The 57,671-nt window shown below is 46.0% G+C and carries 50 protein-coding genes (1 of these 50 running past the window's edge); 24 read left to right on the top strand and 26 right to left on the bottom strand.

Features of this window, described 5'->3' with window-relative positions:
• The 3 genes from QUB04_RS19550 to QUB04_RS19540 all read right to left on the bottom strand — a co-directional run.
• On the bottom strand, positions 1-1,098 hold the start of the coding sequence (locus QUB04_RS19550) for a tetratricopeptide repeat protein (RefSeq protein ID WP_333286854.1). 8,781 nt of this gene lie to the left of the window's left edge; only the first 1,098 of its 9,879 coding nucleotides appear in the window; it begins with the start codon at positions 1,096-1,098; its stop codon lies beyond the left edge, outside the window.
• Between the two features lie 191 nt (positions 1,099-1,289).
• A complete protein-coding gene (locus QUB04_RS19545; RefSeq protein ID WP_333286850.1) occupies positions 1,290-2,348 on the bottom strand; it encodes a homogentisate phytyltransferase in 1,059 nt (352 codons plus the stop codon).
• 36 nt (positions 2,349-2,384) lie between these two features.
• Positions 2,385-3,341: a methyltransferase domain-containing protein gene (locus QUB04_RS19540; protein WP_333286848.1), complete on the bottom strand. Its 957-nt coding sequence runs from the start codon at positions 3,339-3,341 to the stop codon at positions 2,385-2,387.
• A 260-nt stretch (positions 3,342-3,601) separates the two neighbouring features.
• On the opposite strand from QUB04_RS19540, the gene QUB04_RS19535 reads away from it, so the two are divergent.
• Both QUB04_RS19535 and QUB04_RS19530 read left to right on the top strand, forming a co-directional pair.
• Positions 3,602-4,936, top strand: a complete 1,335-nt coding sequence (locus QUB04_RS19535; protein WP_333286846.1) for a TrkH family potassium uptake protein — start codon at positions 3,602-3,604, stop codon at positions 4,934-4,936.
• Between the two features lie 140 nt (positions 4,937-5,076).
• On the top strand, positions 5,077-5,772 hold the full coding sequence (locus QUB04_RS19530) for a TrkA family potassium uptake protein (RefSeq protein WP_333286844.1): 696 nt from the start codon (positions 5,077-5,079) through the stop codon (positions 5,770-5,772).
• Between the two features lie 337 nt (positions 5,773-6,109).
• Here QUB04_RS19530 and QUB04_RS19525 read toward each other — a convergent pair whose 3' ends face one another.
• Positions 6,110-6,343, bottom strand: coding sequence for a hypothetical protein (locus QUB04_RS19525; RefSeq protein ID WP_333165369.1), 234 nt, complete (start codon positions 6,341-6,343; stop codon positions 6,110-6,112).
• Between the two features lie 310 nt (positions 6,344-6,653).
• Here QUB04_RS19525 and QUB04_RS19520 point away from each other — a divergent pair, with 310 nt between their 5' ends.
• Positions 6,654-7,253 (top strand): sulfite oxidase-like oxidoreductase, encoded by a 600-nt coding sequence (locus tag QUB04_RS19520; RefSeq protein WP_333286869.1) that lies wholly within the window; start codon positions 6,654-6,656, stop codon positions 7,251-7,253.
• 627 nt (positions 7,254-7,880) lie between these two features.
• A complete protein-coding gene (locus QUB04_RS19515) occupies positions 7,881-8,573 on the top strand; it encodes a PEP-CTERM sorting domain-containing protein (RefSeq protein WP_333286842.1) in 693 nt (230 codons plus the stop codon).
• A gap of 118 nt (positions 8,574-8,691) precedes the next feature.
• On the opposite strand, the gene QUB04_RS19510 is transcribed toward QUB04_RS19515, so the two are convergent.
• Together QUB04_RS19510 and QUB04_RS19505 are read right to left on the bottom strand one after the other, a co-directional pair.
• Complete coding sequence (locus QUB04_RS19510) at positions 8,692-9,261, bottom strand: hypothetical protein (RefSeq protein WP_333286840.1); 570 nt, start codon at positions 9,259-9,261, stop codon at positions 8,692-8,694.
• A 90-nt stretch (positions 9,262-9,351) separates the two neighbouring features.
• Positions 9,352-9,636 carry a mechanosensitive ion channel domain-containing protein gene (locus QUB04_RS19505; protein WP_333286838.1) on the bottom strand — a complete coding sequence of 95 codons (285 nt, stop codon included), beginning with the start codon at positions 9,634-9,636 and terminating at the stop codon, positions 9,352-9,354.
• A 350-nt stretch (positions 9,637-9,986) separates the two neighbouring features.
• Between QUB04_RS19505 and ahcY the strand changes: the two genes are divergently transcribed.
• The 3 genes from ahcY to QUB04_RS19490 all read left to right on the top strand — a co-directional run bounded on the left by ahcY (position 9,987) and on the right by QUB04_RS19490 (position 13,920).
• The gene (gene ahcY, locus QUB04_RS19500; RefSeq protein ID WP_333109311.1) at positions 9,987-11,264 is read left to right on the top strand and encodes an adenosylhomocysteinase; all 1,278 of its coding nucleotides are present in this window, start codon (positions 9,987-9,989) and stop codon (positions 11,262-11,264) included.
• Positions 11,265-11,432: 168 nt separating this feature from the next.
• Positions 11,433-12,050, top strand: a complete 618-nt coding sequence (locus QUB04_RS19495; RefSeq protein ID WP_333286835.1) for a DedA family protein — start codon at positions 11,433-11,435, stop codon at positions 12,048-12,050.
• 445 nt (positions 12,051-12,495) lie between these two features.
• Positions 12,496-13,920 (top strand): NADP-dependent isocitrate dehydrogenase, encoded by a 1,425-nt coding sequence (locus QUB04_RS19490; RefSeq protein ID WP_333286833.1) that lies wholly within the window; start codon positions 12,496-12,498, stop codon positions 13,918-13,920.
• Between the two features lie 270 nt (positions 13,921-14,190).
• Here the strand turns inward: QUB04_RS19490 and QUB04_RS19485 are convergent, their stop codons facing one another.
• Positions 14,191-14,799 (bottom strand): glutathione S-transferase N-terminal domain-containing protein, encoded by a 609-nt coding sequence (locus QUB04_RS19485; protein ID WP_333286831.1) that lies wholly within the window; start codon positions 14,797-14,799, stop codon positions 14,191-14,193.
• A 137-nt stretch (positions 14,800-14,936) separates the two neighbouring features.
• On the opposite strand from QUB04_RS19485, the gene QUB04_RS19480 reads away from it, so the two are divergent.
• Positions 14,937-15,329, top strand: coding sequence for a DUF2358 domain-containing protein (locus QUB04_RS19480; RefSeq protein WP_333286829.1), 393 nt, complete (start codon positions 14,937-14,939; stop codon positions 15,327-15,329).
• 299 nt (positions 15,330-15,628) lie between these two features.
• Positions 15,629-16,801: a TRC40/GET3/ArsA family transport-energizing ATPase gene (locus QUB04_RS19475; RefSeq protein ID WP_333262239.1), complete on the top strand. Its 1,173-nt coding sequence runs from the start codon at positions 15,629-15,631 to the stop codon at positions 16,799-16,801.
• Between the two features lie 339 nt (positions 16,802-17,140).
• On the opposite strand, the gene QUB04_RS19470 is transcribed toward QUB04_RS19475, so the two are convergent.
• The 10 genes from QUB04_RS19470 to QUB04_RS19425 all read right to left on the bottom strand — a co-directional run bounded on the left by QUB04_RS19470 (position 17,141) and on the right by QUB04_RS19425 (position 27,472).
• Positions 17,141-17,434 carry a hypothetical protein gene (locus QUB04_RS19470; RefSeq protein ID WP_333236366.1) on the bottom strand — a complete coding sequence of 98 codons (294 nt, stop codon included), beginning with the start codon at positions 17,432-17,434 and terminating at the stop codon, positions 17,141-17,143.
• 185 nt (positions 17,435-17,619) lie between these two features.
• Complete coding sequence (locus QUB04_RS19465) at positions 17,620-17,850, bottom strand: DUF5615 family PIN-like protein (protein WP_333286827.1); 231 nt, start codon at positions 17,848-17,850, stop codon at positions 17,620-17,622.
• Positions 17,851-17,884: 34 nt separating this feature from the next.
• On the bottom strand, positions 17,885-18,250 hold the full coding sequence (locus QUB04_RS19460; protein WP_333053176.1) for a DUF433 domain-containing protein: 366 nt from the start codon (positions 18,248-18,250) through the stop codon (positions 17,885-17,887).
• 165 nt (positions 18,251-18,415) lie between these two features.
• Positions 18,416-18,643 carry a hypothetical protein gene (locus tag QUB04_RS19455; protein WP_333107018.1) on the bottom strand — a complete coding sequence of 76 codons (228 nt, stop codon included), beginning with the start codon at positions 18,641-18,643 and terminating at the stop codon, positions 18,416-18,418.
• Between the two features lie 135 nt (positions 18,644-18,778).
• Positions 18,779-19,168, bottom strand: coding sequence for a type II toxin-antitoxin system VapC family toxin (locus QUB04_RS19450; protein ID WP_333286825.1), 390 nt, complete (start codon positions 19,166-19,168; stop codon positions 18,779-18,781).
• Between the two features lie 7 nt (positions 19,169-19,175).
• The gene (locus tag QUB04_RS19445; RefSeq protein WP_333142049.1) at positions 19,176-19,403 is read right to left on the bottom strand and encodes a hypothetical protein; all 228 of its coding nucleotides are present in this window, start codon (positions 19,401-19,403) and stop codon (positions 19,176-19,178) included.
• A 161-nt stretch (positions 19,404-19,564) separates the two neighbouring features.
• Positions 19,565-21,949 (bottom strand): DNA phosphorothioation-associated putative methyltransferase, encoded by a 2,385-nt coding sequence (locus tag QUB04_RS19440; protein ID WP_333286823.1) that lies wholly within the window; start codon positions 21,947-21,949, stop codon positions 19,565-19,567.
• Positions 21,950-22,162: 213 nt separating this feature from the next.
• Positions 22,163-25,579, bottom strand: a complete 3,417-nt coding sequence (locus QUB04_RS19435) for a response regulator (protein ID WP_333286821.1) — start codon at positions 25,577-25,579, stop codon at positions 22,163-22,165.
• A gap of 120 nt (positions 25,580-25,699) precedes the next feature.
• Positions 25,700-26,131, bottom strand: coding sequence for a response regulator (locus tag QUB04_RS19430; protein ID WP_333076249.1), 432 nt, complete (start codon positions 26,129-26,131; stop codon positions 25,700-25,702).
• Between the two features lie 153 nt (positions 26,132-26,284).
• A complete protein-coding gene (locus tag QUB04_RS19425) occupies positions 26,285-27,472 on the bottom strand; it encodes a transposase (RefSeq protein ID WP_333142052.1) in 1,188 nt (395 codons plus the stop codon).
• Between the two features lie 276 nt (positions 27,473-27,748).
• Between QUB04_RS19425 and purC the strand changes: the two genes are divergently transcribed.
• The 8 genes from purC (at position 27,749) to QUB04_RS19385 (ending at position 36,669) form a co-directional block, all read left to right on the top strand.
• Complete coding sequence (gene purC / locus QUB04_RS19420) at positions 27,749-28,477, top strand: phosphoribosylaminoimidazolesuccinocarboxamide synthase (protein ID WP_333142053.1); 729 nt, start codon at positions 27,749-27,751, stop codon at positions 28,475-28,477.
• Between the two features lie 183 nt (positions 28,478-28,660).
• On the top strand, positions 28,661-31,054 hold the full coding sequence (locus tag QUB04_RS19415) for a BamA/TamA family outer membrane protein (RefSeq protein WP_333286819.1): 2,394 nt from the start codon (positions 28,661-28,663) through the stop codon (positions 31,052-31,054).
• 228 nt (positions 31,055-31,282) lie between these two features.
• Positions 31,283-31,591 (top strand): hypothetical protein, encoded by a 309-nt coding sequence (locus QUB04_RS19410; RefSeq protein ID WP_333250555.1) that lies wholly within the window; start codon positions 31,283-31,285, stop codon positions 31,589-31,591.
• Between the two features lie 46 nt (positions 31,592-31,637).
• Positions 31,638-32,492 (top strand): UDP-3-O-acyl-N-acetylglucosamine deacetylase, encoded by an 855-nt coding sequence (gene lpxC / locus QUB04_RS19405; RefSeq protein ID WP_333286817.1) that lies wholly within the window; start codon positions 31,638-31,640, stop codon positions 32,490-32,492.
• 86 nt (positions 32,493-32,578) lie between these two features.
• Positions 32,579-33,100 carry a 3-hydroxyacyl-ACP dehydratase FabZ gene (gene fabZ / locus QUB04_RS19400; RefSeq protein ID WP_333163518.1) on the top strand — a complete coding sequence of 174 codons (522 nt, stop codon included), beginning with the start codon at positions 32,579-32,581 and terminating at the stop codon, positions 33,098-33,100.
• A gap of 114 nt (positions 33,101-33,214) precedes the next feature.
• A complete protein-coding gene (lpxA, locus tag QUB04_RS19395) occupies positions 33,215-34,009 on the top strand; it encodes an acyl-ACP--UDP-N-acetylglucosamine O-acyltransferase (RefSeq protein ID WP_333107001.1) in 795 nt (264 codons plus the stop codon).
• Between the two features lie 183 nt (positions 34,010-34,192).
• Positions 34,193-35,365 (top strand): lipid-A-disaccharide synthase, encoded by a 1,173-nt coding sequence (lpxB, locus tag QUB04_RS19390; RefSeq protein ID WP_333286815.1) that lies wholly within the window; start codon positions 34,193-34,195, stop codon positions 35,363-35,365.
• Between the two features lie 23 nt (positions 35,366-35,388).
• Positions 35,389-36,669: a DNA cytosine methyltransferase gene (locus QUB04_RS19385; protein ID WP_333286813.1), complete on the top strand. Its 1,281-nt coding sequence runs from the start codon at positions 35,389-35,391 to the stop codon at positions 36,667-36,669.
• Positions 36,670-36,791: 122 nt separating this feature from the next.
• On the opposite strand, the gene QUB04_RS19380 is transcribed toward QUB04_RS19385, so the two are convergent.
• Positions 36,792-37,022 (bottom strand): chemotaxis protein CheW, encoded by a 231-nt coding sequence (locus QUB04_RS19380; RefSeq protein WP_333286811.1) that lies wholly within the window; start codon positions 37,020-37,022, stop codon positions 36,792-36,794.
• A gap of 555 nt (positions 37,023-37,577) precedes the next feature.
• Between QUB04_RS19380 and QUB04_RS19375 the strand changes: the two genes are divergently transcribed.
• On the top strand, positions 37,578-37,922 hold the full coding sequence (locus tag QUB04_RS19375) for a BON domain-containing protein (RefSeq protein ID WP_333140664.1): 345 nt from the start codon (positions 37,578-37,580) through the stop codon (positions 37,920-37,922).
• 243 nt (positions 37,923-38,165) lie between these two features.
• A complete protein-coding gene (locus tag QUB04_RS19370) occupies positions 38,166-38,537 on the top strand; it encodes a DUF4278 domain-containing protein (RefSeq protein WP_333286809.1) in 372 nt (123 codons plus the stop codon).
• A gap of 111 nt (positions 38,538-38,648) precedes the next feature.
• Here the strand turns inward: QUB04_RS19370 and QUB04_RS19365 are convergent, their stop codons facing one another.
• On the bottom strand, positions 38,649-38,903 hold the full coding sequence (locus QUB04_RS19365) for a hypothetical protein (protein ID WP_333286807.1): 255 nt from the start codon (positions 38,901-38,903) through the stop codon (positions 38,649-38,651).
• Positions 38,904-39,196: 293 nt separating this feature from the next.
• On the opposite strand from QUB04_RS19365, the gene QUB04_RS19360 reads away from it, so the two are divergent.
• Genes QUB04_RS19360 through QUB04_RS19350 form a run of 3 tightly spaced genes read left to right on the top strand, consistent with a single transcriptional unit; the run spans position 39,197 to position 43,806 of the window.
• Positions 39,197-43,102, top strand: a complete 3,906-nt coding sequence (locus tag QUB04_RS19360) for an NACHT C-terminal alpha/beta 1 domain-containing protein (protein WP_333286805.1) — start codon at positions 39,197-39,199, stop codon at positions 43,100-43,102.
• A gap of 42 nt (positions 43,103-43,144) precedes the next feature.
• Positions 43,145-43,462, top strand: coding sequence for a DUF433 domain-containing protein (locus QUB04_RS19355; protein ID WP_333286803.1), 318 nt, complete (start codon positions 43,145-43,147; stop codon positions 43,460-43,462).
• Positions 43,459-43,806 carry a DUF5615 family PIN-like protein gene (locus tag QUB04_RS19350; RefSeq protein WP_333286802.1) on the top strand — a complete coding sequence of 116 codons (348 nt, stop codon included), beginning with the start codon at positions 43,459-43,461 and terminating at the stop codon, positions 43,804-43,806. The genes QUB04_RS19355 and QUB04_RS19350 overlap by 4 nt, the downstream gene beginning before the upstream one ends.
• A 12-nt stretch (positions 43,807-43,818) precedes the next feature.
• Here the strand turns inward: QUB04_RS19350 and QUB04_RS19345 are convergent, their stop codons facing one another.
• The 4 genes from QUB04_RS19345 to QUB04_RS19330 all read right to left on the bottom strand — a co-directional run bounded on the left by QUB04_RS19345 (position 43,819) and on the right by QUB04_RS19330 (position 52,025).
• Entirely contained in the window at positions 43,819-45,882 is a 2,064-nt protein-coding gene (locus QUB04_RS19345; protein ID WP_333286800.1) for an RtcB family protein, read from the bottom strand.
• A 264-nt stretch (positions 45,883-46,146) separates the two neighbouring features.
• A complete protein-coding gene (locus QUB04_RS19340; RefSeq protein WP_333286798.1) occupies positions 46,147-47,277 on the bottom strand; it encodes a hypothetical protein in 1,131 nt (376 codons plus the stop codon).
• 462 nt (positions 47,278-47,739) lie between these two features.
• Positions 47,740-50,967: an efflux RND transporter permease subunit gene (locus tag QUB04_RS19335; protein WP_333286796.1), complete on the bottom strand. Its 3,228-nt coding sequence runs from the start codon at positions 50,965-50,967 to the stop codon at positions 47,740-47,742.
• A 455-nt stretch (positions 50,968-51,422) separates the two neighbouring features.
• Positions 51,423-52,025, bottom strand: coding sequence for a thioredoxin family protein (locus tag QUB04_RS19330; RefSeq protein WP_333286794.1), 603 nt, complete (start codon positions 52,023-52,025; stop codon positions 51,423-51,425).
• Positions 52,026-52,374: 349 nt separating this feature from the next.
• On the opposite strand from QUB04_RS19330, the gene QUB04_RS19325 reads away from it, so the two are divergent.
• Positions 52,375-52,779, top strand: coding sequence for an NIL domain-containing protein (locus QUB04_RS19325; RefSeq protein WP_190741019.1), 405 nt, complete (start codon positions 52,375-52,377; stop codon positions 52,777-52,779).
• 65 nt (positions 52,780-52,844) lie between these two features.
• The gene (locus QUB04_RS19320) at positions 52,845-53,288 is read left to right on the top strand and encodes a hypothetical protein (protein ID WP_333286792.1); all 444 of its coding nucleotides are present in this window, start codon (positions 52,845-52,847) and stop codon (positions 53,286-53,288) included.
• A 1,219-nt stretch (positions 53,289-54,507) separates the two neighbouring features.
• Here the strand turns inward: QUB04_RS19320 and QUB04_RS19315 are convergent.
• From QUB04_RS19315 to QUB04_RS19305, 3 genes are all read right to left on the bottom strand, one after another.
• The gene (locus QUB04_RS19315; RefSeq protein ID WP_333035087.1) at positions 54,508-55,059 is read right to left on the bottom strand and encodes a shikimate kinase; all 552 of its coding nucleotides are present in this window, start codon (positions 55,057-55,059) and stop codon (positions 54,508-54,510) included.
• Between the two features lie 22 nt (positions 55,060-55,081).
• Entirely contained in the window at positions 55,082-55,966 is an 885-nt protein-coding gene (locus QUB04_RS19310; protein WP_333286790.1) for a LapA family protein, read from the bottom strand.
• A gap of 82 nt (positions 55,967-56,048) precedes the next feature.
• Complete coding sequence (locus QUB04_RS19305; RefSeq protein WP_333142072.1) at positions 56,049-57,260, bottom strand: transposase; 1,212 nt, start codon at positions 57,258-57,260, stop codon at positions 56,049-56,051.
• Positions 57,261-57,671 lie beyond the last annotated feature (411 nt).

Raw genomic sequence — 57,671 nt, 5'->3', positions numbered from 1 at the left:
AGCCCCTCGGCTGCGAAGAATCGGGGCGTAGCGAATAAACTGAATCGAATCGCCGAAGCCTTGCTCGACGTGGAGTAAAATAGTTTTCCCCTGCAAATCCGAACCATCCCAAATCGGCTGTCTAAATTGCCTCGGTTGTAGTTGCGGAGTGCGCCACCGCCACTCGTATTCAGCAAAACCGCGCTGAAAATCTCCGAACAATAGCAAAGTTAAGGCGAATTCCAGGTGGGCGGTGGCGTTGTCTGGCTGCAATTCCAAGGCTCGACTGTGACAATAAAAAGCCTCTTGAAATTCTCCTAAATCGACCAAAGCGTGTCCGAGATTGTTAATAGCCTCCACGAAATCGGGCTTTAAGTTTAATGCTTGTCTGTAGTAGGATATTGCGGCTTTTACATTGCCTTGTTCGTGGTAAAATGCTCCTACATTGTTGTGAGCTTCGGGGTTGTTGGGGTCGAGTCTTACAGATTGCTGGTAGCAGTTGAAAGCTTCGGCTAATTTACCTTGCTGCTGCAAAACTGTTCCCAATCCCATCAGGGAATATGTCAAATTGGGATTTATTTTTAAAGCGTGGAGGTAATAAGCTATCGCCTCGTTTAATTGATTTTTTTCTTTATATAAATGTCCTAAATTGTGGGCTGTTTCCGGCAGGTTGGGGTCGAGTTGCAGCGCGGTTTGGTAATATAAAATTGCCGAGTCTATTTCGCATAATTGCTGTTTTGCCCAGCCCAAATTATTGTAAGCGAGTGCGGAATTGGGCTGGATTTTGATGACTTGTTCGTAACTGGCGATCGCCCTTTGATACTCGCCTACATCCAGTAAAAGATTAGCTTTATTTAAATGTGCTTCTACAAAATTGGGGTTTTGGGCGATCGCCTTTTCGTAAAAGTCGATCGCCTCTGCAATTTTTCCCTGCTGTCTCGCCGCTATTCCCAACAAACACAGCACGTTTGCTGATTCCGGCTGTACTTCTATGATTTGCCGGTACAAATTCTCAGCTTCTAACAAACGTCCCGCTTGGTGATGTTCCCAAGCTAATTTCAAGCAGTCTTCTGCACCCAATTTGCCAGCAGATTTTCGCGATTTTTTTTGATAAGCCATAGTTGTCTTGGTTGTTTGGGAGTTCGCTAACTTGTAATTGCCAACTTGTTCTAATTTGTTAACTCTTCCTTCCTTCTTCCGACGGACATCCGTTACATCCGTTACATCCGTTACATAATCGGTTGCCGAACTTCCTTCTATCCGTTACATCCGTTACATCCGTTACATAATCCGTTGCCGAACTTCCCCTTCTACCCCAACAAACAAGCGGCGGGAAAAATCAGATATTCTAAGAAAAACAACTTCCAGATAAACTGATAAAATGCCGCAATTTCTATTTTATCGTCCAAATCAACTTTCACGCTCCAAAACCACATCAAACCCAAAGCCGCCAAATGAGAAACTGCCAGAAACACTAAATTAACATTAGACAATACGATCGCTCCCGCCAAAGTCGCGCCCAAATAACAAACCGTCAACACCCAGCGAGATAAATTAAAGACGGCCGGCTTGCCCAGCTCAATCGTAAACGTAGTAATATTATATTGCTTGTCCCCTTCCATGTCGGGGATATCTTTAAAAATGGCGATCGCAAACGTAAACACCACAACAAAAACCGTCAGCACCCAAACTTCCGCAGGAATCTCAAAAGACATACTCTCCCAACTCCAGCCAGAAAAAGCGCTTTTCGCCATTCCCAAACCCAACACCCAATTAAAGTGCAAAAATAACCCTAAATTTACGATCGCGCCCCGCACAGTAAAAATGCACAGCGCCGCCCACAAAGGAAAGCGTTTCAGCCGAATTGGCGGCAGAGAATAAGCAGTCCCGATCGCCAAACTAACGCCAACGGTAGCCAGCAAAAACGGGCCTTGCAAAACAGCAGTCAAAATTGCTATAATTCCCGTGGCAATTACAATTAATTCCCCGGTTTTCCGAGAAAACACTCCCGATGCGATCGGCAAATACGGCTTATTAATTTTATCAATTTCAACATCTTCTAACTGGTTCAATCCCACAATATAAATATTGCCGCAAATGCAAGCCAACCAGGCACAAGCTAGGGCTCCAAATACAGGATTCACAAACAGCCGCGCACTTTGGGCGATCGCGTACAAAGCCAATACACTCAAGCTAGTACCCACAATTGTGTGCGGCCGAGAAAACTCCCAAAATGCCCTCACCCAGCTTTGCGGAGCCGAGCCATTTTTATCAATCCAAGACTTGCCCATCGAATCATTGCCCATAAATCTCACACCCGCACCAAACAAATAATATTCTGTAGGGTGTGCAATGCACACCTTACTCATCAACTCAAGACTCAAAAGTTCTCTGATATATGCCTGTTATTTTACAGCACAAATCAGCCCAAAACGAATCAACCCGCTCTGATATCCACGGCTCATCAATCCGAGAGCAAGTGCAGCTTGAATAGTAGTCCAACCGCTCGTTAGCAAACCCCAAATCGCGCTCGGAGTCAAAGCAGAATCGATTACCACATCCCAAAAAGGAGCAACAGCTTTTGACCAATCAGCGCTGCGAATACTTGTCAAAGGCAAACTGCGAACAATTTCCTCATATTCCGGCAAAGAAATCACATAAGGCAAAGCATAAACTCGGTAAATTTCTGCCAATTCCTTTCTCTCTTCATCAGTTAATTCTCCCGCCGTTTCTCCCACCGGGCGGTGACACCAAGTAGCCAAAATCAAAGTTCCTCCCGGCTTGAGTACGCGGCAGCATTCCTGCAAAAACTTAATTTTGTCGGGCATATGTTCGCCACTTTCGAGCGACCAAACCAAGTCGAAGGACTCATCAGGAAAAGGCATATTCAAAGCATCTGCAACCAAAAAATTCACATTGCTTTGAGCATCGGCAATTTTAGCGCGTTCAGTCGCTCTGTTTGCCTGTACCGGACTCAGAGTAATCCCGGTAGCTGTAACGACGCTAGCGCCCGTTTTATTTTGTTCGGCAGATCTGCTAAAATCACGATCGCTCCTGCCATCCAACTTTAAATTATTTTCCGCGATCGAACTAAACTTTTGAGTCAAATACAGCGTGCTCCCGCCGATGCCGCAACCGACATCGAGAATGCGGTAAGATTCACAGAGTGCCTTCTCTGACGGTACTCCAGCCCAAGCCAGCAGTTCTTCTATCAAATCTATCTGAGCCTGTCGGCGCTCTTTTTTCAAATTGCCATCCGGGCCGTAGTAACCGTGGTGCATATGTTCGCCCCACACCTGCTCCCACAGACCGCTAGAAGCGTCGTAAAGTTGCTGAATTTGCTGGTAAAGTGTTGATGTCATCGCCGGATCGCAAGTTATTAAAGGAATTCTACCGTTATTTTCCCGATGTTGTCATAGAATTTGGCTATTGAGTTCGATCGGTCTCCGGCCTTCACCAGATAGAGATGTCCTGATTTCAAGCCCGACGCTCTATTTGTGGGTTCCCTCTCAAACCTCAAATCTCAAATCGATTTGTGGGTTTCCTCTCAAACCTCAAATCCAAAATCGATTTGTGGGTTCCCTCTCAAATCTAAAATCTCCAATCTAAAACCTAAAATCGAATGACTGTCTCGCGAACCATTGCTTTGGGCTTTCTCGCTGTCATCCTCATAGGTGCTCTATTACTGATGATGCCCTTTTCCACAATTGATGGAACTTGGAGCGATCCAATAACAGCACTGTTTACCTCTACTTCCTCTGTCTGCGTCACGGGCTTGTCGGTTGTAGATGTCGGAAAATATTACTCTTTTTGGGGGCAACTGTGCCTAGTTTTACTGGTGCAAATAGGAGGGTTGGGCTACATGACAGCCACGACTTTCTTGCTGCTGTTATTGGGCCGCCGCTTTGGCTTGAAAGACAAAGTTGCCCTGCAACAATCTCTCGACAAATCCGGGCTAGCCGGCGTCGTACAACTCGTGCAGTCAATTCTAGCAACAACGCTTTTGTTTGAATTAACAGGAGTGTTTTTGCTGATGACGGTTTTCGTCCCCCAATACGGATTTAAAGAGGGTGTGTGGTCTGCTATATTTCACAGCGTTAATTCCTTTAACAACGCGGGTTTTAGCATCTATTCAGATAATTTGATCGGCTACATCAGTTCGCCTATGGTTAACTTCACCGTCACTGGTTTAATCATATTTGGGGGAATCGGCTATCAAGTAATTATGGAAATGTACCTGTGGCTGCGCGATCGCTTCAACAAAAGCCCTATCTGCACAGTTTTTTCCCTGAACTTCAAAGTTGTTACCACTACAACGGCTGTCCTTTTAATTTTAGGAACGCTAGCCTTTTTGGTGCTGGAATACGACAACCCAGACACTTTCGGCGCTCTAAATTTTCCTCAAAAGCTGATGGCAGCTTGGTTTCAATCTGTTACTCCCCGCACGGCCGGGTTCAATACAATTAGCATTGGCCAAATGACCGAAGCCTCGCTATTTCTGACCATCGCGCTGATGTTTATCGGCGCCAGTCCTGGCAGCACCGGCGGCGGAATCAAAACCACAACTTTTAGGATATTGTTTTGCTGTACCACAGCAGTTGTCGAAGGCCAGGAAGATGTGGAGTGCTATCAGCGTCAGATCCCGCCACCAATGATTCTGAAAACCATTAGCGTAGTCTTCGGTTCCCTGTTGGTCGCGTTCACATCTGCAATTTTAATCGAGCTGACCAATCCCCAAGTAGAATTTATCGCAGCGCTGTATGAAGCAGTTTCAGCTTTTGCTACGGTCGGTCTTTCCACTGGGATTACACCCACGCTTTCAGCGATCGGTAAGTTGATTTTGATTGCTACAATGTACATAGGTCGGGTTGGGATACTGCTGCTGGTGAGTGCTGCCTTCGGCGACCCAAAACCCAGGTCTTTTAAGTATGCTGAGGAAAGTTTGTTAGTGGGATAAAAAAATCCTGTCTCGTTGCTGATAATCTAAACAATGGGTGACAACCCAAATCAACTTTTACTACTTACCCAAAAATCAAAAGGAGGCGGCGCTGTCTCTGTTCAAATTTAAACAGCAAGACGCTCAGCGCTGGAAATTTAGTGAACCTGTCATCTTTGAATTTTTTTCGCACTTTGCGCGCCGACAACAAGCAGTTTGCCGTTATTGGTTTGGGACGCTTCGGCAAAGCTGTGTGTTCGACTCTGCACGGCTTGGGTTACGAAGTCTTGGGAGTTGACACCGATGAAAAAAAAGTAACTCAAGCTTTGACCGATCGTATTGCTGCTCACGTTGTGCAGTTAGATTCTACTGAGCCTAGCGCTCTTGCTGAAGCCGGCATATTTGAATTTGAAACAGTGATTGTTGCGATCGGCAATTACCTAGCAGAAAGCATTACCACCACCCTTAATCTTAAGGAAGGGGGGGTACGTCACGTAATAGCCAAAGCTTCTTCGGAAACTCACTTAAAACTGTTGAAAAAAGTCGGCGCAGATCATGTAGTTTTTCCAGAACGAGAAATGGGCTGCTCTTTGGCCCGCCTTCTTACAAAACCCAGCATTTTAGAACGCTTTGACCTCGACCCAGATCACAGCATCGTTGAGTTGCTCGTTCCTGAAAAGTTTGACGGTAAAACCATCTCCGAATTGGAGCTCCGGCGCAAGTATGGTTTGAACTTGCTAGCAGTCGGGCGCGCCGACAAGTTCGAGATTAATCCGGAGCCAACCGAACGCTTGAGAAAGGGCGACGCGATGGTAGTAATTGGTTCTAATAAAGATATCAATCGCTTGCCAATTTAACAGATCGCCATTTTACGCACATATAGCAACAGTCCTGGACTCAGAAACCCGGTTTCTTGGGTTCCGAGTGTCTAAGTCCTAAGCAATTCTTGCGGGATGTTTGAAAATTTTAGCCCCCCACAAACCCGGTTTATCTTAGATAAACCGGGTTTCTCTGTCGATCTTGATATTCTAATTTTTAACCGAAATATGTAAATTGAATTTCACCAGTTCTGGGGTTGGTTCCGTCTTTGCGACCCCCTCGGAGAACCTAGCCAGACAAATCGCGAAAAATTTTAACAAAGTAGCAGCACCCGATCGCGCTCCCGCAAATCATAGGAGCGCTAGCCCTGAAAATTCAGCCGACTTTCAAGATTTTTTGCAAATAAGCTTTGCCAAAAACCACCACCGCCAAGACTAGAGCGAGTTCAACAGGCCAAGGACACGCCGCCACAAACCAAATTAACGAACAAACTCCAATAATTGCAGCTATCGGAGCCGGAATTCCGTCTAGCGTTCTGTTGTCAGTCCCGGCAGTCACCCACCAAGCAACCAAGCAGACCGTCAAAGGAATCAAGCAACTTGTGATCATGATTTTTACCCCATCAATGTTTTTTACATATGGCATCTGAGCATATTGTTACAATACATCAAAGATTCAGAAATGCACCATCAATTGCGATAAAATTTAAGGTTAGGTAATTCATACTATGGGGTGATATATTTTGGAATTTTTAGCTTAGCCTCTCTCACAAGGCAGAAGGAGGTTGGCATCAGGCAGGATTGTGGAATTTTTATTTCTGCTGAGGTGCTTTTACTTTCTACCTTGAGATGAATTGCAATGCGGCCATCTCTGCAAGTTATACTCAGGATTGCAGTCAGTTACTGTAGAGCGTGAATCAATGCTGGGCAAATTTTTTCGCAAGCCAGAATTAGAAAACAGCGATCGCGTCCCGCCGGGTCAATACCTCGCCAACGGGTTTCCCGTGCTGACCTACGGCGATACACCCTCTGTCAGCATTGAGAGTTGGGAATTTAAAGTCTGGGGATTGGCAAAACCAAAAACCTTCACTTGGTCGGACTTCCAGGCCATGCCCCAAAGTAACTTTACTGCGGATTTTCACTGCGTCACCCGGTGGTCAAAACTCGACGTGCAGTGGACGGGAGTCAAAGTCACAGATTTTATGAACTATATAGAAGTCGATCCGAAAGCTATGCACGTCTTGGAACACTGCTACGGCGGCTACACGACTAACATTGCGATCGCCGACTTCCTCCGAGAAGAAAACTTTTTCGCCCACACCGTCTTCGGCGAACCTCTATCCGCAGACCACGGCGGCCCAATGCGGCTGGTAGTTCCCCACTTGTACGCTTGGAAAAGCGCTAAATGGATTAACGGCCTGGAGTTTACAGAAACCGAAGAACTCGGTTTTTGGGAACGCAACGGCTACCATCGGCGGGGCGAACCTTGGGCCGAGGAACGCTACAGCGGTCTGTTTTGATGCGGGCGATCGGGAGCAAAGACGGGGCCAGACCTTCTCTATACAATCTTGGTTGAGGGGCAATCCGGTCTTTTACCGCTTCAATCGGCAGAAATTGCATCTGGTCGATCGCATCTTTGGGATATCTCACGCCACGGGATCTATTTAACTCAACCAAAATACGTAGAGCCAACGATCGCATTTCGTACGTAATTTACCCGATAGATAAACTACTTTAACTCCCCTACACAAGCCCCAAAAAACAAATATTCCCAGTTTCAGGTTAATAGAAAACTTCTGTAACAGTCCGTACCCACGAATATTACCGTATTTATACTTAAGTGTTTGCTGTTGAGGATTGAGACTTGACAATATAATAAAAAATTAGCCTAATCCCGATCCAAATCACTTGGGTTGACCCGCGCTCCCATGCCCGCTACGGAAAGGTTTCAAGCCACAATATTTATAATTATTTAGTGGGTATTATTAGGAGGCGATCGCCCGCGGGCCGATGCGATCGACAGCATTTATGAAGGATATGTAAAGGCTTGATAAAGAATATGTCAAACTTTACCTAAAGTGCCCCAAATACAAACAAAGTATCGCATAATGAAATTATTAAGACGATCGCACAAAAGGAACAGGTTTATGAATACCAAACTCTTATCCGCCCTAACAGCTACCGCCGCCGCCACAGCTCTGTTTGGCGCCGGAGCTCCAGCTCAGGCCTTCTCCTTTGGTACCAACGGCATCACATTCAGCCAAGATACAAGCGTCAAGTTTAACTTCAAAGAGTCTCACGGTGGGTATACCTCCTCTTTGGGCATCTACACCGTGAAGGACTCGGCTGCCACTCTAGTTAGCACCCTGTTTTCGGAAACTAAATCCTCAGACAACACCTGGGAGAACGAATGGAAAGGAACTCTGGGTAATACAGTCTTGGGTTCGGGCTCGGCAGTATTCACATTCCTGGCAAATCAAATTTATACTTTGGGACTCAACAGTGGCGGCAACGGCAGTGTCTACTCGACCTCAGCCTTGAACAGCGGCAGCCAGCAAGCGGTGTTTGGCGCGCAATCGCAACTGTGGAACGCGCTCGACAAAGAAACCACGAACGTCTTCCAAGCTGCGGGACAATTCACAAACGGAACAGGTTCTCTGTTTAACGGAGGCACGTTAATTGGCTTCGACGATCGCGGTGGCGGAAACGACACAGACTTCCAAGATTTCACAGTCAGCGCAGAAGCAGTTCCAGAACCCATGACAATGACTGGTTTGGCTCTCGGTTTGGGTGGTTTGGTTGCAGCGCGCCGCCGCCGCGCTAGCAAGACGACTTCATGATTTTTTCAACCGGAACAATATCCTCAATGACGCTTGACAAAATAAAATTCAATTAGGAGGCGCGCTAATGAGAAATCGGCTCGCCTTTTGCTTGATTTGAAAAGTCAGAAGGGAGAATTCATATCAATTCTGGTTGCACTCCTCCGGAATTGTTGAGTGTTGAGTGTTGACTGTTGACTGTTGACTGTTGAAGGAGGGGTCGCCAAACTGAATGATGGTTGAGTGCTGGATGTTGACTCGATTTTACGCCCGACTGTCGAAGCGCGGATTTGATATCAGAGGAAAGTTCGGCCACGCCCAGTATACGGGATTTAACGGAGTTAACGGATGGGTGTTGAGGGAAGAAGTCAAGCGTGAAGCAAGAGGATTTTTCCAACTCTCCCACTCTCCCACTCTCTCCCTCTCCCCACTCAAAATTCAAAACTCCCTCACGGTAAATTGTTCGATCGTACAAAGTCACCAGTACCGGTTGAGGAATTTTAATGTCCGCCCGGATGCACGCTACTTTAATCGCCACCACAGCCCTGGTGTTTGTCCGTCGCACCTGTGCTTGTTCGCGCCGCGTCCAATAGCGGACAATAAGATGCAAAGAACCATCGTTAAAGCCTGAAGTATCAACATCATAGGCTAAATTTAAAGGCAAGTTAGTTCGCCTGTGGGGCAGGCCTATTAGTAAGCTGTTGTGCATTTAAATTGTATATTGAGGGCGTGATCTCCTGCCCAAACCCTACTCCCCACACAAGTAAAGATTTATTTGACTATGCAATTTAAATGCGGATTAGCTTACCCGCACTGAATTGGCAAATACGATCGCCTTCGGCACGATAACTCGCTCTCCCCGATCGCTAATAATTTGAGTTGAACGCAGCAAAATCTTTTCAACACGACCTTCAAAGCCTTCTACAATTATCCGATCGCCCAATTGAAACGGTTCGTGCAACAGCAACAATATTTCCGCTAAAAAGTATTTGAAGATGTCTGGGAACGCGAAACTAATCCCTACTGAACCAAGTCCTAACCAACTGATGAGATCTGCAGGCTGCCAAGCTGGGAACGCAATCACGCACGCGCTCAAACTGCCAGCAGCCCAAGTGAGAGTGTCAATCGATTTTCGATTTTCGATTGAAGCCTTGACCCCACGGATAAATTCGGGGGCTTGTATCCTGGATGCTTTCGGTCAAATAATTAAAAAATGCCACGCTAACACAAAAGATTGAGATCCATCGGCCGACAGGAATGTTTGACTCTCACTGTGCGGGTGACTCCCTCGACTCGTTCGCTAATCATTAAAACACAATCAAAATTTAAGATTAGCAGCGCCGACCCCGATCGAGTAAAATCACAGCACTTGCCCGCCGATGACTTAATCTGCTAAAACTAACAAAGTTTGATGATTTCTGAGAAATAACATACATGGTTGCTACATCCGTCAAGATTAAACACGAAGTCAAAGACTTGTCCCTCGCCCCCTTGGGAAAGCAACGCATCGAGTGGGCCGGCCGGGAAATGCCCGTTTTGCGGCAAATTCAAGAACGCTTCGCTAAAGAAAAGCCTTTCGCTGGCATTCGCTTGGCTGCTTGCTGCCACGTAACCACAGAAACCGCTCATTTGGCAATCGCCATCAAACTCGGCGGTGGCGACGCCGTACTGATCGCCAGCAACCCCTTGAGCACTCAAGATGACGTAGCGGCTTGCTTAGTTGAAGACTACGGCATTTCCGTCTTCGCCCTCAAAGGAGAAGACGCGGCTACCTACGAACGTCACGTCTACACAGCCCTAGACCACCGCCCCAATATTATCATCGACGACGGCAGCGACGTGGTAGCGGCACTAATCCAGCACCGCCCGAACCAAATTTCCGACTTAATCGGAACTACCGAAGAAACTACCACAGGCATCGTGCGCCTGCGGGCAATGTTGAAAGACGGTGTGCTGACTTTCCCCGCAATGAACGTCAACGACGCCGACACCAAGCACTTCTTTGACAACCGCTACGGTACCGGTCAATCTACCCTAGACGGCATTATCCGCGCTACCAATATTTTGTTAGCCGGTAAAAATATTGTGGTTGCAGGTTACGGTTGGTGCGGCAAAGGCACGGCACTGCGCGCCCGTGGTATGGGTGCTAACGTAATTGTCACCGAAATCGATCCGATTCGGGCGATCGAAGCAGTGATGGACGGTTTCCGCGTCATGCCGATGGACGAAGCAGCAACAGTAGGAGATATATTCATTACCGTTACCGGCAACAAACACGTCATTCGTGCCGAACATTTCGACACAATGAAAGACGGCGCAATTGTTTGCAATTCCGGTCACTTCGACATTGAAATTGACCTCAAATCCCTCGGCGCAAAAAGCACCGATGTGAAAACAGTCCGGTCTTTCACTCAAGAATATCACCTCAATAATGGCAAGTCGATTATTGTGTTGGGCGAAGGCCGTTTGATCAACTTGGCAGCAGCCGAAGGACACCCCAGCGCCGTGATGGATATGAGCTTTGCTAACCAAGCTTTAGCCTGCGAATATCTAGTTACGAACAAAGGCAAACTAGAGCCTGGTATTCACTCAATTCCAGTGGAAGTTGACAAAGAAATTGCCCGTCTCAAATTGGAAGCAATGGGTATTCACATTGATACCTTGACAGCCGAACAAATTGAGTACACAAACTCTTGGACTTCGGGCACTTAATCATCGTTTATGGTTCCCAGGCTGTGCCGGGGAATGAATACAAGGAGGCTCTGCCTCCCTCATGGGGAGTCGAGGCAGAGCCTCGCTTATATGCGTTCCCCGGCTGTGTCTGGGAACGATCAAAAATGAGCAAAATACAAAGTACCTATTACCAATTATTAAATCAAAATGGTTGAATGGATCACTAACACAATGCAGTCGATGGGCTATCTCGGAATTGGCCTGTTGATGTTTTTAGAAAATCTTTTCCCCCCCATACCCTCAGAATTGATTATGCCGCTGGCAGGATTCACGGCCTCAAAGGGTGATGATATGGAGTTAGCGCCGGCGATCGCAGCAGGAGTAATCGGTACAATTCTGGGGGCGTTTCCCTGGTACTATGCGGGTAAATTATTGAGCGAAGAACGCTTGAGGAATTTAGCCGACAAATACGGCAAGTGGATCACAGTATCGGGTGCCGATATTGACAAAGCAAATAGATGGTTTAACAGACACGGCAACAAAGCCGTGTTTTTGTGTCGCCTCGTACCGGGAGTTCGCACCCTAATTTCCCTGCCCGCTGGCATCAATAATATGCCTTTAATTCCTTTTTTACTATACTCAACCGGCGGCACTCTTTTATGGGTAAGTTTCCTGACTTTTGCCGGATATAAACTAGGGGAAAATTATACACTTGTAGAGGAATATCTGGGCCCGGTTGCCAAAATAGTTGTGGTGATTATAGTCATCTGGTGTATTTTGTGGATTGTGAAGAAGAATATGCAGAAGGAAAAATATCGCAAATAAAGGCAAAAGTTGTGAAAATAATCGGCGTTTATTTGCGTTCATCGCCGGCTACAATCACCATTTTGACCCCACCCAAAAACGCATACAACTTTCCGACAAAAGTCGCGAGGCGTTCAAAATTTTAGACTAAGGTTCAACCTCCCAGATTCATGTGTGGAGTAAATCTAAAAATCTAAAATCTAAAATCTAAAATCCACTGACTTGTTTCCAGCATCTTCTCAACCGTAGCGCTGAAAGATAGAGAGGGAGATTTGAGAGAAACTTCTGCTATCTTTGCTACTTTTTTAAATTGAGGTTGAAATTGGCGATCGCCCAAAAGTCAAAGTGACGGGCAGCCTATCGCCCAAAAATCCCACTTAAATTTATACAAATATTTAGGATTGGTGGAGGTTTAGGCAGATAATCGTGGCAAAATAGGGAACATTCCTATCCGCGCTGTTAAGATATGTACGAAAAGATTGTAGCCCCGACAACAGGTTCTAAAATTACTTTCAAAGACGGTTTGCCGATCGTCCCCAATGACCCAATTATTCCCTTCATTCGCGGCGACGGTACGGGCGTTGACTTGTGGCCTGCATCCCAGAAAGTCATGGATGCTGCGGTAGAAAAGGCTTACGGTGGCGATCGAAAAATCAACTGGTTTAAAATCTATGTAGGCGACGAAGCCTGCGATGTCTACGGTACTTACCAATATCTGCCCCAGGATTCCTTAGACGCCATCAAAGAATACGGAGTCGCCATCAAAGGGCCGCTGACAACCCCAATCGGGGGCGGCATTCGATCGCTAAACGTAGCTTTGCGGCAAATCTTTGACCTTTACGCTTGCGTGCGGCCCTGCAAATATTATGCTGGAACACCATCGCTACACAAAACTCCTGAACTCCTAGATGTAATTATTTACCGGGAAAATACAGAAGATATTTACCTCGGAATTGAATGGGCAAAAGGCAGCGAAATCGGCAAGAAATTGATTGAATATCTCAATAATGAGTTAATTCCAGCAACACCAGAACATGGCAAGAAACAAATTCGCCTCGATTCTGGAATCGGAATTAAACCCATTAGCAAAACAGGTTCTCAGCGTTTAGTACGGCGCGCCATTACCCACGCTTTACGGTTGCCAAAAGATAAGCAGCAAGTGACTTTGGTGCACAAAGGCAACATCATGAAATATACCGAAGGAGCTTTCCGAGATTGGGGTTATGAATTAGCAACCACCGAATTTCGCGAACAGTGCGTAACGGAAAGAGAGTCTTGGATTCTGGGCAACAAAGAAAAAAATCCCGACATTAGCTTAGAAGATAATGCTCGCCAAATAGACCCAGGATACGATGCTTTGACCCCAGAAAAACAAGCCAAAATTCGTCAAGAAGTAGCCGACGTTCTGTTTGCAATTTGGGACAGTCACGGCAGCGGCCAGTGGAAAGAAAAAATCATGGTCAACGACCGAATTGCTGACAGTATTTTCCAACAAATTCAAACCCGACCGGCCGAGTATTCGATTTTGGCGACAATGAATCTGAACGGGGATTATTTGTCCGATGCGGCCGCCGCCATTGTGGGTGGATTGGGTATGGGCCCTGGTGCGAATATTGGTGATGAATGTGCAGTTTTTGAGGCGACTCACGGCACTGCACCTAAACACGCTGGTTTGGATAAAGTCAATCCCGGTTCCCTGATTTTGTCCGGGGTGATGATGTTAGAATACATGGGATGGCAGGAAGCAGCAGACTTGATTAAGAAGGGTTTGGGAGCGGCAATTTCTAACGGTGAAGTTACTTATGATTTGGCGAGGTTGATGGAGCCGCCGGTGCCTGAGTTGAAGTGTTCGGAGTTTGCTGAGGCGATTATTAAGCATTTCGCCGATTGAGTTTGAGGGCTTTTTTTGAACGGGCTAGAAGCCCGTTCCACAAAAGTCAATTTGCTTGTGGGGTGGGCTTCTAGCCCGCCCGCTGTGGATTGAGAACGGGCTAGAAGCCCGTTCCACAACCAGTAAACTTGCTTTGTGGGGAGTAGGGGTTGGGCTTCTAGCCCGCCCGCTGTGGATTGAGAACGGGCTAGAAGCCCGTTCCACAAACAGTAAACTTGCTTTGTGGGGTGGGCGGGACGCCCTCCCGAAAATACAATTTAGATGCGGGGTTTATAATGATGGAACAGCCATTCCGCGCTCAACGGCGGGACGCTTCTGCAAAGTTTCTACCCAACGTTTGAGGTGGGGGTGGTTGTCGAGGGTTAATCCTTGAAATTCGTAAATGGCAACCCAGGGATAGGTAGCAATGTCGGCGATCGAATAGTCGCCGCAGATGTATTCATATTTTGCTAGTTGAGTGTCTAATACTCCGTAGAGGCGCAAGGTTTCTTTTTCGTAGCGCCCAATCGCATAGGGAATTTGTTCGGGTGCAAAGCGTTTGAAGTGGTTTAGCTGACCAAACATCGGGCCGACGCTGGCCATTTGAAACATCAGCCATTCCATAACTTGAAAGTATTTGTGTTTGTCTGTGGGCAGGAATCTGCCGCTTTTTTCGGCAAGATAGATCAGAATAGCGCCGGACTCGAAGACGGTGATGCCGTTATCTCGATCGACTATCGCCGGAATTTTGCTGTTGGGGTTGATGGCGATGAATTCTGGGCTAAATTGGTCGTTTTTTGTGATGTTGATGACGTGCACGTTGTAGGGTAAACCTATTTCTTCGAGCATGATCGAGACTTTGCGACCGTTGGGGGTGGTAAAAGTGTAGAGGTCAATCATAGTTGTGATGTTAAGTTGAAAGTTGGCAAGGCAGGAAATAACCCGATATACTATCACAATTTGGATGAGAATTGCGGATTTTTGATATATTGTGTTAAAATTATATTCTAATAATAGAAGAATAACGATCGCTCGAAATGGACATTCTGGAAATTCTCAAAAACGATTATCAAAGATTTCCCGATAATCAGACTTACAGCATCTATGCAAAAGATGTTTATTTTGAAGATCCGGTGAATCGATTTACCGGAGTCGATCGCTACCGCAAAATGATCGGGTTTATGGGGACTTTTTTTCAGGATGTAAATCTGGATTTGCACGGGATTTCGCAGTCGGGAGATACTATAGACACTCGCTGGACTCTGAGCTGGATCGCACCGCTACCTTGGAAACCGAAAATGGCGATCGCCGGTAGGAGCGAACTGAAAGTCAACACCGACGGTTTAATTGTTTCTCACATCGATTACTGGGACTGTTCGCGGTTGGATGTGCTCAAACAGCTTGTATTTCTTCGGAAAACTAATGTGTGAGAATTTGGCTTAGGTTTTTTAGCAATAAAAAATAGTGTTTCAAGAGCGAGATCCCTTTTTTAACCGCAGATGTTAGCAGATAAACACAGATGAACGCTGATGGATTTTTATTTGTTGCAATTGATATCTGAGATAAAGAATTTTAACTGATCTTGACATGGCAGCAATTTCGTGTGTCGCCGGAAATGCGCGGTGTTCAGCGGTGGGCGATCGCCAAAATTAAGCGCCCACTAAATTAATCTCTGTTACAGAACGTTACAATGAAGAAGTAAAGAAGTTTCAGGCGAGCTAAACAATCAATGCGCTTAATATTAATGACTGGAAAAGGCGGCGTCGGCAAAACCTCCGTAGCCGCTGCGACTGGGCTGCGGTGTGCCGAATTGGGATACAAAACCCTAGTGCTGAGCACAGATCCCGCTCACTCCTTAGCCGACAGCTTCGACATGGAACTCGGACACGATTCGCGGCTGGTGAAACCGAATTTGTGGGGAGCAGAATTAGACGCTCTCAGGGAATTAGAAGGCAATTGGGGAGCAGTTAAGCGCTACATTACTCAAGTCTTGCGAGCGCAGGGACTCGAAGGAGTGCAAGCTGAAGAATTAGCCATCTTGCCAGGAATGGATGAAATCTTCGGTTTAGTACGAATGAAGCGGCATTACGACGAAGGCGAATTTGATGTTTTAATTATCGATTCTGCTCCGACTGGCACAGCATTGAGACTGCTAAGTTTGCCAGAAGTTGGCGGCTGGTACATGAGAAAATTTTACAAGCCGCTGCAAGGCATATCAGCCGCCCTTAGACCTTTAGTTGAACCTATTTTTAGACCAATTGCGGGTTTTTCTTTACCAGACAAAGAGGTGATGGATGCACCTTACGAATTTTACGAACAAATCGAAGCTTTGGAAAAGGTTTTAACTGACAATACTGTGACTTCGGTAAGGTTAGTTACCAATCCTGAAAAAATGGTAATTAAAGAGTCTCTGCGGGCTCATGCCTATTTGAGTTTGTACAATGTAGCCACAGATTTAGTAGTAGCTAACCGGATTATTCCCGCAGAAGTAACTGACCCATTTTTCAAACGGTGGAAAGAAAGCCAGGAACAGTATCGTCAGGAAATTCACTCAGATTTCATGCCACTGCCAGTTAAGGAAGTGCCACTTTATTCTGAAGAAATGTGCGGTTTGGCAGCTTTGGAACGGTTGAAAGAAACGCTTTACAAAGACGAAGACCCAAGTCAAGTTTATTACAAAGAAAATACGATTAAGATCGTGCAGGAAAACAATCAATATAGTCTTGAACTGTATTTGCCCGGAATTGCTAAGGATCAGATCCAGTTGACCAAAACGGGAGATGAGTTGAATGTTCGGATTGGGAATCACCGCCGTAATTTGGTGTTGCCGCAAGCTTTAGCGGCACTGCAACCTTCGGGGGCGAAGATGGAGGATGATTATTTGAAGATTAAGTTTGCTTAACAGGACTTACGCACTATCAACCTAAAAAACCCGGTTTCTAGGAAAAATCGTGGATAATCCCTTGAGATATTCACGCAGAAACCGGGTTTTTGGCTCGCGTGCAGGTATTGAGCTATTCAGCAGACTTACGCCCTTCTTGTCTGAGGCGAACGGCTTCGTCAAAAGTAGGATGGTTGGGTCTGCGTTTATGAGACAGTGACTTTTGTAATGGTATCAATTCCGATTGTATGGGAATGATTTAACCGCAGAGGGCGCAGAGGGCGCAGAGTCTGCAGAAGAGAGAGATGAATAATTCCGATGTCAACGGGTTGGATATGAGATGCTGCTGGCTAGACACAATTAAAAGGGCTCAGCACGAAGGACTTCGTTTAATGCCTCATCAATCACTGCATCGCTGACACCTCGACGCTTCAAACTTGCTACTAAGGCTGTTACTGTCTCGCTCTCAAATCGTTCTAAATCAACGCGCAAACCTTGACCGATATAAGCACGAATTAATGGCTGATAACCCGAAAAACCCAACAATGGTGCAACTTTTTTTAAATCTTCCACAACATCTTCGGGCATACGAATCGTCACGCTAGTCATTGGACGGTTGCGGTTTAATCGCTGCTTTAATGCTTCAACCTTCATACTCTGCCCTCTCCTGACGAGTTGCTTTACGTGCTGAAATAATCCGAATGACATTTTCTTCACGCTCAATGTGAACCACATACAGTAGATTCCACCGACTATCTAGCCAAATCACAGTATAGGGAAAGGGATGAAAAGAATTCGACCTTCCTATTCATCAGGCTGACTCCAACAAATAAATAGTTCTAAATCATCAATGATCTTACCAATGGGTGCTGTTGCAATAACCTCAATAACTCCAAGCATAGGTAGTCCTTGATTGACTGCTCGTAGGCATACATCGTAATAGTGGCCACATCAGGGGTAAGTAAGATGCGTCCTTCATTAGCCGCCCATTCTAAAATATCTGGATCGTCAGTGTGAATCAGCCCTACATCTTGGACACGAACAATATCTAATTCAGGCAAACGTCTCACCAGCCCACGCAATATGGCTCCATTAAAATTTTCATCAGTTAGAAGGCGCACTTGGTATCGACTCCCCTTTTGACTGATAACGAGTAAGCAAACGTTGTCTCAGATCAACTAAGTTGTGTTGTCGAGAAAGTTCTTGTCTCAGTTGCTGAGATTGTTGGCTGCGCTGTTCCAAATAACTGTCAATTTCCTGACGATGGTTTAGATAGTAAGCAATGGTACTGTATATGTCTTCTAAGCGAACAACTGAATACTGAATAGCGATTTCTTCGGGAGTGGAGCCATTGTGGTATGAAGCAAGTATGCTATCTAGGGTGACTCGACTCGAACCTATACGGATACCTCCCGCTTCATCCCAACGGAAAGGAGGAGAGGTTGCTTGGAATTTTGCTGGGGCGCTCATTAGGGACATATTCTAGCTGACTTGAACTGTATCGAAACATTGTAGCAAGAAGCCTAATTCTTTGTCGGAAGGTAATGAAAGCCAACCATAATTATAGCTGTCGCTATGCTGGCTTTGCTACGAATGCAGGATAGGTTTTGTGTGCATCTGCATAAATCCTAAGTGCTACAGACATTTGCTGGCAGTTTCTCCTTGTGCCTGAAACCAAGCAAATGTTTCAGGATCGACTTGAACTTGCATAGTAATAGCCGACTGAGGCATTCGTAATTGCGCTCTAGTAAAGAACTCCTCCGATAGTGGTGGACTATCGGAAGTATCGATATCTTCATCGCTCATTGCGTCGATTCTAGCCCAGTCGGTTTGTGAGGTATTGTTCATAGCGTCTGCGTTCATAAGACAGTGACTTTCGTAATGAAATAATGCGAACTGTTTCCTCATCAAGCTCCGTGTAGACAACAACTACAATTCGTCCATCAAGTAAACCAATACCGATACTCGACTCCAACGCATTGTTAGGCTTTCTGATTGCTACGGATATGGCAATAAATTTAAGTTTTGAATGAATCGATAATCTCGTTGGTTCTTAGTGATGAAAGGGTACTCCCATACTATTGCTGTAGCTGCGATCAAGCCATCGGCAATTAGTAAGCCGTGACTTAGCCGATACAACCGTAACAAGTCAACCGCCTTATCTGAGATAGACTGGTCAATTCTAATCACGTCAAACTGCTGGATAAATTTTTCTAGAGTCTGTAACTCTACCTTGTTAGCGCAGCCAACAATTAGCTCCATTTGTGTGATTATGCTAATTGCTAATCGAGAACTTGATTTTAGTCCTTGCAAACAATTAACTGCATCAGGAATACCACGACCAACATCAATGATTATGTCGGTATCTATGATAGTTGAACTAGCCATGTGCTTTTTACCACTCGTTTTCTCGGAGATTACGTACCCAGGTAGTGCTACCTAAGTCTTGACGATCTCGCCACATTCCAATAAATGGATCGTTCATTAAATCAACATTTACTGACGAAGAGACAGGTTCATCATATATGTACTTTTGTTTTAAAAAGGCGATCAAACTTACCACTTGACTCTGTGCTTCAGCCGGCAGAGATAAAAATTCACCTAAAAACTCTTGATTTGTCATGGCTATACCTTTTAAACAGAACAAGATATCTTTGATTAAGTCTATCAATATTTTGAGATTTTGGGAACTACTCCCTTCCCGTCATGGGGTCAAAAGCAGAAATTTTCTGTGTAAAATCCCAATTTTGGGTAGTTAGGCAGAAACTTTCTCTGTTTCCATGACTATTCCTCTTCTTTTCCATCCTCTGTGCTCTCTGTGCCCTCTGCGGTTCCTTCAATCTTTCCCGCATTAACCTCAATCTTTTGCGAGTGGCGTTCCGACGCAGCTTTTTGCAGCATTTTCAACTTTTCTGGGTCAGCATTCGATCGCCAAAACAACTTATGATCCTTAATTTTAACGCAATTTTCTTCCAAACACTTCATCCATTCCCGATGTTTCTTAACTGCGCCACGATCGAGAATACCTAACTTTTCTTCTTGGCGGGTGAGTTTCGCAAACTTGTCATAATGGGGATAACTAGCAGTAACAAAAGCTTCTTTTCTTACTAAAATTGGTGGATTATACACATCAGAATAGTCTTGATAGCTCACAGAAAGGTCGCGCAAATCTATGTGCATAGAAGTGTGAAGGGCTGGATGCGGGTTAGTGTCAAAATCGGGATAAAATAAATAGGAAATCTGAGGTCTGCGAGCGTAAAATTTGATAATTGTCGCGCCGTCAAGTCTGCCAATTGTGCGGTTGGCGCAGCCTTCGTAGAGCCTGAGCAAAGGATCTAGTTCTTCTAATGCAGAGACGTGAACTGAAAGAGTACCGGGCTGTTTGTAGCCGATCGCACTATCTTCGCAGCAATCCGCAACAATATCAGGTTTGCTCAGACTATATAGCATTAAATCTGCCAAAGTGCAAGCTTTTTGATAATTGTCAAACAAACCTTTGATGTCGTTGCGGATTTGAGCCGGGAGTCGGCGCATTGAAGGTCGATCGCCCAAACCGTTCAGAGCCAGATACACCAGCAAATCTTGGCGGCGCTTGTCGGCGATTTTCTCCCAATCATCCGCATCCGTTGCTTGCAAAATCACCCTCCAAGCGCGATTAAAACTGTGAAATTCCTCCTTAATCGCCGATTCTTCCGCTAATTCGCCTTTAACCGGAAGGCGGCCTCGATCGCTCACAAAAGCCATCAAAGGAGCCAACATTTCCGCATAATCCTCAAACCGCTTAACTTGCGATCGCACCCTGGGAGTCGATAAGTGCGATCGAAACCGAGAAGCACGAAAACTTTCACCCTCCGCAGCATCCCGAAATACAAAATAAATCCCCAAAGCAACAGGAATTGCATCCACACTCAAAACTTGGTCGATATAAACCTTCAACTCTTCTTGTTCGTAATACTTCTGAAAAGTATTCCGAGAAGTAATCACCCCATCCCCGTAAGCAATTTGACCTTGTTGGCGATCGTCAATCAAAACCTGAGCCGCTACAACTAATAAATTCTTAGTTAATTCCCAAGCATTCAGCAAAGCTTCTCGTCGTTCCGCCAAAGATTCAATCACATTAATCACATAACCAATATTCACAATATCAGCACAAATTCGCGGAGTATCCGGCTGATAGTAGGGGTCCCAACCAGAAATAGCATAACCCTCTTGTGCAATATATTTAACATCCCCGCCGAAACCGCAACCGTAATCAAAAAAAGTCGCCCCGTCGATCGCTAAATCAGCTTCTAAAACCAGACGCAGAGGTTTAGAAAGCGAATTGCGTACCATTGCAGCTTTGTGCCGCTCGATCTTAGGAATTGATAGCTCACTATTCTCCTCTTTCAAACGCTCGACAACAGTATGATCTTGGATTTCTACACCGCAATATCCCAAATATTTGAGCCAACCCTCGCGAGTCCCGATAACGCTAGTATTGTCAAGCAGCCCCCACTTTTCCTCGCAGCGAGTGAGTCGAGCAAACTTTTCGTAATTGGGATAATCCGCAGCTACAAAAGTTTCCTTACGGTGCAAAACCGGGGGATTTTCGCTGTTGCTGTAATCGAAATATTTAACTTCCCCTGTTGCTAGATTAATTTGGATGCTGGTTTGCAAAGCAGGATGAGCATCTGTATCGAAATCAGGGTAAAAAAGATAAGATATTTTAGGTTGATGGAGTGAAATTTTAACTAAATTGGCTTCATCAATATTTTCGAGAGTGCGTCTGGCACAATTTTCGTAGATTCCGATGACTGGGTTGAGTGCTTGCAAAGCCGAAACGTGAACGTAAAAAGCCGTAGGTAATTTTTTCCCAACCTTGCTTTCCCGACAGCACCGAGCCACTTTTGCCACCAGATTATCTACACAAAAATTATTGATTTCTTCGGGTAAGTACGGCACAGCATTTACAGAATTTTGCTCAGAGATAGCCTCGTTTTCGTCTACACAAAAATTATTGATTTCTTCGGGTGAGTACGGCACAGCATTTACAGAATCTTGCTCAGCAATAGCCTCTTTTTCATACAATAAAAGTTCTCTAGCAAATGTCATCAAAGGCGTGAGCCGTTTTTCATCATTTTCTAATGAATCGCTATCTAAAATAGTGTTTGTACTGGGATCGTAATTCATAGCTAACTTAATTATTTTTTAAATTAACCGCAGAGAACGCAGAGGACACGGAGTGAAGAAAGAAACCAACTAAATTTCCCTATTATAATTTTTATATGTAGGATGCACCCTCCGTACCGTATCGCTTTATTTCTTAGTCTCTTAGAGAGGGACTTCGTTTTTGTAATGGCGATTTTAATCGCCGACTAATATCGACTCTGAGCGAGTAAGATATTAACCAAACATTCGAGTTTCCACAAATTCTTGAACCCGGGCTAAATGACTGGACAAACTCACTAATATGTTCTCAACCCTCTCAATATTTAACAATTCCCTCTCTGGTGGTTCAGATTGAAAGCCTCGCGCTTGATGCTCCAATTGTGCGGCCAAATCCGACATCAGAGCAACTCCCACATTAGCAGAAGTTCCTTTGAGACGGTGGGCTTGATATTCCACAGCTTGCCAATCTTTAGCTTCTAGAGCTACTTTGGCAGCAGCCATATCAGCTTGGGCGTCTGCCACAAAAGCTTGCAAAAGTCGCTCTGGTAATTTAATATTAACTCGTCCGAGTTGCTCCAATCTGCTCTTGTCGAACAGTCCGTCGTAGTCTCTATGTTCCCAAGTTTGAAGTGCGATCGCCCTTGGTGCCGGCCCAGCCACAACCTGCGCTTTTTCCACAAGTTCTGTATAATTTGTTGCTAATTGAGATGTATTTTCCGAATTAATACTTTTAACTCCATACTTATTTTCACCCTGAACATTTAGGGCTTCATACTTTTTCAGAGCCGCCGCCAAAGCATCTAAATCTACAGGTTTGCTGAGATAATCGTCCATCCCCGCCGCCAGACACTTTTCTCGTTCCCCCGGCATAGCATGAGCAGTTAAAGCCATCACAAAAGTATGCCGATCGCTTCCTTCGATTTCCCTCAACTTTTGCGCCGCTTTGTAACCGTCAAGTACCGGCATTTGACAGTCCATCAGCACTAAATCATAGCTTTTTTTAGCCAGCAAATCCAGCGCTTCTTGACCGTTGACCACGCAGTCAGCCTGATAGCCTAAAACGGCCAACTGTTCGACAATAACTTGTTGATTGATCGGGTGGTCTTCCGCCAGCAAAATTCTCAGGGATGACGGCGAATTGGGAGTAACATATTGAGAATTAACTGCTGGCAATTTGCAAGTATTAGCAGCCTCCCGCCTCCCAAACTCTCCCGTTCCCTTAACCGACGCAAGCATTGTCTCAAGCAGGCGGCTTGGCCGCACCGGCTCGATCAAATATCCGTTAAAACCCTGACTGCAAAGCGATTCAGCTTTGGGCTGTTCTCGCAAAGCAGTCATGGCGATTAACGAGCCAACTGTCGAGGTCGATCGCACTTTCCTAGCAAATTCCTCCGCATCCAACTCCGGCATTTGCAAGTCCACAAGCACCACATCCCAGCTTTTTTCCCTCTCCCCCGAATTCTGAGAAATCGCGCCCTGGGCCTTGTTCAACCAAGTCAAAGCCTCAGTAGCAGTTTCTGCCTCATCGCAGCGGGCACCCCAACTTTGAGCGAGCGATCGCACCGCTGCCCTCCTCAAAGCGCTTTCCGATACTACTAACAGCTTCTTGCCCGCAAGTTCGGGATCATGAGGCTCAACTGGCAACTGTTTTTCCAAAGGTACAGTAAACCAAAAAGTAGCACCGCTGCCTAGCAAACTGCGAACTCCAATATCGCCTCCCATCATCTCCACTAACTGCTTACAAATCGCCAAACCCAAACCCGTTCCGCCGTAAGGCCTAGTAGGAGAATCGTCTACCTGAGAAAAAGATTGGAACAGTTTTGTTTGCCCTTCTGCCGAAATTCCAATGCCAGTATCCCGCACGGAAAATAGCAATCTTGCTTCTTGTCTACCGTCTGCCTGTCGGTTGCCCTGTTTCACAGTTACGTGAACTAGAACTTGACCGCGATCGGTAAATTTTATGGCATTACCCGTCAAATTCAGCAAAACTTGCTTCAATCTGCCCGAGTCGCCCACCAACTTTCTCGGCACTGAGCTGTCTACTAAAATATTCAATTCAATACCTTTTTCTTCTGCCAAATGCGCTATAATTTCTATCACCGACTCAACGCAACTATCCAAATCAAAATTAGACTTTTCCAGCCGCATTTCTCCAGCTTCAATCTTAGAGAAATCGAGGATATCATTAATAACAGTCAGCAAATGTTCAGCACTGCGGTAAATCGTGTGAGCACAGTCTCGCTGTTTCTGTTCCAGAGGAGCGCGCAGCAGCAATTGAGCCATTGCCAAAACCCCATTCATCGGAGTGCGAATTTCGTGACTCATGTTCGCCAAGAATTGCGACTTCACCCGGCTCGCTTCTAAGGCAGTTTCCCGCGCTTCCACCAACTCATTAATCTTGTCGGCAACCATCACAATTCCCCCGACTTTCTCGTCTGGATCGTACCAAGGGTGAGCAGCCCACCGCAGGTACAGAACAGATCCGTCGGCTCGTTCCCAGGCATCTTCGCTCACAGAAACTACCTTGCCTTTGAGCACTTCTTGATACATTACTTTCCAGCGATTGGGGGTATCTGGAAACAATTCGTAATGGCTGAGATTATTCAGGGACGGCAACTCCAAATCAAATTGACTAATCCATTTTTTAGAATTAGCCATATAGCGCATTTGTGTATCGAACATCGCCATTGCTACAGGCACGCAATTAATAATTTGTCTCAGTTGCAGCCGTTCCCTTTCCAGAGCATCTTCCGCCTGTTTGCGCTGGGTAATGTCGCTAATCATGCCGGCCATCCGCAGCGGTTTTCCTTGGGAATTCCGCTGAGCTTTTCCCTGAGAAGTGCAGTAGCGGTAAAGACCGTTCGAGTGTAGCAGCCGGAATTCTACATTATAGTCTATTTCTTGTTCCAAGTGAGCGGCGATCGCGGCGACGATTCCCTCCTTGTCATCGGGGTGCAGGCGGTTGTATAGAGCTTCCATAGTCCTGCCAAATTGCTTTCGCGACAAACCGATAATTTCCAAAAGGCGATCGTTCCAATAAACCTCATTTTTACTTAAATCCCAATCCCAAATTCCGTCGTTCACTCCCTCTAAAACTAACCTGTACCGTTCCTCACTTTCCTTAAGTTTTTGACTGGCATCAAACGCCTTTGATTCGGCGCGGTAAACGCGAATGGCATTGTACAAACTGCGAGACAAACTATCGGGAGAAAGCTTATTTTTAGCAATATAATCAGAAGCTCCAGCCTTCATCAATTCCACAGCAATTTGTTCGTCGCCTTGACCTGTGAGCACAATTAAGGGAACTTTCAGCCCCGCTTCTCGTAGATTTTTTACCAAACTCAGCCCGTCTCCGTCGGGCAATCCGTAGTCCAGCAATACGCAGTCAAATTTGCACTCAAATATTTGATTTAATAGCACCCCCTTTTCTGTCTCCTCAACCTCGCTTAAAGGTTGAGATTTATTTGGTTTGGAGAGTTTGGCGGTAGCCTGAGTAGAATTTTTGCTGACCGAGAGTTGGGCCAGGGCATCCGCGCAGTCTTCTGCTTCAGTAACTTCTGCCGAAACACCAGCGGACTTGAGCGATCGTTTGATCGCCATTCGATCAACTGCATCGTCATCAACTATCAGAATTGTGAGAATTTTGTCCATAAAAACCGAATTGTGGATTACTCCGAAAAAGCTGCTGTCGAGAAAACGGAATTAAAACAACTGCATCGCTGAAAAATCACAAACCCCCCTTGAAAATTTTTTTATTAAATTTTCCCTGGTTTAGGGAATTTCGCTCAGCATCCAGTATCTGTTGAGGGTAGCCATCACTTCCACGAAGTTAGAAAAAGTCACAGGTTTAAGAATATAGCCCGCTACATTCAAATTATAAGCTTTTACTTTATCTCTATCTTCATTAGAAGTTGTGAGGACGATTACCGGAATTGACCTCAAACATTCATCCAGTCGCAATTCTTGCAAAAACTCGATCCCGCTCATTCTCGGCATATTCAAGTCCAGCAAAATCAACCGGCGCGCTTGAGGCATTGGAGGGTCTATTTTTCCTTCTCCACGTAATATTGCCAGAGCTTCTAATCCATTGGCAGCAATGTAGAGGGGGTTGACGATGTTATTTTTTTTGAAAGCTCGCCGGACGTTCATCACATCAACCTCATCATCTTCTACCAAGAGAATATGAATTTTTTTGTCTTGCATAAATCAGCCATTTTATAGATGTTTTTTAAGCGCCAGTCTCGTTGGGGAGGTTTAGCCAGCACGGATCGCGAACCCAGCAGGTTTAATCTCTATTGTCCTTTTTGACAACTCCTCGGCCTGAAGGCACGAGGATTCTTGGTTCATTGGGACTACTCATGTAGCTTCCCCTCCCCAAAATTCACGCTCGTTTTGCCCAACCGCTGTATATCCACGCTGCAACACCACTTGCGCGGCTGCAACATCTCGATTCGTTTCATAGCCACAGGTTTGACATTTATGTACCCGTTCGGATAGTTCTTTTTTGCCTGTATGGGTTTGACATCTTGGACAAGTTTGACTTGTTCCGTTCGGGTTTACAGACGCGAAGTACGCACCTCGCTTAAAGCAAACATGGCTCAAGATATTCAAGAACTGACCAAACCCTGCATCAAGCGTGTGCTTGGCACACATTCCGGCTGACATTGCTTTGAGGTTCAAATCCTCAGCAAATACTGTTTGGGCTGCGTTGCATAAATGATGTGCAGTCTTGAAATGAAAGTATGAGCGACTGTTCGAGATGTATTCGTGGTGCTTCGCTATTTGGTGATGAATTTGACGAAACTTTCTAGAGCCTTTTTTCTTGCGCGATTGTTGACGTTGCAGCAATTTCAGCTTGCGTTGTCCATCCACAAAGAATCTAGGTCTATCAATCAATTCACCATCAGAAGTTGCCAAAAAATGTTTTAACCCTAAATCAATCCCTAATCCATGTCCTGAAGGTGAGGCTTGAGGTACTTTGATATCACATTGCAAACTGAGCATGGCCGAGGAGCCAGAAGCCCTCTTAACAACGCGAATTTGCTTAACCTCAAACCCTTGAGGGATTGGACGATCCAGGTGCATTTTAACTAACCCAATCTTGGGTAGGTTGACCCAATCGGCACCATCAAACTGTTTAACGGATTCTAGATTCAATTGAGGGAACACTACGGAGCGCATCCGCTTTTTGAATCTAGGAAAACCGTGTCCTCGTTCCCACATTGCCACAAACGCTGCTTCTAGTTGGCGCAACGCCTGCTGCAAGACATGGGTGTGAGGCAATTTCAACTCAGGAATTAACTTCTTTGCTTGGGCTAATGATTTGCATTGGCCCGCAAAGGTTGGACGCGGTGCATCAGCAGGGATCATGTATTCCTGCTTCATGCTGCACGAGTTGATATCACACTTACGAGAATTAACCCAATCTTTTCGTTCTCGCAATGCAAAGTTGTAGACCTTGCGGCAAATATTGAGCCACTGGTCGAAAGTCTGGCGTTGCGTATCGGTAGGAATGAGCTTGTACTCGTAGGTTAGATTTAACATACAGCCATTGTAGAGCCGACCTGAATAAATGCAGTGCTGTTTAATGCAAAAACCTCGCTGAGAGATTCCGAGCCGAAAGTCCCCCTAGAAGGGGGAGGCTTGTATCCCATTTTTTTGGTCAAGAATCATTTATTCCGGGGCCGATGACGGTATCTACCGGCAGGTGTACTCGCCCCTCATGCTCTCAGGGGCGCAGCCGAGATCCAAAAACTCGCCAATAACGCCCGATCGAGCTACGGTAAAATCTAAAACTCATCTACCTTATTATTAATCGCCATGTCAGCCGATCGCAAACTCTACGAAGGCAAAGCCAAAATCCTCTACTCCACCGAAGACAGCGAAATTTTGCTGACCCACTTCAAAGACGACGCCACAGCCTTTAACGCCCAGAAACGGGGCAGCATCGTCGGCAAAGGCGAAATCAACTGCGCCGTATCCGCCCACCTGTTTCGGATGCTAGAAGCCAAAGGCATTCCCACCCACTTCATCGACACGCCGGCCCCCAACCAAATGCGAGTCTGTCGCGTCCAAATCTTGCCATTGGAAGTCGTAGTCAGAAACATTGCCGCCGGCAGTCTTTGCAAGCAGACCGGGCTCGCCCTCGGCACAATAGTCAATCCCCCGCTGGTGGAGTTTTATTACAAAAACGACGATTTGGGAGACCCGCTGCTGACCCGCGACCGGCTCCAGTTAATGCAGCTAGCCACCCCCGAACAAGTAGACCAACTAGAAATAGCCGCCCGCGAAATTAACGAAATACTCAAAGAATTTTTCACCGAGTGCGGCATCACCCTAGTAGACTTCAAACTAGAATTCGGTATCGACCAACATCAAAATCTGCTCCTCGCCGACGAAATCAGTCCCGACACCTGCCGCCTCTGGGACAACGCAGAAACCGACCCCGACGCCCGTGTTATGGACAAAGACCGATTCCGCCGGGACTTGGGATCGGTGGAAACCGCTTACCAGCAAGTTCTCCAACGGGTTCTAGCTCAGAAAGTCTAGAGGCTTTAACAATGCGCTACAATTGCACAGTTTGTCACCCTTGTGCCTTTGATGTCAGCTCAGCGGTCAACAGTCATCAATTAGCGGTCAGCGCGAAATTCCACCGACTTATATAACTAATGACTAATGACTAATGAATAATGACTAATGTGGTGTGTGAATTGCCCAAAAAAGTGAACAAAAATGCGTTTATCTGCTGTATTGGTGGCAGTTTTTACTGCCTCAGCAACATTCGGGTTATCAAATTCTGCAAACGGCCAAACATCCTACTCTGAATCTGCAGAGGAAGCTTTGGCTGCCGCCCGGCCCGCCCCGTCGATCGAATTACCCGATCGCCCCATTCCAGAATTAACCCAAAACCCTCCTCAAAACCGCAAAGCCGCTAAAACCGGCAAAGGGGAAGCCCTAACAATAGCTACGGCCCCTGACAGAGGACAAGGCGAGGAGCCCCCAAACCTAGTCACAGACCCGCCCTCCCCGGTTTCACCTCCGCTCCTTCAACTCCAACCCCAGCTAGCATCCAACCCCTCCCCCGCCTCTAGCAGTCAAAACGCCCTGCCAGAGGCACAACAGGACAGCTCGCTCCCCCCATCGGAAGCGGCGGTAACGCCCGCCTGGATCGCAGCAGAGCTAGGGAAACCAGAGGAATCAGGGACGATCGTTCAAAACGCCCAAGTTCCGACAATACCGGCCCCGACCAGACCGGCCCCGACCAGAGCGCCCACCGACACCGTTCCCCCATTGCCCCCTGGCCCAGCACCGCGGCCCAGACAAACGCCCGCACCCGCTGGGGCGGCAGAACCGCAAGTGCTAGTTGCAGAAGTTACAGTCACCGGGGCGACGGAAGACTTGGAAAGCGAAATTTACCGAGTCATCAGCACCCAACCGGGACGCACGACCAACCGCAGCCAACTGCAACAAGACATCAACGCCATTTTTGCCACGGGCTTTTTTAGAAACGTGCGGGCAGTACCGGAAGACACCCCGTTGGGCGTCCGGGTGACTTTTATTGTGCAGCCAAATCCGGTATTGCGGGGAGTGACAATCACCGGTCAGCAAGTGCTGCCCCAAAGCGTAATTGACGAAAGCTTCCGCGATCAATACGGCAAAATTCTCAACCTCCGCCGCTTTGAAGAGGGAGTGAAAAAAATTAATGCGTGGTATCAAGAGAACGGCTATGTTTTGGGGCAAATCACTGATGCCCCGCAAGTAGCAGACGACGGCACTGTCACCCTGGTAGTGGCAGAAGGCCAGATCGAATCCGTTGATGTCCGCTTCCTGAACAAGGAGGGAGAGGCAACAGATGCCACGGGTCAGCCGATCGGAGGCAACACCCGTCAGTTTGTCATCACCCGCGAAGTAGAACTCAAGCCCGGAGACATCTTTAACCGCACCAAGGCGGAAAGAGATTTGAGACGGGTGTTTGGTTTGGGAATTTTTGAAGACGTGCGACTTGCCTTGGAACCGGGAACGACTGACCCCCGCAAGGCAAGGGTAATTGTCAACGTCATTGAGAAAAATACCGGTTCTCTAGCAGCGGGTGCGGGTTTGAGTTCCGCGACGGGTTTGTTCGGTACGGTGAGTTACCAGCAGCAAAACTTGGGCGGTAGGAACCAGAAGTTGGGCGCTGAGGTGCAAATCGGGGAACGCCAAAATCTGTTTGACGTGAGTTTTACAGATCCCTGGATTGCGGGCGATCCTTACCGGACTTCTTATACGATTAATGCGTTTAGAAGACGATCGATCAGCGTGATTTTTGACGGCGGCGAACGGGAAGTCAGATTGCCCAACGAGGATCGACCCCGCATCAATCGCACCGGGGCCGGCATCAATTTCACCCGTCCCCTGTCGGCCAATCCTTTTGCCGATTCTGAGTGGACTGCTTCAGTCGGCTTGCAGTACCAGCGAGTCTCAATTACCGATCGCAAAGGCAGGCGCGAATCCGAGGACGAACTCGGCAACCTGTTAAGTTTTAGCGATTCGGGTTCGGATGACTTGACAACTTTGCAAGCAGGTGTGGTACGCGATCGACGCAACGACCCCCTCCGCCCCACTAGCGGTTCCCTGCTCAGATTTGGGATGGAACAATCGATTCCTGTAGGTTCCGGCAGCATCCTCTTAAACCGCCTGCGGGCCAGCTACAGCTTGTACCTACCAGTCAAGTACACTAACTTTACCGCCGGCCCTCAAACCCTGGCATTCAGTTTTAGGGGCGGCACCGTATTCGGAGATTTGCCTCCCTACGAAGCCTTTGCCTTGGGCGGCGCCAACTCGGTGCGCGGATACGACGAAGGCGACATGGGAGCCGGCCGCAGCTTCCTAGAAGCCAGCGTTGAGTACCGTTTTCCGATTATTTCCTTTCTCGGCGGAGCGCTATTTTTGGATGCTGGCACTGACTTGGGCACGGGCGAAGATGTCCCAGGCGACCCTGCAGGTATCCGTGGAAAGCCCGGTAGCGGTTACGGTTATGGCCTCGGCGTGCGGATTCAATCTCCTTTAGGGCCGATCCGGATCGATTACGGTATCAACGACACTGGCGACAATCAAGTTCACTTTGGAATTGGTGAGCGATTTTAATTAACGAAGAGTCATTAGTCAGCAGTCATTAGTCATTAGTTAGGAGTAAGAGGTAATTGCTAATGGGTAATTGCTAATGGGTAATTGCTAATGGGTAATTGCTAAGCTGCGTCTGGGCCCACCCTACCAATCATGTCTAAGGTGCGCGGCCCGGCGCACCCTACGGGTTAACTACTGTGACGCTGTTGCAGTTGCTACAATCGTAGAGAACCTTACCACCTGCCCAAGATGAGTCCATTTTTTCCGATATTGCAATTTACTCAAATGCTGTTAGCAGAAACTAGCTCTTGTCATACTGTCGGACCGTCGGAGTTGATCGCGATCATTGCTCTAATGGGGGGACTTTTAACCTTTGCTGCTACAGCTAGTGTGCCATCTATGTCAATTATGATACCCGCCGTAGTAGCAAAGGTTCTAGGAGGTCTTGCAATTGGAGCTAGCATCACCTCGATCATAGTGCCATTCCAGTCATTTTTAGATATCGCGGCTGTGGTGGCTGTAGTCGAGGGCGTTAAGCACATCTTAGGATGTGGTTAAGGAGTTAACTACGGTTAACTTCCTTGTTCATTCTTCCTTCTTCCAAATGACTATTCACACCCTAAAATCTGAATTTGAACTGTCGGGAATTGGTTTGCACAGCGGCGAACAAACTCGCGTCCGAGTTTTGCCGGCTGCGGTTGGGGAAGGCCGCTATTTTGTCAGAATTGACTTGCCTGGTGCTCCGATAATTCCTGCAAAAATTGAGGCAGTTTGTCAGACTGCACTTTCAACGGAACTGGCAGGTATTGATGCTCAAATTCGCACTGTAGAGCATTTATTAGCCGCTTTGGCGGGGATGGGAGCGGATAATGCTCGAATAGAGGTTGATGGGCCGGAAGTGCCGCTGCTGGACGGTTCGGCTCAGGTTTGGGTAGAGGCGATCGCCCATACCGGCTTAGTTCCTCAAGAATCGAAGCAAGCCCCCACTCCCTCCTGCGTCCTAGAACAGCCAATTTGGGTGCGCCACGGGGATGCTTTTGCAGCGGCTTTACCCTCAGCCGAAACTCGATTTAGTTACGGAATTGATTTTGAGGAACAGGCGATCGGCAATCAATGGTACAGTTGGTCGCCAGAAGCAGAAAGTTTTGCTAGCGCGATCGCCCCAGCCCGCACTTTTGGACTTGCTCGCCAAGTTGACCAATTGCGACAAGCAGGTTTGATCAAAGGTGGTACCCTAGAGAACGCCCTAGTTTGCGATCGATCCGGCTGGCTCAACCCGCCTTTGAGATTTGCCAACGAACCAGTGCGCCATAAAATCCTAGACTTAGTAGGCGACCTCAGTCTGCTCGGAACTTGGCCAAAAGCTCACTACTTGGCTTACAAAGCCAGTCACAACCTGCACGTCCAACTCGCCCAAGCCCTGAAATCGGAAGCTCTAGCTACCCTAGATAAAAGTTAGGAAAAAACAAGGTGATATTCTGTTAAGATTGCATCTTCCTTCTGACTTCTGCCTTCTGCAATACCACACTCAAAATTCTTCAAGAAATGTCTACGCTGACTGAAGTTAACACCCTCAATACTGCTAATTCTGAATCCGTCTCCACCAAAAACGGTGAAGATTCTCCAGCGGTTAAATCTACTTTTACTCTCGAAGAAGTTCAGAAATTATTGCCTCATCGCTATCCTTTTGCACTGGTTGACAAGATTGTTGATTACGTGCCGTCCGAGAAGGCTGTAGGAATTAAAAATGTGACTTTCAACGAACCACATTTTCAAGGGCATTTCCCCGGACGGCCGATTATGCCTGGAGTATTAATTGTCGAAGCGATGGCTCAAGTTGGCGGTATTGTTCTGGCTCAGTTGCCTGACATCAAGCAAGGATTGTGGATGTTTACCGGAATTGATCAAGTCAAGTTCCGTCGTCAGGTTGTACCGGGCGATCAGTTGCTGATGACTGTAGAATTGCTGTGGGTAAAACGCCGCCGCTTTGCAAAAATGCAGGCTCTGGCTGAAGTAGACGGACAAAAAGTTTGTGAAGGGGAATTGACTTTTTCGATGGTAGATTAAATTGGGGAATTGGTAACGGGTAATTGGTAATTTATAACTAAGAACAGCCAACAGACAACAGCCAACAGTCAACAGACAACGGACAACAGCCAACTGACAACTGACAACTGAAAAATGCTTACTTTGATTCACCCAACTGCTGTGATTCATCCCCGCGCTGAACTTCACCCGACTGTAGAAGTGGGAGCTTATGCTGTAATTGGGGAAAGAGTGAAAATCGGGCCGGACACTAAGATTGGCGCTCATGCAATTATCGACGGGCTAACAGAAATAGGCGCTCGCAATCAAATTTTCCCCGGTGCGGCGATTGGTTTGGAACCTCAAGATTTGAAATACGAGGGTTCTCCGACTAGGGTGAAAATTGGCGACAGCAATCAAATTCGGGAATATGTGACAATTAACCGCGCTACTGGAGCCGGGGAAAGCACGACAATTGGCAATCATAATCTATTGATGGCTTATGTTCATGTGGGACACAATTGCGCGATCGCCGATCGAGTAATTATCGCCAATGCTGTAGCCTTAGCCGGACACGTTAAAATCGAGTCTCAAGCCCGATTGAGCGGTGTTTTGGGCGTTCACCAGTTTGTCCACATCGGCCGCTTGTCTATGGTGGGTGGCTTGAGCAGGATCGATCGAGACGTACCTCCTTATATGCTAGTCGAGGGGAATCCTTCGAGAGTGCGAGCAATCAACAAAATAGGTCTCGAACGCGCTGGTTTTACAGCAGAAGATTTGCTAGTTTTGAAGAAAACTTTTCGTATTCTATACCATTCTGGCTACACTCTAAATCAAGCTTTGGAACAGTTGGATTTGTTGCCAGAAAACGCCCACTTGCAGCACCTGCGGAGATTTGTGCAGCAGTCTATAACCAAAGGCCGGCGCGGTTTGATTCCTGGCAAGAAGTAAATGAGGCTTATATTAATTCTTTCGCGCCAGAAGAATTAGTATTATTGAACCGCGAAGACGCGAAGGAAACGAAGGAAGAAGTAGAAGAAGTAGAAGGAAGCTGTAGGGTGCGTCAGTCACCACCTAGAGGTAACTCAAAGAGTTTTTAGTCTGACGCACCTTACCGATGATATTGAGGAGTTTATGAAAATTTTTATTAGCACTGGTGAGGTTTCGGGCGATTTGCAAGGAGCTTTGTTAGTGGCAGCCTTAAAACGTCACGCTGTCGCGGCTGGTTTTGATCTAGAAATAACCGCATTGGGTGGCCCTCGTATGGCAGAAGCTGGGGCTACTATTTTAGGCGATACTGTGGGCATTGGTTCTATGGGCATTATAGAATCAGTGCCGTATATTTGGCCCACGATTAAAGTTCAGCAAAAAGCTAAACACTATCTCAAAAACTTCCGCCCCGATGCTGTTGTATTGATTGATTATTTGACTCCAAATCTCGGTATAGGCAGCTATATCCGCCGCTATTTGCCTGATTTGCCGGTGGTGTGGTACATCGCACCTCAAGAATGGGTTTGGTCGATTTCTCCTCGCAATACTGAGCTGATTGTCAATATTTGCGACCAACTTTTGGCAATTTTCCCCGAAGAAGCTTGTTATTATCAAAAAAAAGGAGCCGAAGTGAGTTGGGTTGGCCATCCTTTGGTGGATAGAATGCAATCTGCGCCCAGCCGGGAAGTTGCCCGCAAAACTTTGGGAATTGGGCCGGAACAGGTGTCGATCGCCCTAATTCCCGCTTCCAGACACCAAGAACTGAAGTACCTGATGCCGGTTATATTTGAGGCAGCTCAAATTATTCAAGCTAAATTGCCGGAAGTTCATTTTTGGATTCCGCTTGCTAACAAAGCTTTCCGCAGCAAAATTGAACAGGCGATCGAGAATTACGGTTTGCGGGCTACTTTGTTAGAAAATCAAACTCTGGAAATCTTGGCTGCTGCCGATCTGGCGATTACTAAATCTGGTACTGTTAATCTGGAGCTAGCTTTGCTCGACGTTCCGCAAGTTGTCCTCTATCGCGTCAGTCCAATTACGGCTTGGATTTTTCGCCACGTGCTGAAATTTTCGATTCCTTTTATGTCTCCGCCCAATTTGGTGCAAATGAAGCCGATCGTCCCGGAGTTGCTGCAAGACGAGGCGACTGCGGAAAATATAGTGCATCACGCATTGGAATTGCTGCAAAATGCCGATCGACGCCAGCAAACTTTGGCAGGTTATCGGGAAATGCGGGAAAGTCTCGGAGATGTGGGTGTGTGCGATCGGGCCGCTGCGGAAATAATGAAAAATGTTAAATTAAATACAGCAAATTAAAGCAACTTTGTTATTGAAATGTTATGCCAAGCAATCGGAAAAAGCGACCGATCGCTGTTGATTTATTTGCAGGCGCGGGCGGCATGACCCTGGGCTTTGAACAAGCAGGTTTTGATGTACTTGCATCAGTCGAAATTGACCCTATTCACTGCGCCACACACGAGTTTAATTTCCCGCTGTGTTCTATTCTGTGCAAAGATGTCACACAGCTTACGGGTTCAGAAATTAGGAAAAAATCGGCGATCGGGCGGCGCGAGATAGACGTAGTAATCAGCGGTTCGCCCTGTCAAGGATTCTCCATGATGGGCAAGCGCGATGTGGACGACCCGCGAAATTCTCTAATTTTTCACTTTCAGCGCTTAGTTTTGGAGCTAAGACCCAAGTTTTTTGTAATGGAAAATGTGCCGGGGATTGCATCAGGAGAACACAAAGAACTCCTGAATGTTTTAATTAGCTCTTTTATGAAACGTGGCTATAAAGTAGAAGAAAATTATCAAGTTCTCAACGCTGTTCACTATGGAGTGCCGCAAGCTCGCAAACGATTGTTTTTGATGGGGTGCAAAGAAGGTTATGAGCTACCAAAATACCCTCAGCAAACTACTATACTGCCGAAAATTAAAATTCCTAAACGCTATAAGAAAATTAATTTACCTGCTGTCCCGACAGTTTGGGATGCGATTGGAGATTTGCCGGAAGTGGAAAATTACAGCGAGTTGCTGCACCGAGATTGGGTAATGGCGGAGTACGGAAAGTGCAGCACTTATGCGAGTATAATGCGCGGAATTGAGGGTTTGGATGATGATTATTCCTACGATCGCGAGTACGATCGACAAATCCTCTCTTGTAGTTTGCGAACTAAACATTCTCAGGAATGTATGGAAAGGTTTCATGCGGCAAAACACGGCGAAAAAGAGCCGATCAGCCGTTTTTACAAGCTTCACCCTGACGGAGTTTGCAACACTCTCAGGGCGGGAACCGACAGGGCTAGGGGGGCTTATACTTCGCCGAGGCCGATTCACCCGATCGCCCCTCGGTGCATTACAGTCAGAGAAGCTGCGCGACTGCATTCCTATCCTGACTGGTTTAGATTTCATGTCACAAAATGGCACGGTTTTCGCCAAGTCGGAAATTCTGTACCGCCACTATTGGCGAAAGCTGTCGCAGCGCAGATTATTAGCGCTTTGGGCGTGGAAGCAATTAAGCCGAGTCTCAAACTAACCTGGGGAGATGATTCGTTGCTTAAACTGAATTGGTCGGAAGCAGAACAATATTATCTAATATCAAATCCGTTAGCATCGGAATAGTAAATTCGAGTTGACTGTTGACTGTTGACTGTTCACTGTTCACGGCGTCAACAGTCAACAGTCAACCGTCAACATCATGTATGAGTGTAACCGGAAATGATATAAAAAGTTAAGAATTAGATTTACAGCGTAGATGCAGGACTACCCCCAATTAAGCGCGGGTTTAGCCTCCCCTGTATCAGTGAACACAGTTCGATGACCAGCACGAGATGTCCCCAGTAGTTAAACAAACCGGGAATGTATTCCGGCGCGCTGTGCAGTTTTTTCAAGGTAAAAGTGGGAACTATTTCGACTACTGGTCTGCAATCCAAGGCGTCGCGATCGTCATATACATAAAATAGCAAAATCAACATCTAGATATCAGGGGAAATTTGAGATTGTAAAAGTCGGCCGGAAAACATTTTGAGAAATTTCACTGAGTTTTGCAACAATTACAAGTCTTTTGGACTTCTAGAGCAATTGCTAGGATGATATTTTCCTAGACTTGTAGGTCATACTCATGACAATTGGTGTAGACTGAAGTAGCCTGCATAAAACCATCAGTAATGATGACTTGGACTTTCTCTCACTTCTCTCAAGCTTTCGCTTGAGAGCATCTCTGTAATCCTTGCGGTTCGAGGTTGGTCAAAACCAGTGAAGAATACACCTCCTTGATTTGTGCAAAATACGGTGAGAGCCATAAAAGTTAGGTGGCTCTAAAATTTTAAAAGGCCCCAACTGTGGTTAGAAAACACCAAGTTTGAGTAGCGCTTTAGGGATTTTCCTTAAAGCTTTGTGGGATACCACCATGCTCTGGGACCTGTCTGATGAGTGTGCTATATTCGGATTCTCTGAGGTTGTCGGAGATTGTCTGGATTAAAAGTATCAGCTATCGTGTAAAAAGTGTATTTTCAGGAGACTCAAATACTATGGGTTGGTTTAAAAGACTGTTCGGACTCGAAAAGCCTGCACCCCAGGCTGAACCGATGGCACAAGTAGTACAGCAAGCAGCACAAGCGCAATCCATCGCTCCTGCTAAAGTCGGCCCAGACGGAAATTTTGACGAAAGCGGCCTGGCGAAGCGGGTGGCTTTAGCTTTTGACGGCGATCCAGAAGTTGCTGATATCGAGACTGTTTATGTGGCTCAGCTCAGCGGCACGGTTGTTCTCAAAGGTCAAGTTCCCAGTCAGGAAATTCTCGACAAGTTGGTGGCGATCGCCTCTGCTGAAGAAGGTGCCGCAGGCGTGCAAACCGATCAGGTGACAGTTGGCTAGTTCTTCCCAAGCGAAGCAGTTTCGCTCCGGGTGCTGCTCGAATTAGTCAAAAACTCGATTAAACCCGCTGCGGCGGGTTTTTTCTTGCCGTCTCCCCCCTCCAAATATTAATTTTTGTAAATAAAGCGGATTCATCTCAAAAAACCGTATAATTGAATACAGAAACTAAAAAAGTTTTAGCCAAGAAAACCAACCCTGACCTGACTGCCCTTTTTATCTCCATAAATATAAGGATCAAAAAATATGAAACTCACTTATCGCGGTTCAAACTACGAGTACGACATTCCGACAGTTGATATGGTCGAAGGCGAAGTCGCGGGCAAATACCGGGGGCAAAACTGGAACTATCGGTATCCGAGACACATTCCCAACCCCAAAAAATACGGCGGCCCAAACTATACCAAAAAGCGAGATGCTCAAGCGGGCGATCGGGATGTCGCAGCAGCTCGCACCTCAGCGACTGTGGATTATTACCCAACAGTTGTGGAAGTGGCGCAAGTACACCAGGCGAATATTTGCAATATTCTCGATCGTAGAAAGGAAGCAGCCAAGGCCAAGGGCGATGAAACACTGCTGCGCTTGCTAGAAATTGAGTCGAGACACATGGTGTGTTAGAGAAAAAGCTTCAGAAAACAAAGCGTTTGTCAAGAGGGGGAAATCGAGTTAAGCTCAATTTCCCCCTTTTGATGCTGTTTGTGCGATCGCTTTTGCAGCCTCGAAGCGATATCAATCGTCGGGATTTTGGGCGATGCGATCTTTTTTAATGCGATCGATCTCCTCAAAACTCTTTTGGGTGCGATGGGTTTTGACGATTAACTGTATAGCTTGAGTAATCATCGACGGGATAACATCGAGGACGGGTTTACCTGAAAGCACATCGAGATTTCCCTTCACACCAATCAATATGGCTAGAACGATCGGGGCAGTTGCGATCGCATGGCGGATGAACTTTTGTCGATCGCTTTGGCTGTTGTTTTTCATGTTCGGAACCTTCTTATACTTCTGCTGCATAAAGCGTTTAATTGGTTGTTAATCCAATTTAAAATCGCCCGCATAAGCAAGTCAGTTCCCAAAAATTTCCACTTGAAGTAGAACCAAGTAGAAAAATTCTTCTACTTGGCAATCTTTGAAGTAGACGGCTCGCCTCAACCATAGAGTAGGGGCAGGGAATCAGTCAGTTTTGAAGCTAATCTGAAGATGGTTGAATGCCGTGTCTCTCTCATCTCTCCAGTCAGCGCGTGTATAATTAAAATATCTTGCTGAAGAGATTAAATATGGAATCGTGGCAACGCTGGGAGGACTTTCTAAAAATAATGTCCCACGACAATCAGTTGACTGATGCTGAAACAGAATCTTTTTTATTACAATTTGCTAGACAAAATCTGGGCCAAAGCTTAAAAGAAATTTCCGAACAACTGCCCCTGATGGAAGATCGGCTGGGAAATCATAAAAAGCGGATGTCCGAGGTATATCGTAAATTCTCTAAGAGTTGCGTTGAACTAAAGTCAATAACGCACAAATCACCACCTTTACAGAAATGGCTGGAAACTGAGTATTCTCAATGGTTGTCTGTTCAAGACTCTGATTCTGCCTTATCATCTGCTACAACAGAAACGCCGATATACTGGCGAAACATTTGCCTCGCGATGTTGAAAGCTGAGAAACAGCTAACCACCAATGCGTTGATGTGCGATAAGGAGGAACACTTTGAGTTAGAAGAAATCCACGTACCCCTAGCATTAGTAGAGCGCAAAAAACCCGATATGCGCGGTGAGGAGATTCTACCAGAACAAGGTTCGCGCGTGTACAAGCCAGAATACGAAGAAAAGCAGCCCTTTGAACACGAACAGTTTTTGCTGGATATTCTCAAAGACGGGAAAGGTAAGCATAACGGTAAGCGCATCGCTATTATTGGCGAACCGGGGGCGGGAAAAACCACCCTGTTACGCAAAATCGCTTTTTGGGTGCAGGAAAACACCGAAATTTTACCGATTTCGATTTCCCTGGCCGATTTACCAGAAACCAATTCCCAGCAGCAATTTCTAGAGCAATATTTACTCGACAAATGGCTTCCAGCAGCGCTACCTTATTTCTCCCCGGAAATAGTGGAAGTGACGGAAGCGCTGAAAACCGAACTGAAAAAACTGTGCAATCAAGGGCGAGTTTGGTTGTTGTTGGATGGCGTGGATGAAATGGCGGTGCAGGGAGAAGGACCCCTCGGGGCAATTTCTAACCAATTGAAAGGCTGGGTGGGACAAGCGCGGGTGGTGCTGACTTGTCGGCTGAATGTCTGGGAGGCAAACCGCAACGTGCTGGCGGACAATTTTGAGATTTATCGCACCTTGGATTTTAGTTATGGGGATAGTACAAAGCCGGATAGAGTGGGAGAATTTATCGCCAAGTGGTTCAACAAAACGCCAAATTTAGGTCAGGAATTGCGACAGGAGTTAGACAAACCAGGAAAAGAGCGCATCACAGATTTGGTGAAAAATCCCCTGCGGTTGGCGCTGTTGTGCAGCACTTGGAATTGGTGGCGCGATCGTGGGGGTTTGCCAGATACAAAGGCGAAACTTTATCAGGGATTTATCGAGAAGTTTTATGATTGGAAAGGCAAGGAACCCACAAATTATACTCAGCGGGAGAAATTAAATCGGGCATTGGGAGAGTTGGCCAAGTTGGCGATCGACCAAACTGAATCCCGGTTTCGACTTAAGCACAGTCTGGTTTGTCAGGTATTGGGGCAACCAGATGAGGAGTTGTTTGGGTTGGCGTTGAAATTGGGTTGGTTGAACAAGGTTGGTTTGGCGGCTGAAAGCCCCGATGAAACAGTTTATGCTTTCTGGCATCCCACGTTTGAGGAATATTTTGCTGCTTTGGCAATTGACGATCGGGATTATTTCTTACCTCGCGAACACAAAGATAGACCTGTTCAATATAAAGATAATCCAAAGCGATATAAGCCATACCGCATTTTCGAGTCGCAGTGGAAAGAGGTGATTTTGCTGTGGTTGGGGCGAGGGGAGAAGCGCTTAAGGGAGCAGAAAGAGGAATTTATTAATGATTTGGTTAATTTTGAGGATGGATGTGGAGAATGGGGCCATCAAGATAAAGTAGATAAAGGTTGTTATGAATATCGAGCCTATTTTTTAGTCGCGGCCGCAATTGCCGAATTTTATGATTATTCCCAAATAGATGAAATAATAGGGCAAATTGTTAAGTGGAGATTGGGTTATTTCGATACTCAAAAACAAAAGGGGGTAAAATTTTTCAATGTAATTAGCAACGCAGCTATGGAAGCATTGCAACAGACACACCGCCCAAAAGCGATCGCTGCTTTGGTGGAACGGCTCAATTCTCACGATCTTAGAGATGATATCCGTGGGGAAGTGGCGGCAAGCTTAGGGAAAATTGGTCAAGGCAATCAAACAGCGATCGATGCTTTAGTGCAACAGCTCAATTCTCCCACTCTCGATCATTTAACCCTTTGGGAAGTAACATTGAGCTTAGACAAAATTGCCACAGGCAATCAAAAAGCGATCGCTGCTTTTGAGCAATTACTTAAGCTTAATCTTGATGGTTCCGCCCGTTGTCTAGTGCCAGCGACTTTAGGATACATTGACCCAGGCAATCAAAAAGCGATCGCTGCTTTGGAGCAACTGCTCGATTCTTCCATTCTTGATGACTCTCGCACGCAAGTGGCTGTAATCTTAAAGGAAATTGACCCAGGCAATCAAAAAGCGATCCCTGCTTTGGAGGAACTGATCACTTCTGGTGCTCTTAATGATGACACCCGTAGGGAAGTGGCAGCAAGCTTAGGGAAAATTGACCCCGGCAATCAAAAAGCGATCGATACTTTGGTGCAACAGCTCATTACTTCCGCTTTTGATGAGGAGTATGATAGCACCAGCGGAAAAGTGGCAGTAATGTTAGAGGAAATTAGTCAAGGCAATCAAAAAGTGATCGATGCTTTGGTGGAACTGCTCACTTCTGGCGATCTTAATAATTACACCCGTAGGGAAGTGACAGCAAGCTTAGGGAAAATTGACCCAGGCAATCAAAAAACGATCGATGCTTTGGAGGAACTGCTCACTTCTGGCGCTGTTAATGATGATGACACCCGTAGGGAAGTGGCAGCAAGCTTAGGGAAAATTGATCCAGGCAATCAAAAAGCGATCGATGCTTTGGAGCAACTGCTCACTTCTTCCAATTACATCCGTAGGGAAGTGGCAGAAAGCTTAGGGAAAATTGATCCAGGCAATCAAAAAGCGATCGATGCTTTGGAGCAACTGCTCACTTCTTCCAATTACATCCGTAGGGAAGTGGCAGAAAGCTTAGGGAAAATTGATCCAGGCAATCAAAAAGCGATCGATGCTTTGGTGCAACTGCTCAATTCATTACATCGTAATGACTTAACCTTTTTACGAGTGATACAAAACTTAGGGAACATTGGTCAAGACAATCAAACAGCGATCGATGCTTTGGTGCAACTGCTGAGTTCTCCCAATCTTGCTCGTGGCACCCGTTGGCAAGTGGCAGAAACCTTAGAGAAAATGAAAATCGATACAGACAAGCAGTGTGCAGTCATCACAGCCTTAAAAGCCAACGTCAATGACTCTCAGCAAATTGATGAGCGAGGCTACAAATTAATCTGGCACTACGCTCAAAATCTGCCCTACCCCGACTTCTATCAAGCTTGGCACCAAGACACCCTTACCAACACCGCAACAGCAAACCTCAACATAGCAAACTTACCCCAAGTCCTTGCCGAAGCGATTAACAATCAACCCGAATTATGCAGCAAAGTAAAGCTAATTTGCATCGACATACACCAATTCATCGACCCGGATAACCCCGCCCAAGAAATTTACGATGAAATTCTAAATCAAAATTATCCAGAGTGGCCGAATGGGTATCCCGATACAATGCAAAAACTCAAAATTTATTGGAATTACCTGCGCCGCCAAAGCGAAATCCCCCTGTTTTTCATCTGCTACGATTCCACCGCACTCTCAGCCACACCCACAGGATTTAGCGATTCATTTCTGAAAGCTTTAAGCAAATTCGATCGCGCGATTTGTGTGGTGTGCGAACAAGAAAATATTCCCTTGCCAACTTTTTCACCCAGTCAACCCGATTTAGTCGCTGCTGTTGTAGCATGGATGCGGCGAAGTATACTATAAAATAGACATCCTATTTAAGAGTCGATCGACAAAGCAGCAACTATGACACTTACAAAGACCGAGTATAAATATATAGAACTCAACGAAGACAATGTTCCCATCATAGCCGGAACTACGATGAAAGTCGTTGAATTAGTCGAAGCTCAGATAGCTTATGGTTGGAGTCCCGCAGAATTACACCTCAATCATCGCTACTTAACTATGAGCCAAATTCTTTCTGCCTTAGCTTATTATTGGGATCGCAAACAAGAACTCGATGCAGAAATCAAGCGACGAGAAGAGTATGTTAAACAGGCCGAAATTGAAGCTGGCGAATCTCCTTTTGCTGCTAGACTACGTGATCAAGGGCTATTGAAATGAGTCTAGCACTTTATATGGATGAACACATCCATTCAGCTATTACAGTTGGTTTACGTCTTCGAGATGTAGATGTTTTAACTGTTCAAGAAGATGGACGTGCTGGTACACCCGATACTATTTTACTCGATCGAGCTATGGAACTTGGGCGAGTTATGTTTTCACAAGACCAAGATTTTTTAATTGAAGCAAAACGTCGTCAAGCTGAAGATATAAACTTCTCTGGTGTTATCTTTGCTCGTCAGTCTCGCGTTTCCATTGGTGATTGTATCCGCGACTTGGAAATAATTACTAAACTTGGCGAACTGGAAGAATTTGCTAATCAAGTTCAATATTTGCCTTTGTAGCTTCCCTTACATTCACCCCTTGACACAAACCACCTGCTTCAAAGTCGCCACAACTTCCACCAAATCTGACTGCTGACTCATCACCTCATCAATCGGCTTATAAGCCCCCGGAATTTCATCTAAAAATTGCTCATCTTTCCGGCACTCAACCCCGTCAGTCTGCCGCACAAAATCATCGAGAGTGAATACATTCTTCGCTTGAGTGCGAGACATCAAGCGCCCCGCACCGTGACTGCAACTACAGTAACTTTCAGCATTTCCCTTCCCTTTAACAATAAAAGACTTCGCCCCCATCGAACCCGGAATAATCCCGTAATCCTCAACATCCGCGCGCACAGCACCCTTGCGAGTAACATACACATCTTCGCCAAAATGCACCTCTTTTTCCGCGTAATTGTGGTGGCAATTCACCTCTAATAATGGCTTAACAGATTTGCCGCCCGCGACGTGCTTTTCCACAATTCGCTTAAACCGATTCATCATTACATCGCGATTAAAACGAGCATAATCTTGCGCCCACTGCAAATCGTGCCAGTAAGCCGCAAACTCCCGCGTACCCGCCACAAAATAAGCCAAATCTTTGTCAGCCAGATTAATTTCTGCCAGTTTAGCTAAATCTTTAGCAGTCTCGATGTGCTGCTGTGCGAGCAAATTTCCAATGCCGCGAGAACCGGAGTGCAGCATCAGCCAAACAAAGTTTTCAGTATCAACGCACACCTCAATAAAATGATTGCCGCCGCCGAGGGAACCCATTTGTTTTAAGGCTTTATTGTTTTGATGCTGCACACCTTGATGAAGTTCCTTAAATTCACCCCATTTTTGCCAGTTAGTGACGGTTTTTTCTACTTCTTTATTTTCCGCCAAGCCCACAGGAATCGCCGCTTCGATATCGAGTCGAATTTGTTTGAGTTTGCCTTCTAATTTGTTGGCGGTGAAAGGCATTTTCACAGCCATCATGCCGCAGTTATGGACAAATACTCCCGCAGTTAACGCAAAGTTGCCGTATTCGGGAACTGTTAGGCAATAGACATCTTCCTTTTCAACTAAAGGAATAATATCAACAACTTTGTGGTTGTAGCCGTGCTGATTTTTCCGATGATTGTGAAGTCCGATAGGAGTTTTAATTTTATCTCCACAAGTCTCACAAGGGTATAGCCGATTAGCAATTTCTTTACTCTTTGCTTTACCCTTTTCACTCTGATTGTAATTAATTAGATACTGCTTTCCTCGTTCGCCATTCCCTGCAACTAACTCTCTGAAGTGTTCGGGATTATTCTCCATATACTTAAGGATATTTTTCGTTCCGCGTTCTGCATAATATCTGTGTCCGTCTGAGGTTTGAGCTTTATCAGCTAGGGCTTGCTTTCTTTTCTGTTCAAATTCCAGAGATTGCCAATAGGTGTTTCTATCAACCAATGAGCGGTGATAGGCAGAGTGGTCATTATTACCCATGAATTCTAAATTTTCGGGTCTATTATCTGCGGTATCAAAGTTTTTGTGATGAATCACAGTTCTCTGATTGTGGAAAGATGGTATGTCTCCTAACGAACCAGAACGAGCAATCATCCAATGAGCTTTCTGCCATCTACCTGAATAGTTTTGCTGTACTAAGGTATACCCATCCTTATCTATTTTGGAATAAAAGGGCATCAATGACGTTCCAGTTGTCAAATCCCGCGCTTCTCGGTATTCACCATTCCGCAACATGAATTGATGATCCGGAGTGCATTTGATTTCTTCTCCATTATCCAGTACCACTTTAACCAGTTCGGCATTCTTTCTAGTTAATTTGGCTGTAGCCTTAGCAGCAACAATTCGGCCTGTTTCTGTACAGGAGTAGATAAAAATTTCTTTTTGACTCCTAGCCAGTTCCCCGATCGCATAAGATTTGCCATCAACTAGAGGAATTTGTGTATCATCAGTAAAACAGCCAATATCCACGCCCACAGCAGCCGGAATAATCGCTTCTTTTGTGGCAATTACTGAACCGACTAAAGCACCTTTTCCTAAATGTACGTCGGGCATTAGCGCGACGTGTTTGAATACAAAGGGCAAAGATGCTACGTTTGCGGTCATCTTGGTTTCTTTTTCGCCCAGGGGGTGATTTGCCCAAGATAATACTGGTTTTGGGGCTGATATGTCTAATTTTTCGTAGGGCATTTTTGTTTAAGTTTGTTTTCTCAGGTTTTTTGTAGTATTATTGTAACATAAAGCTTTTGGATGTCAAACACACTAATTCTCGTAGGGTGCGGAGCGTCGGGAATTTCGCTCGGGAGTCAGAGAGTATTGACGCTCCGCACCTTACCGACTAATTCTAGGAGCGTCCTGTATGGGAAATCCTTAAGAGATGCCCAAAGATTGAATGAATAATTTACTGTAGGGTGCGGATGGTTGTACCTTCGCCAGCGAACCAAACAGCTCTTTTCCTCCGAATATAACTAATGTCTTCTGTTTCGAGTTAAGTTCTTGACTCGGCAGTTGTGAGTGAACGGAAAGAATCCTATCTGAATCAAATCGATAAAAACATTCCAAGTCGCCGCAAACCTCTTCTTTAAGATCCTTAAGAGTGGGGTAAAGTTCTTTACAGGAACGTGGCTCGTGACCGATTAAAATCAGTTCATCTGATATTTCCATTTTGTCAATATCGATGATATACATTCTCCCTTCATCAGTGTTGGCTAGAAGGCGATCGTCTGATAGGTAGCACATATAGTAGTGAAAACCGTTATTAGAATCAGACCAAGGCCATTCGCATATTCCAATTAGATTGCACTCAGGAAAACTGAATCGGCTGATTTGTCGCCCGCAACCATGTACAATCACAAATTCGCTGCCAGCAGGATGAAATTCTGGAGGCGATGCGTCATCAGGAAATGGAACTTCCACGGCGTGAATTTCCGTACCATCATCATAAAGCCAATAGATTTGCGATTCGCCCTGACCGTCGCCAGCCCAAACAGCTAAAATTTGATTTTCCGGGTGTGGGTGAAACGAGAAAGAGCTCAATCCAAAAGAGTCTTCGAGCAAAAGTTGTCGCTGAATTTGCCACGAATTGGTATCGCGAATTTGAATCTCGACTTCCTCGCCTTCAATTAATTTCATGCACCAAAAACGCAAGCCGTCTGCATCAAACCAGCAGTCCTGAAATCCATTATCGTTATACAAATATGAAACTTTAACAGGAGGGTTAGGTAGCTGTTCTTCAAAAACTAGCTGGTTTTCTGCTGCCACAATTGCTAAATGATTGCCATTTGCCATAATTGCTGCCAGCAAATCGCCTTTGGGGCTGATGGCTGAATGGCTAATTTCGTCGGGAAGCTGGTATTCGTATTTTGGCGACAAGTTGCGATCGACTAAAGTGACTTTTTTGCGATCGCCACTGACAATGGTCGCCCACTCGGAATTAATGGGTTGATTTATGTGTGAGAACGACCAGTCAATTTGTATTTCATTTTTTGGTAAAATCAGCATAAAGATATTTCAGCGTAAATAAGCTCTATTTTAACTGAAATTTTGCAGCATTTATCGTAGGGTGCGTCAGTCTGGAATTTCTTTGGGGAGTCAGAGACTGTTTACTGACGCACCTTACCGACTAATTATCGGCGCGTCAACTTAACATCAAATGCAGTACCGGTATTGTTGGTAAATCCGACACTCCGACAGGGAATGAATTCCCTGTCTCATAGCTAAAGTCCTCTGAAAGAGGACTGAAATAGATCGTATTTTTCCTCAAAATCTACAGTCGGTTTTAACCGACAGTCCGACAGGGAATGAATTCCCTGTCTCATAGCAAAAGTCCTCTGAAAGAGGACTGAAATAGATCGCACTTCCCGTCAAAATCTACAGTCGGTTTTAACCGACTTTCGCTATGAGGCAGGGAATTCATTCCCTGTCGGATTGTGGGAAAAGCGCGTATTTGCTGGCACTAAATTATTACAAATTCGGAGTCTTTCTTCCCGCCTTCTGCAGGGGAATAACAACCCCGTGCGGCTTCTTTTTCGCTGCAAACATCCCGAAGAAATCGTGCAGCAAAATATAGAAACACGGAATAATAAACAGCGTCAGCAGCGTCGCCAGCGACAAACCGGAAAACACCACCACACCCAAAGGTTGCAGAAACTCCGAACCCTCTCCAATTCCCAAAGCTAGGGGAAACAAACCCAAAACTGTAGTAATAGTTGTCATCAAAATCGGCCGCAAGCGCTGAGGTGCCGCCCTGAGAATTGCTGTTGTGCGATCGACTCCTTCATCTTCCAGGATTTGGTTCGCCAACTCGATCATAATGATGCCGTTATTCACCACAATTCCCACTAGCAAAATTGCACCGATCATCACCGTCGCACCGATCGCAGTTTTGGTCACATAAAGCCCGAATACTCCCGCCGCCAACGCCAGTGGCACTGTCAGCAAAATCACCAGCGGGTCAACCAGGGAATTGTACTGCACCGCCATCGCTACAAACACTAAAAAAGTCGCCAATCCGCCCAAAAGTTTTAGAGAAGTTTGCAATTGCTGATTAGTTTCAGCAGCAGAACTCGGCACAATGCTTACTCCTCGCGGCAACTTCATTTCTGATAAAACTGCATCGACTTGCTGGACAGCATCGCCGAGACTTGCGCCCCGATTCAAGTTTCCTACAACTAAGAAAACTTGCCGCTGGTTGAGACGCTGAATTTCTCCTGGTGCTTTGCCGATCGTAATATTTGCCACATCGCTTAAACGGATGATGCTATTATTGCCGCCAGATAAGGGAATTTGTCCGAGTTGAGCAATAGATTTTACAGAAGTGCGATCGAACTGCACCCGCACATCTACCAAGCGGTTTCCCCGCTGCAATTGAGTCGGAACAGCACCTTCAATTGCTGTCTGAATCGTCTCCCCAATGTCTTGGGCCGTCAGCCCGTACACAGCGGCCTTTTCCCAGTCTGGACGAATTTGCACTTCTGACTGCGGCGCGTCTCCGTCCGGGCGAAACCGGGCTAATTTTACCTTCTCATCTAATTCTTTTAATATCTGACGACCTGCTTGCTGCAATACTTCTTCAGTTGGCCCCTGAACCACCACATCAATTTCGCCGCCCCGCACTGGGGAATTAGTTAAAACTAAACCCCTAATCGATTCTGGAACTAGCCGCAGACGAGTTCCTTTAGGAACGTCAAGTTTCTTGAATTCCTCAGTCATTCTTTCCGTAAAAGCGATGGTATTCGTACCTGGTTTTAGCGTGATTGTGCTGCTTCCCCTGAGCAAATTTTCAACTGTATTGTTGCCGAAAAGCAGCCCTCCCGCTGTCGTTAAAGTGTACGCTGTTTCTGGCTGTGCGAGCAGAAGTTTATCGGCGGCGGCAACCACTTTTTGATTTGTTTCCAAGTTAGTACCCGGAGGAAACAAAGCAAATAATCGGGCTTGACTTGTATTAACTCTCGGCAAAATTTCTTGGGGGATTTGACCTGCCATCACCCAAGTGCCGCCGCCTAAAATCACAAAAGCGAGGGCAATGATAATTAACCGCAAACCCAGCACTTTTGACAGCATTGAACCGTAGGCCCGCGTGCCGTTTTCAAAACCGCGATTGAAATGTTTTATCGGCCCGAACTGACTGATACCGCTGGAATAAGACATTCCCATCAAGCGAGAAGTCAGCATCGGCACTACAGTTAAAGCTACTAGCAGAGACGCTGCTACTGCAAAGCTAATTGTCAAAATCAATTCGTTAAATAGCAGCGAAAAGAAGCCACCGATCAGCAGGAATGGCAGCACTGATACTAAGTTAGCGGCAGTGGAGGCAATCATTGCTGATTCTACTTCTTCACTCCGCTCTACAGACTCTTCTATCGTGCGTTCTTTCCGATCTTTGATTCTGCCTTTTTTCAGATGAGGGTTGCTGTCTAGACCGACTACAATATTTTCTAAAATAACTACGCTGGTATCGATCGCCTGACCAATTCCTAACGCTAAACCGCCTAAACTAAACAAGTTCAGCGACAAGCCGAACAGCCGCATTAAAATAATGGCTGCTAGAGTACACAGGGGAATAGTCAGAGAGATAATCAGGGTTTGTCTCAGGGAACCTAGAAAGAACAAAACTGCGATCGCAGCCAGCACTGCCCCTGAAACCCCCGCATTCGCCACATCGGCTAAGGAATTGCGGATAAATCTGGATTCGTCTAAGGTAGTAACTACGGTCATGTCCGCCGAAATTAACCCGGAATCCTGCATTTCTTTGATGCGATTTTTCACTCCGTCTACAACAGTAATCGTGTTGGCGTCCGGCTGTTTCAAGATGCTAATTTTAACGGCTGGTTTTTGATTGAGAAAAACTTTGACTCGCTGTTCTTCTGTACCGTCATTGACTTGGGCAAAATCGCGCAGGTAGACTCGTTTTGGCGGGTTGGAACCGGATACTTGAAAGGAAAGATTGGCGATTTCCGAGGCTGTTTTAAAGCGACCAATTGTGCGCGTCAGCGGTTCGTTTGATTCTTGCCGCAGCCGGCCGCCGGAAGTGTCTAAATTGCGCGAACGCAAAGCATTAAAAACGTCGTTGAGATTAACTCCTAAACTTTGCAGCCGATTCAGGTCAATATTAACTTGAATTTCTTCTTGAACGCCGCCGGAAATGTCAACGGAAGCGACTCCGGGAATCACGTTTATTTCCCTGGCTAATTCTTCATCGGCAAATACCCGCAAATCTACCCCTTGGCGTGAGTCTGAAGTCAGGGCAAATTCGTAAACCGGCTGTTGAGAAGGGTCAAATTTAAATAGATTTGGCGATTCAACTGTATCAGGAAGTCGGTTGCGAATGCGGTTGACGGAGGCTGTAGCGTCGTTGAGGGCTTGGTCGATATTGCCGCCGGGTCTAAAGAATAAATCGACGCTGACTTGTCCTTCCCGCGTGCGGGAGAAAACTTGCGTGACTCCTTCTGTTGCTGAAAGTCCTTGTTCGAGGGGGCGGGTAATTTCGTCAACTGCCACTTCTGGGGAGACTCCGGGGGCGTCTAAGCGCACGCTGATGCGGGGATAGGTGATGGAGGGCAGCAAGTCAACGGGCAGTTGGGTTATGTAGAAAATGCCCACGACTATAATGGCAAGTGTCAGCATGAGGGTGCCGATGTGGCGGCGAATGGCTGTCGCGCTAATACTGAATCCGGTTTTGTCGGGAGTCATTCGATTTTAGATTTTAGATTTTAGATTAAAGAATTGAAAAGTTTACCCCGTCAGTCAGCCTGCAAAGGAATGAATCGCGGGGCTGGCGACTAAATTGTTTTCGGTCAGGCTTTATTGTGTATCGGGAGTGAGAGAATATTTACGCTCCGCACCTGACAAGTAGTATAATAAATTTTAATAAATTGTCAAAAATGTTTTTTTGAATATTCCTTTAGAGGTAGTCGATCGCCCAAAACGCAGATTGGCAGAAATTGCCAGGGGCTTTTGAATCTCTCTAAGTTATCGCCATCAGGAACAGGCAAGATGCCTGTTCCACAACAAATAAACTTTCTTGTGGAACAGGCATCTTGCCTGTTCCTAAAGTCTTCTTCCCTTTTCCCTCTTCTTTATTCCTTCTTCCCTCTTCCTGACATCCGTTACATCCGTTACAGAATCCGTTGCCGAACTTCCTTCATTTACTGTACTTGAGATCCGTGGGCACGGGGGTCGGAGCTACTTGTTTTCACAGGCCCTGTGGGTGGAGTAAAATTAGAAACTTGACCTGCCGCTTGGACGTGTGGCAGAGGTTTTCCTGCAATTAAAGCATCTAAGTTAGCTTCCATAATAGTGCGTGGCATTTCGCCCATTGTTTCAGCAACGGCGCTGCCTTTATCGTTCAAATAGACAAAGTGCGGAATGCCATCTACTCGATATTTTGTGATTTCTGGCAGCCATTTGTCATTGTCTACATTCAGCATCACAAAATTCATCGGTTCGGCGTATTTCTGTTTGATTTCGCTCAGATCTTTAGCCATTGCCTGACAGCTACCGCACCAATTAGCATAAAATTCCATGAGTGTCGGTTTGCCATTTACCAAAGCTGTTTCTAATGGCGTTGAAGCTTTTGCCATGTCGGTGAGACTGCTTGACGGCGTTTGGGTTTGCAGCCCGAAGAAGATGGATATTGAAAGGACGATCGCTGCTAACACGATCAATAAGTTTCTGAGGCGGGTGGCGACTTTTGTTTCGGGATTTTTGGCGACGGGGGCGACAGTTGACTTGGGGGAATTCTGGGTCATAAAATAAATTGCGCTTTGATTTCTATGTTTTTATTTTAAATAATACAGCATATTCCATGTATGTGCGGTACACACAATCTTGTAGTAAGTAAGGTGCGTCGCCACCAACAATCTGCAAGTTCCATTTAAAAGGTCGCAGCGACGCACCCTACATATTAAAATCACACAATATAAATTTAGCGGCTACTGTACTTCATCAACCTGGAATATGCTGTAGATTCAGATTATAGCACATTTTGAGATAATCAGACCCATCTCATAAAAATTTGTGCTAAAAGCAGTAATTAGACCAAGTGCGCTAAAACATAAGATAACAAAGATTGTTTGTAAATTACCGAGGACTTGCAGGGTGAAAAAACGGGTAACACTGACGTTTCCCCAACGATCGATCCAAATGCCTGTCACCTATCGACTGGCAAAGGATTTTAATGTTGCAGCCAACATTATCCGCGCTCAGGTGGCTCCCAACCAAGTGGGCAAACTGGTGCTAGAGTTATCAGGGGACATCGACCAACTAGAAGCGGCGATCGACTGGATGCGATCGCAAAATATCGGCGTTTCCCTAGCCAGTCGCGAAATACTCATAGACGAAGATATCTGCGTTGACTGCGGTTTGTGTACGGGGGTTTGCCCGACAGAAGCCTTGACCCTGGACCCAGAAAGCTTTAAACTAAGTTTTGCTCGATCGCGGTGTATCGTTTGCGAGCAGTGCATCCCTACCTGTCCGGTGCAAGCTATTTCTACTAACCTCTAGAACCTGTACAAACTCATCGGGTTCATCATCTTTTTTTTGCCTGGTTCTCCTAATTGTGCCATTGGATGAAAAAAAACTCTTGGGTTTCCCTAACTCTACTTTTTGTTACTTATTTTAGTTTTGGCTGGAAATTATCTGAGTTTGATGTTCCACCGCACCTGACTTGGTTTCTAGCCATAGCTTCAATTTTAGTGTTGGCTGTCGCCTTGTCGTTCCCTCTGAGAGACATAAAATCCTTAATTTTGCGGTGGTTTTCGAGTGATATTGGTGCTTTTCTTTCTATTATTGTAGGAGCTTTTGTGGCAGTGGTAGTTTTTGCTTGGCTGCACCTTTTTGCTACTTGTTTACTCTTGATTTCAGCCGGAGCTTTGGCAAGACTCGATATTCAAATGTCTGGTTGGAAGAATTGGCGGGCTTTTGCGGTATTAGCTACCATTTCTTTAACAGGTGTGGGGTTGGGTGGAGCGATCGAGTTTTGGTCAAGGACAGGCAAGCTCGTATTCTCTTAATGAGGAACGGGAAATTCATCCAACCAAATTCTATAACTCGCAATGGATATTTAGCCGAAAACTATCAGATCGCCCATCAATAAATACAGCTTATTTTTTTGGGAGCATCTCAATGAAAGCACCCCTCCGCTAGAAATTGGAGGCAGGAGACAGGAGCCAGGAGCCAGGAGGAAAGAGTCAGAAGGAAGGAGCCAGAAGAAGTGTTTTTACAAATATGAGATGCTCCCATTTTTTTTCAATCCCCCACCCCCGGATTAATTCCCCGTTCCGCGCCGTAATCATAGCAGTTTTCAAGCCTCGTGAGGTAAAGCTTCTCAATTGCCGATTCCCCGTTGCGCGTTACTAATTCCCAATTACTGATTACCAATTACCAATTACCGACGAACCTGGAGTGGAACTGAAAACCGCTATCGCAGTATTGAGGTGGAGGGACTGTTGCTCAAAATGTTATTGCCAAGAGCCCGCAAGTCCCAATACGGTTCAGTTAAGCTCGATCCCCCCTAACCCCCCTTCTTAAGGGGGGGACAAGAGTCTTCTCAAAGTCCCCCAACAATCAGGGGGATTTAGGGGGATCTGCGAGGAATAAAGAGTTTTAACCCAAGCGTATTGCCGCAAGTCCCGCAGCCAAAAACTCATCGCAATAAAAAAGCAGCTTTTGGGAGCTGCTCGTCAGAATGCATGAGGTATTGTTTTTAGAATAGGGCAGATTAAATTCGATCGGTGCTGGGTTACATTTTTTGATACGGGAGAGTTGATGAGGGAATGGACGATCGTAAAATCGTCACATAGGAGGATAGCATTGATGCTAAATTTCCCGACAATCAAGTTAGCGTTTAACTGTCCTTGCGCCCTACAGCCCTTCAGCGGTGGGGCCATTTTATTTTTAGGGAGAACTCAATAGCCGGCTTTAACGCATCAGATGAGTCTGCCATTAGTTCTTGTATAAAATCTCCGCATCGCCACATCCTCATACTTTTGAAAGTTACGCATCACATCCAGTCAAACCCGGTGGATTGCAAAATATTGGGTGGTTAAACGGGCACACTCAGACAAAAACCAGTATTTTCACCGAAGTCATACCATTATAGATTTTAGATTTTGGGAATGACTGATGAAGCTGGTGGTTTGGAGCTGGCGTATAGTTGCATTATTTTTTTGAACTGGTATCAAAAGTCCCCACAAACCTGTTATTTTCTTAGAAACTCGGTTTCTGAATGTATCAATTGAGATCGGGCCCGGTTTCTGGTTTGATAACTTTTTGGATTTCCTCGATCGCCCTAGTCGCCACTGCTTCAGGCCTTTCACCCACACCAGCATAGACTCGGACATCTGCTTGAGTGTAGAAACGCTCTCGCTCTTTCAAAAGGCTTTGCAGCTTAGATTTGATCTCGCCCTCCTGCAGTAGGGGTCGAGCGGTGTCCGAACGCAGTCGATCGTACAATTGATCAACAGGCACATCCAGCCAAACTACTACACCGTAGTGCAAGTAACCCCAATTCATCGATCGCGTCACAATGCCGCCGCCCGTAGCCACGACAGAATTTTGATACGCAGACAACTCACCGAGCACTTTAGTTTCTAGTTCCCGAAAAGCCTCTTCCCCTTCTCGATCGAAAATCTCAGCAATTGACTGATTAGCAACTCGAACAATTAGTTCATCAGTATCAAAAAAACGGTATTTTAATTTTTTTGCCAAAATCCGCCCCACCGTTGTTTTTCCCGCACCCATCATCCCGACAAGATAAATATTTACTCCCCTCAACCCATCCACTGCCAAATCCTCCGATATTTTTCTATTTTTTCAGGTTAATCGATCCGCCACTGAGGCCATCATCGTCATCAAACTCATCACCCTCATCCAATCCCCAATCATCCTCTGCTTCTGCCATAGGATTTATTGGTGCTTCATCAGCCGGTTTAGGAATATCCCCTCCCGGAGGAACCAGCACCCGATACTCTGCATCGTATACAGACTCTGTTTGTCCCACCCCAGACTGACTCGGATCTCGATAGCCGTAAGAATATACTGAGCCAGCCCAAGACTTGCTTTTCGGTTCCTGCTGAGCTTCGTAAGCCCTCGGATTTGCCGCTGGAACATCATTTACCTGCGGTCGATCGGGAAAATCGCGATCGTCCCCCCAATCGTCATCACCCCCTTGAGAACCCGATTTTGAGCCATCTGAGACCCAATCGTCCTCATCGTCTGCCGCTGCATAAGTCCCCGGTTGAGCGTAATTCTTCGCCCCATCCGGGTTCGGAGTTTCTTGCAGGAAAGTCCCGGCTCTGTAACCCGCCGATGTGCCGTATTCAGTTCGGTAGGAACCAGCAGCCTGAGTTTGGCTATTTTCCCTATTCAGATCCGGGTCAATTCCCTGTTTTCTAGGAGGGGGAGGCGGCGTGTAAGGCGTTCTCCTGTCCTCCGGGAAAGTATCGGGACGGCTGCGACTGGATCGGCCGCTGCGGTCTCCCGTTGGAGATAGGTAATTTGAAAAAGCGAGCAAACCCGAAATCAATAAAGACGTGATAGCTCCCACCACCATGCTCAGCAAAATCCAGATAGATAATGGCAAAGCAGGCGATCGAACTCCCAAAAACACCAGCGATAGTGCCGGCTCCACATTTTGCAGGGCAAAAATAGTCAGCCCCACCACAATTACTAGCAAAAAAACAGGACGCATATTAAAAATATTGGTAATAGGTAATTGGTAATTGCTAATTGCTAATTAAAAGTGACATACTCCTACATTAAGCTGAGTACAGCTATAATGTAGGCTTCTCAGCGACTCCAGCTATTGCTTCGGACATTAACTGAGCTTTAAAGACGGGATGACCCACCGCCCTATTTTTGATTACGATAGCTGCATTGTGATCGCGGTCAAGACTACATCCACAATTTGGGCAGTCGTGCCATCTTTCATGCAACTTTTTAGGTACTTTTTCACCGCAATTAGAGCAATCTTGTGAAGAGTTATAAGCACATACGGTCATCACCAACAAACCAGCATTTACAGCTTTGTTTATTAGAATCGACAGAAAGCTTGACCACCCAGCATCCAACACAGATTTAGCCAATCTTGTACGAGCAAGTCCCTTGACATTCAAGTCTTCAACTGCAACAACCTCATATTTTTTCAAGAGATTGTTAGCAGTTTTGAAATGAAAGTCTTTACGTTTGTCGGCTACTTTCTTGTGACACTTCCCCAGTTGCTTAACTGCTTTGTGTCTCCGGCTGCTACCTTTTTTACGGCGCGAGACTCGCTTCTGAATAGTCCGCAGGCGTTTTTGAGCTTTGCGGTAATGCTGAGGAATCGCCACCGTCTCCCCTTCTGATGTTGTCAAAAAATCCTTCAACCCCATATCAATGCCAGCAATTTTTTGAGGATTAAAATCTGGTTTAATTTCCGGGACTGTCGAGTCTTCCAAGCTGAGAGTTGCATAGTAACCATCAGCTTTTTTGGTGACAGAGACGGTTTTGATTTTAAATCCATCAGGTATTGAACGGTGTAAAATAACTTTGACTTTTCCGAACATCGGCAAGTTAATTAAGTTATTTTGCAAGCAGCCGTCTTTAACTTGAGGGTAAGTGAACGTGCGGTAACGACTACGCGGCTTGAATCTAGGTCTACCGCTGCGTTTCCCGTTGCTATCACCTTTCAGGAAACGATCAAAAGTTACCTTAACTCGCTTAACTACATCTTGAAGAACTTGAGAGTAAACTCCGGCATACCAAGGATGAGTTTTCTTGAGTTGAGGTAACGTCTTTTTCTGGCTGTAATAGTCGGGATTTTCCCGCAGTTCGGGTAAGTGGCAAACTAGCGGACACGCATTGATGGGAGAACGATTTTGTTCGTACCAATTAAATCGATCTGCCAACAAATAGTTGTACTGAGCGCACAGCAGAGACAGCCATCTGTCAATCTCAGTGGCTTGCAACTTTGTTGGACGTAATCGATACTGGTAAGAAGTTCTCATTGAGTAGTAAATGTTTGATTGCAGTCGCTACGCATCAATTAGTGTTAATGTACCCGAATACGTTACTTGATGTCAAGTGCATGAGTGAATGTTTTATCCATAAAATAAGAGAGGTTTCTAGCCTTAATTGCTAGTATTTACCACCAAGTATTGACACGTCGAAGAATTTGTTTGTCTCGTCATCCACCCGCTCACTGCTCAATGCTTGCGCCTGTGAGATTGCTTAGCGGGTCGAATCCTCACCTCACCGCGTCTTTCATCCCACACTAACCGAAGCGGTATAGTGTGGGGATTCCCGTCTGTTTAGCTAACAAATCATCAATAACAAATAACAAACTGTCAACTGTCAACTGTCAACTGTCAACTGTCAACTGTCAACTGTCAACTGTCAACTGTCAACTGTCAACTGTC

It is taken from the genome of Microcoleus sp. D2_18a_B4, from assembly GCF_036702475.1.
Lineage (GTDB): Bacteria > Cyanobacteriota > Cyanobacteriia > Cyanobacteriales > Microcoleaceae > Microcoleus.
The sequence above is the reverse complement of the archived record's forward strand: the minus strand, read 5'-3'. Positions and strand labels throughout refer to the sequence as shown.

Bases quoted from the DNA above. Each gene is read 5' to 3' on its own strand.
- QUB04_RS19545 (WP_333286850.1), bottom strand. From the start codon at position 2,348: ATGAGTAAGGTGTGCATTGCACACCCTACAGAATATTATTTGTTTGGT.
- QUB04_RS19540 (WP_333286848.1), bottom strand. From the start codon at position 3,341: ATGACATCAACACTTTACCAGCAAATTCAGCAACTTTACGACGCTTCT.
- QUB04_RS19535 (WP_333286846.1), top strand. From the start codon at position 3,602: ATGACTGTCTCGCGAACCATTGCTTTGGGCTTTCTCGCTGTCATCCTC.
- QUB04_RS19525 (WP_333165369.1), bottom strand. From the start codon at position 6,343: ATGATCACAAGTTGCTTGATTCCTTTGACGGTCTGCTTGGTTGCTTGG.
- QUB04_RS19520 (WP_333286869.1), top strand. From the start codon at position 6,654: ATGCTGGGCAAATTTTTTCGCAAGCCAGAATTAGAAAACAGCGATCGC.
- QUB04_RS19515 (WP_333286842.1), top strand. From the start codon at position 7,881: ATGAATACCAAACTCTTATCCGCCCTAACAGCTACCGCCGCCGCCACA.
- QUB04_RS19510 (WP_333286840.1), bottom strand. From the start codon at position 9,261: ATGCACAACAGCTTACTAATAGGCCTGCCCCACAGGCGAACTAACTTG.
- ahcY (WP_333109311.1), top strand. From the start codon at position 9,987: ATGGTTGCTACATCCGTCAAGATTAAACACGAAGTCAAAGACTTGTCC.
- QUB04_RS19495 (WP_333286835.1), top strand. From the start codon at position 11,433: ATGGTTGAATGGATCACTAACACAATGCAGTCGATGGGCTATCTCGGA.
- QUB04_RS19490 (WP_333286833.1), top strand. From the start codon at position 12,496: ATGTACGAAAAGATTGTAGCCCCGACAACAGGTTCTAAAATTACTTTC.
- QUB04_RS19485 (WP_333286831.1), bottom strand. From the start codon at position 14,799: ATGATTGACCTCTACACTTTTACCACCCCCAACGGTCGCAAAGTCTCG.
- QUB04_RS19480 (WP_333286829.1), top strand. From the start codon at position 14,937: ATGGACATTCTGGAAATTCTCAAAAACGATTATCAAAGATTTCCCGAT.
- QUB04_RS19475 (WP_333262239.1), top strand. From the start codon at position 15,629: ATGCGCTTAATATTAATGACTGGAAAAGGCGGCGTCGGCAAAACCTCC.
- QUB04_RS19470 (WP_333236366.1), bottom strand. From the start codon at position 17,434: ATGAAGGTTGAAGCATTAAAGCAGCGATTAAACCGCAACCGTCCAATG.
- QUB04_RS19460 (WP_333053176.1), bottom strand. From the start codon at position 18,250: ATGAGCGCCCCAGCAAAATTCCAAGCAACCTCTCCTCCTTTCCGTTGG.
- QUB04_RS19455 (WP_333107018.1), bottom strand. From the start codon at position 18,643: ATGAACGCAGACGCTATGAACAATACCTCACAAACCGACTGGGCTAGA.
- QUB04_RS19450 (WP_333286825.1), bottom strand. From the start codon at position 19,168: ATGGCTAGTTCAACTATCATAGATACCGACATAATCATTGATGTTGGT.
- QUB04_RS19445 (WP_333142049.1), bottom strand. From the start codon at position 19,403: ATGACAAATCAAGAGTTTTTAGGTGAATTTTTATCTCTGCCGGCTGAA.
- QUB04_RS19440 (WP_333286823.1), bottom strand. From the start codon at position 21,949: ATGAATTACGATCCCAGTACAAACACTATTTTAGATAGCGATTCATTA.
- QUB04_RS19435 (WP_333286821.1), bottom strand. From the start codon at position 25,579: ATGGACAAAATTCTCACAATTCTGATAGTTGATGACGATGCAGTTGAT.
- QUB04_RS19430 (WP_333076249.1), bottom strand. From the start codon at position 26,131: ATGCAAGACAAAAAAATTCATATTCTCTTGGTAGAAGATGATGAGGTT.
- QUB04_RS19425 (WP_333142052.1), bottom strand. From the start codon at position 27,472: ATGTTAAATCTAACCTACGAGTACAAGCTCATTCCTACCGATACGCAA.
- purC (WP_333142053.1), top strand. From the start codon at position 27,749: ATGTCAGCCGATCGCAAACTCTACGAAGGCAAAGCCAAAATCCTCTAC.
- QUB04_RS19415 (WP_333286819.1), top strand. From the start codon at position 28,661: ATGCGTTTATCTGCTGTATTGGTGGCAGTTTTTACTGCCTCAGCAACA.
- QUB04_RS19410 (WP_333250555.1), top strand. From the start codon at position 31,283: ATGAGTCCATTTTTTCCGATATTGCAATTTACTCAAATGCTGTTAGCA.
- lpxC (WP_333286817.1), top strand. From the start codon at position 31,638: ATGACTATTCACACCCTAAAATCTGAATTTGAACTGTCGGGAATTGGT.
- fabZ (WP_333163518.1), top strand. From the start codon at position 32,579: ATGTCTACGCTGACTGAAGTTAACACCCTCAATACTGCTAATTCTGAA.
- lpxA (WP_333107001.1), top strand. From the start codon at position 33,215: ATGCTTACTTTGATTCACCCAACTGCTGTGATTCATCCCCGCGCTGAA.
- lpxB (WP_333286815.1), top strand. From the start codon at position 34,193: ATGAAAATTTTTATTAGCACTGGTGAGGTTTCGGGCGATTTGCAAGGA.
- QUB04_RS19385 (WP_333286813.1), top strand. From the start codon at position 35,389: ATGCCAAGCAATCGGAAAAAGCGACCGATCGCTGTTGATTTATTTGCA.
- QUB04_RS19380 (WP_333286811.1), bottom strand. From the start codon at position 37,022: ATGTTGATTTTGCTATTTTATGTATATGACGATCGCGACGCCTTGGAT.
- QUB04_RS19375 (WP_333140664.1), top strand. From the start codon at position 37,578: ATGGGTTGGTTTAAAAGACTGTTCGGACTCGAAAAGCCTGCACCCCAG.
- QUB04_RS19370 (WP_333286809.1), top strand. From the start codon at position 38,166: ATGAAACTCACTTATCGCGGTTCAAACTACGAGTACGACATTCCGACA.
- QUB04_RS19365 (WP_333286807.1), bottom strand. From the start codon at position 38,903: ATGAAAAACAACAGCCAAAGCGATCGACAAAAGTTCATCCGCCATGCG.
- QUB04_RS19360 (WP_333286805.1), top strand. From the start codon at position 39,197: ATGGAATCGTGGCAACGCTGGGAGGACTTTCTAAAAATAATGTCCCAC.
- QUB04_RS19355 (WP_333286803.1), top strand. From the start codon at position 43,145: ATGACACTTACAAAGACCGAGTATAAATATATAGAACTCAACGAAGAC.
- QUB04_RS19350 (WP_333286802.1), top strand. From the start codon at position 43,459: ATGAGTCTAGCACTTTATATGGATGAACACATCCATTCAGCTATTACA.
- QUB04_RS19345 (WP_333286800.1), bottom strand. From the start codon at position 45,882: ATGACCGCAAACGTAGCATCTTTGCCCTTTGTATTCAAACACGTCGCG.
- QUB04_RS19340 (WP_333286798.1), bottom strand. From the start codon at position 47,277: ATGCTGATTTTACCAAAAAATGAAATACAAATTGACTGGTCGTTCTCA.
- QUB04_RS19335 (WP_333286796.1), bottom strand. From the start codon at position 50,967: ATGACTCCCGACAAAACCGGATTCAGTATTAGCGCGACAGCCATTCGC.
- QUB04_RS19330 (WP_333286794.1), bottom strand. From the start codon at position 52,025: ATGACCCAGAATTCCCCCAAGTCAACTGTCGCCCCCGTCGCCAAAAAT.
- QUB04_RS19320 (WP_333286792.1), top strand. From the start codon at position 52,845: ATGAAAAAAAACTCTTGGGTTTCCCTAACTCTACTTTTTGTTACTTAT.
- QUB04_RS19310 (WP_333286790.1), bottom strand. From the start codon at position 55,966: ATGCGTCCTGTTTTTTTGCTAGTAATTGTGGTGGGGCTGACTATTTTT.
- QUB04_RS19305 (WP_333142072.1), bottom strand. From the start codon at position 57,260: ATGAGAACTTCTTACCAGTATCGATTACGTCCAACAAAGTTGCAAGCC.